This is a genomic window from Rhodopseudomonas sp. WA056 (genome assembly GCF_010906995.1).
Taxonomy (GTDB): Bacteria; Pseudomonadota; Alphaproteobacteria; order Rhizobiales; family Xanthobacteraceae; genus Rhodopseudomonas; species Rhodopseudomonas palustris_G.
Window position 1 is genome coordinate 57,500 of record NZ_QPFS01000003.1, and the last position, 52,445, is coordinate 109,944.

Sequence of the window (52,445 nt, forward strand, 5' to 3'; positions counted from 1 at the left end):
CCGACGCCGGTGATTTCGAGCTTCTTCTCGAAGCCCTTGGTGACGCCTTCCACCAGATTCGCGATCTGCGCGCGAGCCGTGCCGTAAAGCGCCCGCGCCCGATTGGTCTCGAACCGCGGCGAAACCGAGACCGAACCGTTCTCGAACTTCACGTCGACATCGTCGTGCACGACGAACTGAAGCTGGCCCTTCGGCCCCTTCATCTTGACGGTCTGTCCCTCGACGGTCGCCGTCACCCCCGACGGGACCGTGACGGGCTTCTTGCCAACGCGTGACATGGTCGATCCTTCTTAAACCCTGCATCCTCCGGCGAAATCCGCCCGGGACGATGCGCCAATTTCCGTTCTCCAGCGCGCCCCGGCCGCACCCTGCGGCCGAACGCGCCGGCGATTAGAACACCGTGAACAGAACCTCGCCGCCGACATTGGCGTCGCGGGCATCGTGATCGGCCATGATCCCCTTCGGGGTCGACAGCACCGAAATGCCCAGGCCGTTGTTGACGCGCGGCAGGTTCTTCACCGAAGCGTAGACCCGGCGGCCCGGGCGCGACACGCGCTCGATCTCGCGGATCACCGGCTCGCCGTCGAAATATTTCAGCTCGATCTCGAGCTCGCTGCGCCCCGACGGATGCTCGACCGAAGCGTAGCCGCGGATGTAGCCTTCCGCCTTCAGCACGTCGAGAACGTTGGCGCGCATCTTCGAGCCCGGGGTCGAAACCTTGGACTTGGAGCGCATCTGCGCGTTGCGGATACGGGTGATCAGGTCGCTGATCGGATCGTGCGTCGACATCTGCCGCCCTCCTTACCAGCTCGACTTGACCAGGCCCGGAACCAGGCCCTTCGAACCGAGATCGCGGATCGCGATACGGCTCAGCTTGTTGAGGCGATAGACCGAGCGCGGACGGCCGGTGAGGTCGCAGCGGTTGCGGATCCGGGTCGCCGACGAGTTGCGCGGCATCTCGGCGAGCTTCAGCGTCGCCGCGAAGCGCTCCTCCATCGGCTTCGACTTGTCGGCGATGAGGGCCTTCAGCCGCGCGCGCTTCGGCGCCGCGTTCTTTGCCATCTTCTTCCGACGGTTGTTCTTCTCGATCGCACTCTTCTTTGCCATGTGTGGCTCCTGGGTTTCCGCGTTTGAGAGGCTTTTCAGCGTCTCACTGCCGGAACGGGAAATTGAAAGCGGTAAGCAGCGCGCGCGCTTCGTCGTCGGTGGGCGCGGTGGTGCACACCGTGATGTCCATGCCCCACGACTCGCCGGTCTTGTCGAAGTCGATCTCGGGGAAAATGATGTGCTCCTTGATGCCGAGCGAATAGTTGCCGCGGCCGTCGAAGCTCTTCGGGTTCAGGCCGCGGAAGTCGCGGACGCGCGGCAGCGCGACCGTGATCAGGCGGTCGATGAACTCGTACATCTTGGCGCTGCGCAGCGTCACCTTGCAGCCGATCGGCTGGTTCTCGCGCAGCTTGAAGGTCGAAATCGCGACGCGCGAATAGGTGATGACCGCCTTCTGGCCGGCGATCAGCGACAGATCGGCCGCCGCCTGCTCGGCTTTCTTGCGATCGTTCACCGCCTCGCCGACGCCCATGTTCAGCACGACCTTGTCGAGCTTGGGAACCTGCATCGCGTTGGCGTAGCCGAACTTCTCGGTGAGCTGGCTGCGGATGCTGCGGTCGTATTCCGTGCGCAGCCGCGGAACGTAAGCGGTCTCAGCCATCGATCTCTGCTCCCGAACGCTTGGCGACGCGGACCTTCTTGCCGTCCGCGAGAATCTTGAATCCGACGCGGGTCGGCTTGCCGTCCTTGCCGACGATCGCGATGTTCGACAGGTCGATCGGCGCCTCTTTCGAGATGATGCCGCCTTCCTGGGTCTGGGTCTGCTTCTGGTGACGCTTGACCACGTTGATGCCGCGAACCAGCGCCTTGCCGGCGTCCGGACGGACCTCGAACACCTCGCCGGTGCGGCCCTTGTCGCGACCGCTCAGCACGATCACCTTGTCACCCTTACGGATCTTGGCGGCCATTACAGCACCTCCGGCGCCAGCGAAATGATCTTCATGTGGTTCTTCGCCCGCAGCTCGCGCGGCACCGGCCCGAAGATACGGGTACCGATAGGCTCCGACTGATTATTGATCAGCACGGCGGCGTTGCGGTCGAAACGGATGACGGAGCCGTCCGGGCGCCGGATGTCCTTGCGGACACGGACCACCACGGCCTTCATCACGTCGCCCTTCTTCACCTTGCCCCGCGGAATCGCTTCCTTGATCGAGACCACAATGACGTCACCCACGGTCGCATACCGGCGCTTGGATCCCCCAATCACCTTGATGCACATGACACGGCGTGCGCCTGAATTGTCGGCCACGTCGAGGTTGGTCTGCATCTGAATCATTGATGCACCTCGTCCTCTCTCTGCTGCGCTATTTGCGCGCTAAACTGATGCGCAAAAGCGCGCTTAGGCGGTCTTCTTCGGTTCGCCCCGGACGACGGTCCAGCGCTTCAACTTGGAGATCGGCTTGCTCTCTTCGATCCACACCATGTCGCCCGGCTTGAACTGGTTGTTCTCGTCGTGCGCGTGGTAGTTCTTCGAACGCCGGATGGTCTTCTTGTAGATCGGGTGAGTGAAGCGGCGGTCGACGCGCACCACGATCGTCTTCTCTTGCTTGTCGCTGACGACCACGCCCTGCAGGGTCCTCTTCGGCATGTCTAAAGGTCCTTACTTCGTCTTGCCGGCGCGCTTCTGCGCGGCGATGGTCTTGATGCGGGCGATGTCGCGGCGCGCCTCGCGCAGCCGGGAGGTGTTCTCGAGCTGGCCGGTGGCGCGCTGGAACCGCAGGTTGAAGCGCTCCTTCTTCAGCCCCAGGATCGCGTCGTCCATCTGGTCTTCGCTCATCGCGCGGATGTCGGCGGTCTTCATCTCAGCCATGACGATTACTCCGCGATGCGCGCGACGAAGCGCGTCTTGATCGGCAGCTTGGCGGCGGCCAGGGTGAGCGCCTCGCGGGCGATCTGCTGGTTGACGCCGTCGATCTCGAACATCACACGGCCCGGCTTGACGCGGGCGACCCACAATTCCGGCGAACCCTTACCGGAGCCCATGCGGACTTCGGCCGGTTTCTTGGACACCGGAAGATCCGGGAAGATCCGGATCCAGACGCGGCCCGCACGCTTCATGTGACGGGTCAGCGCACGACGGGCTGCTTCGATCTGGCGCGCAGTGATCCGCTCCGGCTCCATCGCCTTCAGGCCGAACTGGCCGAACGCCAGGGTCGCGCCCGAGGACGCCACGCCGTGGATGCGGCCCTTGTGCGCCTTACGGAACTTGGTTCTCTTTGGTTGCATCATGGCTTTACGCCCTCAATTCGAATTCTGCGCGATCAGGCGGCGTCGCGGCGCGGACGGGACGAACCGCCACCATCGCCTTCGGCCATGCGCTTGTCCTGGGCCATCGGATCGTGCTCGAGGATCTCGCCCTTGAAGATCCAGACCTTGACGCCGCAGGTGCCGAAGGTCGTGAACGCGGTCGCGACGCCGTAATCGATGTCGGCGCGCAGGGTGTGCAGCGGCACGCGACCTTCGCGGTACCACTCCATACGGGCGATTTCGGCACCGCCGAGACGGCCCGAGCAGTTGATCCGGATGCCCTCGGCGCCGAGACGCATCGCCGACTGCACCGCCCGCTTCATCGCGCGGCGGAACGCGACGCGGCGTTCGAGCTGCTGGGCGATCGACTCGGCGACCAGGGTCGCGTCGAGCTCGGGCTTACGGATCTCGACGATGTTGATCACCACGTCGGACGAGGTGATGTCGGCGACCTTCTTGCGCAGCTTGTCGATGTCGGCGCCCTTCTTGCCGATCACCACGCCGGGACGCGCCGAATGAATCGTCACGCGGCACTTCTTGTGCGGACGCTCGATCACGATGCGCGCAACCGCCGCCTGCTTCAGTTCCTTGTGCAGGATCTCGCGGATCTTGACGTCCTCGTGCAGCAGCTTGCCGTACTCGTTCTTGCCGGCGAACCAACGGGAATCCCACGTCCGGTTGATCCTCAGCCGCAGCCCGATCGGATTGATCTTTTGACCCATCGAAAGTCTCCCGCGCCTTCGCTTAAGCGCTTGCTTCTTCGACCTGACGAACGACGATCGTCAGCTGCGCGAAGGGTTTGAAAATACGGCCCGAGCGACCACGGCCGCGCGGGGTGAAACGCTTCATCACGATGCCCTTGCCGACATGCGCCTCGGAGACGACCAGCGCGTCGACGTCGAGATCGTGATTGTTCTCGGCGTTGGCGATAGCCGATTCCAGGCACTTCTTCACGTCGACCGCGATCCGCTTGCGCGAAAACGTCAGGTCGGCGAGCGCCGCGGACGCCTTGCGGCCGCGGATCAGTTGGGCAACCAGGTTCAGCTTCTGCGGAGAGACGCGAAGCATCCTGGCGACAGCCTTGGCCTCGTTGTCGGGCAGGCTGCGTTCGCGCTTGGGTTTGCTCATCGTCTCGTCCTCAACCCTTCTTCGACTTCTTGTCGCCGGCGTGGCCGTGGAAAGTGCGGGTCGGCGAGAACTCGCCGAACTTGTGACCCACCATCTCCTCGTTCACCGACACCGGGACGTGCTTCTGGCCGTTGTAGACGCCGAAGGTCAGGCCGACGAACTGCGGCAGGATGGTCGAGCGACGGCTCCAGATCTTGATCACGTCGTGACGGCCCGACGCGCGCGCGGCATCGGCCTTCTTCAGCAGCGAGGCCTCGACGAACGGGCCCTTCCAGACTGAGCGAACCATGTCCGGCTTCCTTACTTCTTCTTCCGCTTGTGGCGGCTGATGAGGATGAACTTGTCGGTCGACTTGTTCGAACGGGTCTTCTTACCCTTGGTCGGCTTGCCCCACGGGGTGACCGGGTGACGGCCGCCCGAGGTGCGGCCTTCGCCGCCGCCGTGCGGGTGGTCGATCGGGTTCATGACGACGCCGCGGTTGTGCGGGCGACGGCCGAGCCAGCGCTTGCGACCGGCCTTGCCGATCGAGATGTTCATGTGGTCCGGGTTCGAAACCGCACCGATCGCCGCGATGCAGCGACCGTGAACCAGGCGCTGCTCGCCCGAGTTCATGCGCAGGATCACGTAGTCGTGGTCGCGGCCGACGATCTGAGCGTAAGTGCCGGCCGAACGGGCGAGCTGGCCGCCCTTCCCGATCTTCAGCTCGACGTTGTGCACGATCGTGCCGATCGGCATGTTGCCGAGCGGCATCACGTTGCCCGGCTTCACGTCGACATAGGAGCCGGCGATCACGGTGTCGCCCACCGCCAGACGCTGCGGCGCCAGGATGTAGGCCTGCTCGCCGTCCTCGTACTTGATCAGTGCGATGAACGCGGTGCGGTTCGGATCGTATTCCAGGCGCTCGACCTTGGCCGGAACGTCGACCTTGGTGCGCTTGAAATCGACCAGACGATAGGTCTGCTTGTGACCGCCGCCGCGGAACCGAACGGTGATCCGGCCGGTGTTGTTGCGACCGCCGTTCGAGCTCTTGCCCTCGGTCAGCCGCTTGACCGGCTTGCCCTTGTAGAGGGCCGAACGATCGACCATCACCAGCTGGCGCTGGCCCGGCGTCGTGGGATTAAAGGTCTTCAATGCCATGGTCTGTCCCGCCTCACAGTCCGGTGGTGACGTCGATGCGGTGGCCCTCTTCCAAGGTCACGACCGCACGCTTGACGTCCGACTGCGTGCCGAAGGTGCCGCGGAAGGCCTTGGTCTTGCCCTTGCGCACCAGCGTGTTCACGCTCTTCACCTTGACGTCGAACAGCTTTTCGACGGCTTCCTTGATTTGCGGCTTGGTCGCGCCGCCTTGCACCTTGAACACGACCTTGTTGTGTTCGGACGCCATCGTCGACTTTTCAGTGACGACCGGCGCAACGATCACGTCGTAATGGCGCGGATCGATGGATTTCATTTGAAGCGCGCCTCCAACGCATCGACCGCCGCCTTGGTCAGCACCAGCTTCTTGCGGCGCAGAATGTCATAGACGTTGATGCCCTGAATCGGCAGCACGTCGATGTTCGGGATGTTGCGGGCCGCCGCGGCGAACCCGGTGTTCACCTCGGCGCCGTCGACGATCAACGCGCTCTCGAGCCCGAGGCCCGAGAAGTGACCGACCAGCGTCTTGGTCTTGGCGGCCTCAAGCTCGGCCTTGTCGATCACGATCAGACCGCCGCCCTTGGCCTTGGCCGACAGAGCATGACGCAGCGCCAGGACGCGCACCTTCTTCGGCAGGTCGATGGCGTGCGAACGCACCACCGGGCCGAAGGCGCGACCGCCGCCACGGAACTGCGGCACGCGCTGCGATCCGTGACGAGCACCGCCGGTGCCCTTCTGCTTGTACATCTTCTTGCCGGTGCGCCAGACTTCGGCGCGGCCCTTGGCCTTGTGAGTGCCGGCCTGCCGCTTGGCAAGCTGCCAGATCACGCAGCGCTGAATGATGTCGGTGCGCGGCTCCAGACCGAAGATCTCGTCGGAGAGCTGGACCGAACCGGCCTCGTTACCCTCGAGGGTGGTGACTTTCAGTTCCATCTCACGCACCTTCCTGCTCGGCGGCCGGCGCTTCCGCAGCCGCATCGCCATTGGCGAGCCGGAACTTGCCCGGCTTCGGCGCATCCGCCGGCAGCGCCTTCTTCACCGCGTCACGCACGCGGATCCAGCCACCCTTGGTGCCGGGCACAGCGCCCTCGACCAGGATCAGCCCGCGCTCGACGTCGGTCTGCACCACGCGCAGATTCAGCGTGGTGACGCGATCGACGCCCATGTGGCCCGGCATCTTCTTGTTCTTGAAGGTCTTGCCGGGATCCTGACGACCGCCGGTCGAACCGATCGAGCGGTGCGACACCGACACGCCGTGGGTGGCGCGCAGACCGCCGAAATTCCAGCGCTTCATACCGCCGGCGAAGCCCTTACCGGTCGAAGTGCCGGTGACGTCGACGAACTGTCCGACGACGAAGTGATCGGCCTGGATCTCGGCGCCGACCGGGAGCAGCGCATCCTCGGACACCCGGAACTCTTCGACCTTGCGCTTCGGCTCGACCTTGGCGGCGGCGAACTGGCCGCGCTCGGCCTTCGGCATGTACACGGTCTTGCGCGAGCCGGAACCGACCTGCAGCGCCACGTAGCCATTCTTCTCTTTGGTGCGGTGGCCCAACACCTGGCAATTGCCAAGCTTCAGCACGGTCACAGGGATATGCTCGCCGGCCTCTGTAAAGACCCGCGTCATCCCGACCTTCTGTGCGATCACTCCGGAGCGCATCGGCGTGCTTCCTGTTCTTTCTGTCCGTTCGATAACCGGACGTTACAATCTCAGAGCTTGATTTCGACGTCGACGCCGGCGGCCAGGTCGAGCTTCATCAGAGCATCGACGGTCTGCGGAGTCGGGTCGACGATGTCGAGCAGGCGCTTGTGGGTGCGCATCTCGAACTGCTCGCGGCTCTTCTTGTCGACGTGCGGCGAACGGTTGACGGTGAACTTCTCGATCCGGGTCGGCAGCGGGATCGGCCCGCGCACCTGCGCACCGGTTCGCTTCGCGGTGTTGACGATCTCGCGGGTCGACGTATCGAGAATCCGATGGTCGAACGCCTTGAGGCGAATGCGAATATTCTGGCCGTTCATTGCCGTATTCTTTCTTTAGAGAGCGAGTGGGGAGTGGCGAGCAGCGAATAGTCTCCTATCCGCCGCTCGCTATTCGCTATTCGCGTTCTTACTCGATGATCGCGGCGACGACGCCGGCGCCCACCGTGCGGCCGCCTTCGCGGATGGCGAAGCGCAGCTTTTCTTCCATCGCGATCGGCACGATCAGGTGCACTTCCATCGCGATGTTGTCGCCCGGCATCACCATCTCGGTGCCTTCCGGCAGGTGCACCACACCGGTCACGTCGGTGGTGCGGAAGTAGAACTGCGGACGGTAGTTGGTGAAGAACGGGGTGTGGCGGCCGCCCTCTTCCTTGGTGAGGATGTAGGCTTCGGCCTTGAACTTGGTGTGCGGCTTCACCGAGCCCGGCTTGCAGAGCACCTGGCCGCGCTCGACGTCCTCACGCTTGGTGCCGCGCAGCAGCGCGCCGATGTTGTCGCCGGCCTGGCCCTGATCGAGCAGCTTGCGGAACATTTCGACGCCGGTGCAGGTGGTCTTCTGCGTGTCGCGGATGCCGACGATCTCGATTTCCTCGCCGACCTTGATCACGCCGCGCTCGACACGACCGGTCACCACGGTGCCGCGGCCCGAGATCGAGAACACGTCTTCCACCGGCATCAGGAACGGCTGGTCGATCGGACGCTCCGGCTGCGGGATGTAGGCGTCGACCTGGCGCATCAGCTCCAGGATCGCGTCGTGCCCGAGCTTCTGGTCGGAGTTCTCCAGCGCCGCCAGCGCCGAGCCCTTGACGATCGGAATGTCGTCGCCCGGGAAGTCGTACTTCGACAGAAGCTCGCGCACTTCCATCTCGACCAGCTCGAGCAGTTCCGGATCGTCGACCATGTCGCACTTGTTCAGGAACACCACCAGCGCCGGAACGCCCACCTGACGCGCCAGCAGGATGTGCTCGCGGGTCTGCGGCATCGGGCCGTCGGCCGCCGACACCACCAGGATCGCGCCGTCCATCTGCGCCGCACCGGTGATCATGTTCTTGACGTAGTCGGCGTGGCCGGGGCAGTCGACGTGCGCGTAGTGACGGTTCTGCGTCTCGTACTCGACATGCGCGGTCGAAATCGTGATGCCGCGCGCCTTCTCTTCCGGCGCCTTGTCGATCTGGTCGTAGGCCGTGAACGTCGCACCGCCCGTCTCCGCCAGAACCTTGGTGATCGCCGCCGTCAGCGACGTCTTGCCATGGTCGACGTGACCGATCGTCCCGATGTTGCAATGCGGCTTCGTACGTTCAAACTTTGCTTTGGCCATTGCTCTCTCCGTTCAGTCGCGGCTCACACCTGCGACAATCAGGCAAACTTCTTCTGGACTTCAGCCGACACGTTGGCCGGCGCTTCAGCGTAGTGGTCGAACTGCATGGTGAAGTTCGCCCGGCCCTGGCTCATCGAGCGCAGGTTGTTGACGTAACCGAACATGTTCATCAGCGGCACCATCGCGTTGATCACGTTGGCATTGCCGCGCATGTCCTGACCCTGGATCTGGCCACGCCGCGAGTTGAGGTCGCCGATCACCGAGCCGGTGTAGTCTTCCGGCGTCACCACCTCGACCTTCATGATCGGCTCGAGGAGGACCGACTTGCCCTTCTGCAGCGCTTCGCGGAAAGCGGCCCGCGAGGCGATTTCGAACGCCAGAGCCGACGAGTCGACGTCGTGGTACTTACCGTCGACCAGCGTCACCTTGACGTCGACCACCGGGAAGCCGGCGACCACGCCCGAAGACAGCACGCTCTCGATGCCCTTTTCGACACCCGGGATGTACTCCTTCGGCACCGCACCGCCGACGATCTTCGACTCGAACACGTAGCCGGCGCCCGGCTCGTTCGGCTCGACGACGAAGCTCACCGCCGCGAACTGACCGGTACCGCCGGTCTGCTTCTTGTGGGTGTAGTCGACTTCGGCCTTCTTGGTGATGCGCTCACGGAACGCCACCTGCGGCGCGCCGATGTTGGCATCGACCTTGTAGGTGCGCTTCAGGATGTCGACCTTGATGTCGAGATGAAGCTCGCCCATGCCCTTCAGGATGGTCTGACCGGACTCGAGGTCGGTCGACACCCGGAACGACGGATCCTCGGCGGCCAGCTTCGCCAGCGCGACGCCGAGCTTCTCCTGGTCGGCCTTCGACTTCGGCTCGATCGCGATTTCGATCACCGGCTCCGGGAATTCCATCTTTTCGAGGATCACCGGGTTGGCGGGATCGCACAGCGTGTCGCCGGTGCGGGCTTCCTTCAGGCCGGCCAGCGCGACGATGTCGCCCGCATAGGCTTCCTTGATGTCTTCGCGGTTGTTGGCGTGCATCAGCAGCATGCGGCCGATGCGCTCCTTCTTCTCGCGGGTCGAGTTCACCACGCCGGTACCGCTCTGCAGGACGCCAGAGTAGATGCGGCAGAACGTGATGGTGCCGACGAACGGGTCGTCCATGATCTTGAACGCGAGCAGCGACAGCGGCTCCTTGTCGTCCGCCTTGCGCACGACTTCGTTGCCCTGATCGTCGGTACCCTTGATCGCCGGCACGTCGAGCGGCGACGGCAGGTAGTCGACCACGGCGTCGAGCAGCGGCTGCACGCCCTTGTTCTTGAACGCCGAGCCGCACAGCACCGGATAGAACGCACCGGTCAGCACAGCCTTGCGGATCAGACGCTTCAGGGTCGCCTCGTCCGGCATGGTCCCTTCGAGATAGGCGCCCATCGCGTCGTCGTCGAGCTCGACGGCGGCTTCGATCATCTTCTCGCGATATTCCTTGGCCTGATCGAGCAGATCCTCGGGAATATCGACGTCCTCGAACTTGGCGCCGAGCGATTCATCGTTCCACACCACGGCCTTCATGCGGACCAGATCGATCACGCCCTTGAAGTTGTTCTCCGAGCCGATCGGGAGCTGGATCGCCACCGGCTTGGCGCCGAGGCGGTCGACAATGTCCTGCAGGCACTTGAAGAAGTCGGCGCCGGTCTTGTCCATCTTGTTGGCGAAGACGATGCGCGGAACCTTGTACTTGTCGCCCTGGCGCCACACGGTCTCGGTCTGCGGCTCGACGCCCTGGTTGGAGTCGAGAACGCACACCGCACCGTCGAGCACACGCAGCGAACGCTCGACTTCGATGGTGAAGTCGACGTGGCCGGGGGTGTCGATGATGTTCAGACGCTTGCCGTTCCAGAACGCGGTGGTGGCGGCGGACGTGATGGTGATGCCCCGCTCCTGCTCCTGCGTCATCCAGTCCATCGTCGCGGCACCTTCGTGCACTTCGCCGATCTTGTGGCTCTTGCCGGTGTAGAACAGGATGCGCTCGGTCGTCGTGGTCTTGCCGGCATCGATGTGGGCCATGATGCCGAAGTTGCGGTAGTCCTCGATGGCGTGAACGCGGGGCATGACGTCTTCCTTGATTCCGTTGCTTCGCCGTTACCAGCGATAGTGCGAGAACGCGCGGTTGGCTTCCGCCATCTTGTGCACGTCTTCACGCTTCTTCACGGCGTTGCCGCGATTGTTCGAGGCGTCGAGCAGCTCGGCGGAGAGACGCTCGGTCATGGTCTTTTCGTTGCGGCCGCGGGCGGCCGAGATCAGCCAGCGAATGCCCAGCGCCTGACGGCGGGTGGAGCGAACCTCGACCGGCACCTGGTAGGTGGCGCCGCCGACGCGGCGGGAGCGCACTTCGATCGCCGGCATGACGTTCTCGAGCGCCTGCTCGAACACGCCGAGCGGCGGCTGCTTGGTCTTGGCTTCGATGATGTCGAAGGCACCGTAGACGATGCTTTCGGCGACCGACTTCTTGCCGGCATACATCACCGAGTTCATGAACTTGGTGACGATGATGTTCCCGAACTTCGGATCCGGAAGAACTTCGCGCTTTTCGGCGGCGTGACGACGGGACATGGATGCTCTCCCCGCTTACTTCGGACGCTTCGCGCCGTACTTCGAACGGCGCTGCTTACGGTTCTTGACGCCCTGGGTATCGAGGACGCCGCGGAGGATGTGGTAGCGCACGCCCGGCAAGTCCTTGACGCGGCCGCCCCGGATCATCACCACCGAGTGCTCCTGCAGGTTGTGCCCCTCACCCGGGATGTAACCGATGACCTCGAAGCCATTGGTCAGGCGCACCTTGGCAACCTTACGCAGCGCCGAGTTCGGCTTCTTCGGCGTCGTGGTGTAGACGCGGGTGCACACGCCGCGCTTCTGCGGCGACTGCTGCAGCGCGGGAACCTTCTTGCGCGACTTCTGCACCACGCGCGGATTTGCGATCAGCTGGTTGATCGTCGGCATCTTCGCCTTCACCCTCAAGCTTCGCGCGAAACCGATCAGTCGGCTTCGCAAATTCATTCGGGGCTACCCGCCCCAGCGGCCGCCCTGCTCGACCGGACCCACGCCCGATCACGCAAAGCGAAATCGCGCCAGCCACCCATCGCTGAGCGGAAAGCGCTTCCACGCAACAGAGGACCGCAGCAAAGACCGGACAGCTTCCACTGACCGGCTTCGACCGAGGTCATGCTTCCAAAACCGTCCCGACGAGAAAGAGCCCCGTAAGAACGCTCAATGTCCTGGCATTGCCTGGCTTATGTCGACAGCGTTTGAGCGACTTGGGTCGAGGGTGGTGCCCGTAAGTCCTTGAAAGGACGGCCCGGGTTGTCCGTTCCGACGTTGGCGAAGCTCACCGCCTGTCTTGAAGTGGGCGGGTTGTATCGGCGGCCCACCCCCAAGTCAAGGCAAAACCGCTCCCAGATGACGGTTCGGCGACGACTTTCGACGACCCACCCGACCGCCGTGTAATGCCGATGAAATGGGGCGTTGTTGTGCCCCTTCCGGACCGCGCCGGCGCGCCGATTTCGGACTCTGATACGAGCTGAAGGCGGCCGGATCACCCCCGCTCGGACCGAGATTCATGGAATCGAGAGCTGTTGTCCAGGCGATTCCGTCGGCGACTCGGCGCGGGATTCGGCAGCTTTGGCCGTTCCGATTCGACACAGGCAGCGGCCGCAGACGCGCGGCTACGTTTTACCGGTATTTAAATACAGATCGTCACCGCCACCCGCCGGCTGCCCACCGCGCTCCACGGCCGGACGATCCACAGACCGGCCGACGCTCCCGATTGCCGGCGGCAGCGGCGCTATGGCTAAGTGCACGGGGGCGCCGCGATCGGCCGGCCGCAGCATGGCGTGGGAACGAGATGGCGGATTCGGGGCGAGTTCGGTTGATCCCGCGGCCGCGGCACCTCGCGGCGGTCGCGGCGGCCGCCGTGTCGCTGCAGCTCGCCGTCGCTCCTGCCCTGGCCGCCGACGACGATGACGACGACGCGGCCGCGGCGCAGACCTACCCCAATATCTACCTCGACCTCCGCACCAGCTACGGCCGCACCCCGGCCGGGGTGCTGTCGATCGGCTTTGCGAGCCCGACCATCGCGGTGCTGTCCCGACTGCGCGAACTGGCAGCGCTGCCGCCGCTGCAGGCGCCGACGCTGCCGGCGAGCCAGAGCGTGGAACTCGATGTCCCGCTGACCATCGACGTCAACGACCGGGTGTCGCTGTATGGCGGCTTCAGCGCCACCACCAGCAACGGCGGATCGGGCTGGAGCGCGGTCGACGTCACCAGTTGGAACGTCGGGGTCCAGGCCGACATCTATCGCCAGGACGGCGGATCGCTGCCGACCCTGACGCTGCAAACCACCCTCACCCGCTCTGTGCCGAGCGGGCCGCTCGCCACCACCTCGGTCAACACCGTGCTGGAGGCGTCCTACGCGTTCGACGCCGACGAGACCCGCGGCATCCTCGCCGGCGTGCAGTTCACCACCACGGCGATCGACGCCGACCGCGCCGCGATCCATCCGAACACGGTCGGCTGGCTCGGCGGCTATTACCAGTGGGACAGCAACTGGAAGCTCACGGGGCGCGCCGGAATGCAGTCGTTCGGTGGCGCCGAGCTGCTGCGCTTCACCCCGATCGACGCCTTCACCCAGCCGATCCTGCGGATCGACCTCGACAAGATGGACGACAACGACAACCGGCTGTTCGGCATCACCGCGCAGGTGGCGTGGACACCGAAACCGGCCTATCAGCTCACGGTGCGGACGCCGCTGTATCTGACGAAGAACTGAGGTCGGCGGACGCCGCATCCGACCGGGTTCTTGCTTGGCGTATCCAGTCGCGGCGGACAGTGGACGTTGGATGCTCCTGTCCAAAACACCGCCGACTAAGTCCCCGCGGCTCGGCCGGCATAACGCTCCGCCATGTAGCGGCCCGGCGACGTGCCGAGTGTCTTGCGGAACATGGTGACGAAGCTCGGCACGCTTTCGTAACCCAGATCGGCGGCGACCTGCTGGATCGAGGCGCCACCGGCCAACCACTGCACCGCGAGCATGACGCCGAGCTGCTGGCGCCAGCGCCCGAAACTCATCCCGGTCTCGCGGCTGATCAGCCGCCCCAGCGTCCGCTCGCTGAGGCCGGCGCGCTCGGCCCAGCCCTGCAGCGAACCACGATCGGCGGGCGCCGCCATCATCAGGTCGGCCAACGCGCGCAGCCGCGGATCGGACGGCATCGGCAGATGCAGATCCTCGATCCTGGCGGCCGCGATCTCGTCGAGCAGCACCGCGATCAGACGCGAAGCCGCCCCGCCCTCGTCGTACAGCAGCGGCAGCCAGGCGGCACGGAACAGCAGTTCGCGCAGCAGCGGCGTCACCGAGACGGTGCAGCAGCGCTGCGGCAGTCCCACATCGATGCCGGCGGCGACGAACGCGGCATAACCTTCGAGCCTGCCGGTCGCGGTGATCGCATGCAGCGTGCCGCCTGGTATCCAGACCGCGCTGCGCGGCGGCACGATCCACAATCCGCCGTCCACCCGGCAACTGAGTGCACCGCGCTGCACCAGCAGGATCTGCGCCTTGGCATGGCAGTGCAGATCGATCTCGAACGAGCCGATCATCTCCGATGCCATGCCGTAGGCCACGACCGGCCGCGCGACCTCGTCGGGTTCGGTCCAGTCGGCCGCAGTGGAGCTGTCGGTGAGAATGGGCATGGGCCAGCCTACCGCGCCGCTTGGCGTGAACGGATAACAATCTGTCTAAGCTGCGTAATGACGCCAATGCCGCCTCCCTTTACTCACCCGGACAGCCGAGGCCGAGCCGGTCTCGGCATGACCGAAAGGGACTTGCATGACATCGCAGAGCAGCAAGCGCATCGCAGAGACGCTCGACAAACTGCACGCCGAGGCCGAGGCCGCGGATCGCGCCCTGATGGCCGAGATGATGGCGCAGGCCGAAAGGTCCGGTGAAACGCTGAAGGACTTGGCCGCCAGATTTGTCGATGAGGAACGTCTCAACTATCGAACGACGTATCGAGAGCACGCCGATCATTTTCTGGCGATTTCTCCAGCCTATGGCCGCTTCCTTTACGCGATCGTGCGCGCCCGCAGGGCGACCCGGATCGTCGAGTTCGGCACGTCGATGGGGATCTCGACGATCTACCTCGCGGCTGCGCTACGCGACAATGGCGGCGGCCGGCTGATCGGCTCCGAGCTCGAACCCACCAAAGTCACGCGGGCGCGGGCTCACCTCGACGCGGCGGGGCTGGCCGATCTGGTGGAGATCCGCGAGGGCGATGCGCTCGACACGCTGAAGGACGTCGGCGGCGACGTCGATATTCTATCGATCGACGGCGCGTTCTCGCTGTACCTGCCGGTGCTCAAACTGGTCGAGCCGCGACTGGCACCCGGAGCCGTCATCCTCGGCGAGAACGCCTTTGCGCAGGACTATCTCGACTACGTCCGCGCTCCCGCCAACGGCTATTTCTCCCGGCCGCTCGACATCGACGAAGGCCGCGGCAACGAGTTCACCGTGCGGGTCGGGTGACGCCGGCCGGCCGAGCGACAGAACCTGACGCCGCGCGGCTCGGCCTCGCGGCGTTGGGCCGTGGCGAGGGGAGCGAGCGACATCGGCGCGGAACTGCCGGCGCGATCGCTAACCGCCTCGCCACCCATCGGGCCGTTCGGCGAGCGTGAAGACGAATGGAACGTCCTCCTGCTATCCAACGGCACGCCGCCTCGCACCCGCATTCGGGAGCAGATTCATCAAGGCTTGCAGCGGCGAGCCGGGGTCGCCGGACCACACCAGATGCGTCCGGTTGTTTCGTAGCTTGGCAGGCAGCGGATGGCGATCCACCGCCGAGCCCAAAGCGGCGTGATCGAGCACGGCCGCCGGCACGATGGCGATGCCGGAGCCGGCCGCGACGCAGGCGACGATGGCGTGATACGAGCCGAGGTCGAGAATACGGTCGGGTGATACGCCTTCCGATGCCAGCCATTCCATCAGGCGCCGGCGGTAGGAACAGCCGTGCGGAAACGCCACCACGGCCTTGCCGCCGAGGTCGGCGGAGCGGCGCAGCGGGCGGTCGCCCTTGGCGGTGATCAGCACCAGTTCTTCATTGAACGCAGCAACTGAGGCGAAGCTACCCGGCTCGAACGGTTCGGAGACGAAGGCGGCGTCGATCTCGAACCGCTCCAACTGCCGGAGCAGCGCGGCGGTGGTGTCGGTCGTCATCTGGATCGCGATGTCGGGGTAGCGTGCATGAAAGCGCGATAGCAGCGGCGGCAGCCGCACCCCGGCCGCGCTTTCCAAAGACCCCAGCCGCAGCACGCCCTTGGCCTTCCCGCTCCGCAACTCCTGCTCGGCGGCATCGGCCAACTGCAGCAACCGGTCGGCGTGGCTCAGCAGGGTGCGGCCGACATCGGTGAGGATCAGACCGCGCCCCTGCCGGCGAAACAGGCTGTGCCCGATCCGCTCCTCGAATTGCTTGATGCGGGTGGTGACGTTGGACGGCACCCGGTGCAGCCGGTCGGCTGCGCGAGTGACACCGCCCTCCCTGACGACGGCGCGGAAAATCTCGAGGTCGTCGAGGTCCATCATTCTCATATCGAGAACGGTAGTTCAGAATAATTCATTTTTCAACGCCGTCCGGATTTGCTGTTGTCGACGCCTCGCTTGTTCCCATCGGACGACTTGATGCACCGCACTTCCGTCAAAGCCGCCGACCTTCATCCGCCGATCTGGCTGATCGTCACGAGTGGCGTCGTGGCGCTCGCCGCCGCGATGGGGATCGGCCGGTTCGCGTTCACGCCGCTGTTGCCGCTGATGATGCGCGACGGCACCTTGAATGCCGCCGCCGGCGCCGAATGGGCGGCAGCGAACTACGCCGGCTACCTGGCGGGCGCGCTGACCGCCTCGATCTTTGCCGGCCATCCGCAGCGCGGCCTGCGCTTGTCCCTGATCGGCATCTTGCTGTCGACGATGGCGCCGGCGTGGATCGATCGCGGCTCGATGGAGCTTGTCGGCGCTGTGCTCCGCGCGGTGTCCGGGGTGTGCAGCGCATGGGCGCTGGTCTGCGCCAGCAGTTGGTGTCTCACCGAACTGGCGCGGCGCCACAGGCCGCAGCTCGGCGCCTGGATCTATTGCGGCGTCGGTCTCGGCATCGCGCTCGCAGGGACGATCGCCTGGCTCGGCGGGCAGCAGAAGGCTTCCGCGCTGTGGCTCGAACTCGGAACGATCACGGCCGCCGGCACGATCATCGTCGCCGCCGGCGTCGGACGCCGCACCAGCGCGCCGCCATCGGCGGTCACGCCTCCGCACGCACGCACCGCGACAAACAGCGCGGACCGTCAGTGGGGCATCGTGGTGTGTTACGGCGCGTTCGGCTTTGGCTACATCATTCCGGCCACCTTCCTTCCGGCCATGGCGCGGGAATTGACCGCAGACCCGTTGGTGTTCGGCATCACCTGGCCGCTGTTCGGGCTGGCGGCCGCGGTGTCGGTGGCGCTGGCGGCGCATCGCCTCCACGGCTGGCCGCGGCGGCGGGTGTGGGCGCTGGCGCAAGGGACGATGGCGGTCGGCACGGCGCTGCCGCTGATCAGCCACGCGCTGTGGTCCCTCGCCGCCTCCGCCGTACTGCTCGGCGGCACCTTCATGGTCGCCACGATGGCCGGACTTCAGCTTGCCCGCGAGCTGCGTCCCGCCAATCCGACGCCGCTGCTGGCGCGGATGACGGTGGCGTTCGCGGTCGGGCAGATCATCGGGCCGGTCGTCATTCGCCTTCTCGGCACCGGCAACTGGGCCGGCTGGGACAGCATGGCCTGGGCCAGCGCCGCCTCCACCCTGCTGCTGGCGATCAGCACAGCCTGGCTCTGCCGCAACGCCGAGCCTGCGGTCTGAGCGAGCCGCAGCTATCCGTTCAGCCGTCGGGCCGGCACCGCGACTGCTACGCCACCGCCAGTTCCTCTCGCCGCTGCGGGAACGGCCGGAACGTCGCGAGGATCAGCATCGCGGCGAGGCCCATGGCGCAGGAGGCGACATACATCGGCGCGTAGCTGCCGTAGGCATCGTAGATCAGCCCGCCGAGCACCGGGCCGGTGGACATGCCGAGGCTGCCAGCCATCGCGGTGCCGCCGACGATCGTGCCCATCATCCGCAGCGGAAAGTTCTCGCGGATGATCACCGCATAGAGCGGCATGGTTCCGGCGTAGATGAAGCCGACCGCGACCGCGACCGCATAGAAGCCGCCGAGCCCGCCGACGAAGGCGTAGGCCAGCACGCCGAACGCCTGCGCGAGCAGGCCGATGACCAGCACGCGCTGCGCGCCGAAGCGGTCGCCGGCAAGGCCGAAGCCGATCCGGCCGAACATCCCGGCCAGTCCCTCGACGCTGTAGATCGTGGTCGCCGCAATCATCGTGATGCCGCAGGTCACCGCGTAGCTGACGGTGTGGAAGATCGGGCCGGAATGGGTCGCGCAGCAAAAGAAGTTGGCGAGCATCAGCGTGACGAATTGCGGCGAGCGCACCGCCTGCCCCACCGTCATCTCGCCTTGCGCATCGGCCGACGCCGCCTCGGCGCCGCCAGCTTCGAGCGCCGGCGGCCGCCGCACCAGCAGCGCCGCCGGGATCATCCGCGCGGCGACGACCGCTGCGATGATCAGCATCGCGCCGCGCCAGTCGTGGATCGTCACCAGCCACGCCGCCAGCGGCGCCATCGTCAGCGGCGCCATTCCCATGCCGGCAGACACCAGCGAAACCGCAAGGCCCCGCCCGGTATCGAACCAACCAGTGACGCAGGCCATCATCGGCGCGAAAACCGCGGCCGTGGCGGCGCCGACCAGCGCACCGAACAGCAACTGGAACTCGATCAGCGAACCAGCGCGGCTGGCGAGCGCAAGGCTGGCCGCGAGCATCACCGATCCGGTCAGCACCACGGGGCGCGGACCGAACCTGTCGGCCAGATTGCCCCACAGCATGCTGGCCGCGGCCATCGCCAGGAAGCCGATCGTCATCGCGGTGGATATCCCGGTGACCGACCAGTCGGTGTCCTGCGACATCGGCCTGATCAGCACCGGCAGTGAGAACATCGCACCGGCCGCGACGCAGCCAAGCACACCGCCGGCCGCAACGATCACCCAACGATAGGACTGGTTCATGGTCGTTTCCGTGTTGCGCGAGCGTTTGCCGCGTCATTGCGAGGAGCACCCGGATCGGCGCGATGCGCCGTCCGGGCACAGGCTCCGCGACGAAACAATCCAGCTCAGCGCGCGAAGCTGGATCGCTTCGCTCGCAATGACGCTGAAAGACTTGCGCGAAAGAACTGGGTCTCCCGTGCTCCGAGGACGAAGCGACCCCGCCGCGGCCGACATTGGGCCGGCGACTTTTTTGCCGGCCCCGCGCCGCCGTCAGGCCGACGCCGGCAGCGTGTTGATCATCCACGGGATGCCGAAGCGGTCGATCAGCGAACCGAACCCAGGCGACCAGAACGTTTCGCCGAACGGCATCATCGGCTTGCCGCCCTCGGACAATTGCTCGTACCAGCGCTGCGCCTCGGCCTTGTCCTCCGTGTGCAGGGTGACGTCGAAACCGTTCTTCGGCTTGTCGATGTTCGGAGCCCAGCCGGTGTCCATGTCGGCGCCCATCAGCGCCTGATCGCCGACCTCGAGCCAGCAGTGCATCAGCCAAGTCTTGTACTTCGGATCGGTGACCGGCATCTCCGGCGGCGCGTCACTATAGGGGAACGCGGCCGTGATCTTGCCGCCCAGCACCTTTGCGTAGAACTCGAACGCCTCGCGGCACTGCCCCTGGAAGCTCAGGCTGGTCACGATCTTCATACGATGCTCCTCCCGTTCGACATGGCGCGGTCGATGCCGCGCGGGCTGCGCCCACCGGGACCCGCCCCTGACGGCGCTTGATCCCGCCGAATTAGGTTGATATCAACGTATATTGCTCCCCGCTTGTCAAGAGCCGTTCTCAGATGCGCGCATCGGCCGAACCCAGTTTCGAAACCACGCTGCTGGTGCGTGATAGCTGCCTGTGCCTGCACGCCCAGCGCGCAGCGCGGGCGCTGGCACGGCGGTTCGACCTCGCGCTGAAACCGGCCGGGCTCACCAGCGGTCAGTTCTCGCTGCTGATGTCCCTGAACCGGCCGCAGCCAGCCCCGCTCGGCAGCGTCGCCGCATTGCTGGCGATGGACCGCACCACGCTGACGGCGAACCTGAAGCCGCTGGAGCGGCGCAATCTGCTCGAAGTGCTGATCGATCCGGCCGACCGGCGCGCCAGGCTGCTACGGCTGACGCCTACGGGGCGCAAGACGCTGGCCGCGGCGGTGCCGATCTGGCGCAAGCTCCATGCGGAAATCGAAGCCGACCTCACCGATGCCGACGGCCTTCGTACCCAACTGAATGTCCTCGGCCGCCTCGACGGGACCGTCACCTGAGGGGCCGATAGCCTTGTTCTACTACGACAGCCTCAAACGCAGTCGCTGACGCGCAGCGACCGCGCGCACGCGACGCTCACTCGTCGTCATCATCATCGTCGTCATCGTCATCGGCGCCGTGGCGCTTCTGGTCGTCCCACAGCTTGCGATAGACGCCGTTCTTGGCCAGCAGCTCCTGGTGCGTGCCGCGCTCGATCGCCTGGCCGTTCGAAACGACGACGATCTCGTCCATCTCGACCACGCTGGTCAGGCGGTGGGTCGAGAAGATCATGGTGCGGCCGCGCGCCAGCTTCATCAACGTCTTGTTGATCGCCGCCTCGGTGGTCTGGTCCAGCGCCGAGGTCGCCTCGTCGAGCAGCAGCACCGAGGGATTCCGCACGATCGCGCGGGCGATCGCAATGCGCTGACGCTGGCCGCCGGACAGCGTGTCACCACGCTCGCCGACGACGGTGTCGTATTTCTCCGGCAGACTCATGATGAAGCGGTGAATCTCGGCCTTCTTGGCCGCCTGCTCGACCTCGGCGTCGGTCGCCCCCTCCTTGCCGAGCCGGATGTTGTCGCGGATCGACATGTTGAACAGCATGTTCTCCTGGAACACCACCGCCATGCTCCGGCGCAGCGATTCCAGCGTCACGTTGCGGATGTCGACGCCGTCGACCGCGACCCGCCCCTCGGTCGGATCGTACAGCCGCAGCACCATATTGAGCAGCGTGCTCTTGCCCGACCCGCTGGGGCCGACGATGGCGATGGTCTTGCCGGCCGTCAGCTTCAGGCTGAAATTGTCGATCACCGGCCGCTCGGCGCCCTCATAGGCGAACGACACCCGCTCGAAAGCGATGTTGTCGGTGATCCGCGGCAGCTCGGCCGCGCCCGGACGATCGGCGATCGGGGTCTTCTCGTCGAGCAGCTCCTCCATGTGACGCACCGCGGCGGCGGCCTGGATCGACACCGGGATGAACTGCATCAAGTGAGCGATGTTGTAGGAGACTTCCCAGAATGCGCTCTCGAAAGTGACGAAGGTGCCGACGGTGATCTGGCCGGTGGTCGCCAGATAGGCGCCGATCGCCAGCACCACCAGATGCAGCATCAGCACCGACACGGTCACCGAACGCTCGACCATCGAGGTCAGGAAGGTGGCCTGCGCCATCTTCTGCCGGGTCGCCTGATTGCGCAGCGTGAAGAAGCCGAACATCTTGCGCTGCAGGCTGAACGCCTTGACCACGGCCTGGGCGCCGATGTTCTCCTGCACCACGCCGAGCATCCCGGCCTCCTGGACCTTCTGCTCGTAGTTCGCCTGCACCGCCTTCGGCGTGAGGATGCGCGGACCGATCAGCGTGATCGGGAAGATCAGCAGCGCCACCACCGCGAGCTGCCAGTTCAGAAACAGCATCAGGATGACGCCGGCGATCAATTCGAGGAACGGCAGCAGCGCGGTGTTGGCGAGGATCTCGACCACCCGCGAGAACGCCGCCATATCGATCGAAAATCGCGACAGGATTTCGCCCCGCTTGGTGCGGGCAAAATAGCCGGCAGGCAGGCGCTGGGCGTGGTCGAACAGCCGGGTGCGGACATCGGCGATCACCGCCGCCGAGAGCCGGGCGTCCCAGCGCTCGTACCACACCGCCACGATCGAGGTGATGACCCCAGCGACGCCAAGGATCGACAGGATCTTATACAGCTCGTGGAAGTCCTCCTCACCGAGCGCGTCGTCGATCAGGAACTTGAGGCTGAGCGGCATGATGACGTTGAACAGGGTTTCGACGACCACGCCGAACACCACGAAGGCCAACATCTTCTTGTAGTTGGTGACCACCGGCCGGATGAACCGGATGATTGTCGCGAACGCTCCCGCGGCCTGGCGGGCGGTGAAGACGACGAGTTCCTCCTCGTCGTCGTCGTCATCTTCCTCGTCGTCCTCGTCGTCGTCGTCGTCGCTGTCGCTGGGCGGAGCGGCGGCCGCGACCTTGTCGGCGATCAATTGCTTCACCGGCGGCTTGGTGGTCGGCACCACAGGCGCCGCCGAGCCGACCGGCATCGCGAATTTTTCGTCGAGCGGCGAGATCGGTGCAGCGCCTTCGCCGCTCGCGGCGCCGGTCGCCGGCGGCGTCGCTGCGGGAATGTCGTCCGGCCGCGAGTCCGGATTGGCAGGAGGCTCAGGCTTGCGCGCCATGAATCGAGACCGTCGGGTGGCAGGACCGCACAACTACAATGAGCGGCGCCGTGACTCGTTCGAGCCACGGCGCCGGATTTTCCAACGCGGACAGGGGCCGCGCGCAAGCCGGACGGTCAGTCGCCGTCGTCCTCGTCGTGGACCTTGTCGAAGAACGAGTAGCGCAGGCTGTCGGCGTCGCTGTACCAATGGCCGGGGCCCCGGCCCGCCTTCATCGCCAACTCCCACAGCGCGTCACCGCAATCGTTGCGGTGCATCGACAGATCGAAGCCGTTGGCGAAGAACAGTTCCGACCATTCCCACCAGGTGCCGAGCTTCTTCACCCCGCGCAACAGGTCGTAACGGTCGATCACGCGCGGATCCATATCGCTGGTCACCGAGCCGAACACCAGACCGGTGCGCGCGACGCGGCGCAGCTCGCGGATCGCCTTGACGGCGCGGCTGTCGGCGACATGGCACAGGCTGGTCTCGAACACGAAGTCGAACGCCTCGTCCTCGAACGGCAGGTCGAGGATCGATCCGAGCTTGTTGTACGGCTTCACCGCCTCGGGAGTCTTGCCGTGGATGTAACGGTTGTTTTCGACCCCGTAAGCATCGATGCCCCGTTCGCGCAGCGCGCCGACCAGCTCGCCGCTGGCGGCGCCGGCGACCAGCAGCTTGATGCCGCGCGGCCGGTTCCACACGGTGTCGATGGTCTGCATCAGATAATCCGGGTCGGTGAACCGGCTCCAGACCTCGCGATACGGCCCCTGGCCGCGATAGTTCTCGAAATAGTCGCGGTCGATTTTGTCGGACACCGGCTTGCCGTCCTGGGCGCGGGCCCGACGCAGCTTCATCGTCTCGGTGACGATGATGTCGGTGGCGGCGTCCGAGGAGTCGAGCAGACCGTTCAGCGTCGAATCGAACAGATAGTCGCCGACGATCACGAAGCCCGGATGGTTCTTCGGCTCGGGGCGATGGTTGGTCATCACATCGCGCACCGGCAGGCCGCCGGGAATGCAGTTCACCGACGACAGCCAGCGATGGGTCTTGCCTTCGAGGAAATGCCCGCGGACGTCGCCGAGCTCGGCCGGCAGCGACTTCAGCGCCAGCTCGATCAGCTCCTTGTCGGTCAGGTTGGAGAACGCAAGCGCATCCGAGCCGGCGATCAGGAAGTTCAGCACGCCGTATTTGCCGACGTCGTGGCGCGAGCCTTCGTTGTAGACGCAGCAGCCGCCGAACGCTTCCGACATGAACCAGGAGCCCGGGATCTTGTCGCCCCAGAACGGCGAGTCGAACAGCAGCGAGATCCGCAGGTAATGCGCCGGGCGGTCGAAATAAGCGACGTGCTTGACCATCGCCTTGCGGAGCTGTTCGTTGCCCCAGCTCAACGTGGCGAGCCAATTGTGCGGCAGGCACATCAGCACCAGATCGAAGTCGCGCGTCTCCGGCCCCTTGCCGTTCATCATGTTCAATTCGTAGCGCCCGGTCTCGGTCTTGCCGACCTTGAGGACGCGGTGGTTGAACTGGATGTCGGCGTCGATCTCCGAGCGCAGGCACTCGATCAGTTGTTCGTTGCCGTTCTGGATCGAATACAGGCCGATATAGCCGTCGATATCCATCACGAAGTTCTTGAGCGCGTTGAGGCCGTTGGTGTTGTGGCTCTCGGTCGCGATATCGGACTTCGCCATCACCTTGAAGAACCGCTTGGCGGTCGGGTCCTCGATCTCCTGGTCGAGCAACTGCTCGCAATTGGTCCAGGCCCAGGGATGGTCGTTGTCGTGGGCGCCGACGCCTTCGTAATACTGGGTCGGCGTCATCTGCCGGCTGCACTTGTTGCGGAACGCGACGATCGCCTCGGCGGTCTTGTCGCCGTACTTCTTGCGCATTCCGGGCACGTCGTTGAGAAGCTCGCCGTCGAGCTGCACCTGCTCGGCGTCCATCGGAATGGTCTGCAGCCCGAAATGCTGCACCAGTTCCCGCAGCGGATCCGGCCCGGTCATCGAGTAGTCGTACAATTCGGCGACGCCGGCCTCGTACATCGCAGGCGCTGTGTCGAATTTCTGGGTGACGATTTTGCCGCCGAGCCGGTCGGAGGCTTCGAAGATGGTGACCTTGCAAAGGCCGCCGAGCTTCCGTTTCAGATACCAGGCGCTCATCAGACCGCCCGGGCCGCCACCTACGATTGCAAGATCAAACATGGTGCTCTTTCAACATCCCCGCGGCTTCCGATCGCCGCGCAGCGTGTTTTGCTCCGCGCCTTCGGTCAAGGCGTGATTCTCCGAGAAAATCCGCGTGACGTCAGCGAGTTGGGGCTGATTTGGCGTGGAATCGGCGCCCCTGTGCCGGATTCGACGTTCGCAGGACAGGAAGACGCTTTTCACCTGAAGGGAAGATGAACAACCGGTAAGGTAGCCAGCAAAACCCAGCGGGACCGGGCAGATATGAGAAGGGCCGGCGCGAGGCCGGCCCTTCTTGTCGAGATTGACTAGCAGAAGCGAGCGTCACTCTACCGGCGGCAGCGACAGCGGTTCGGCTTCCGGCGCGGCGGCCGGAACGATCGCCGCCTGCTTCTCGCGTTCGTCGAGGATCAGCCGGTCGCGCTTCATCGCCACTTCGCGGATCTTGGCCATCGAGGCGCCAGTACCCGCCGGGATCAGCCGGCCGACGATGACGTTTTCCTTGAGACCTTCCAGCGGATCCACCTTGCCGTTGACCGCGGCTTCGGTGAGCACCCGGGTGGTCTCCTGGAACGAAGCCGCCGAGAAGAACGAGCGGGTCTGCAACGACGCCTTGGTGATGCCGAGCAGCACCGGGTTGCCGGTGGCGGGCTTCTTGCCCTCCTCGACCGCCTTGGCGTTGACCGCGTTGAACTCGATCTTGTCGACCTGCTCGCCCGAGATCATGTCGGTGTCGCCCTGGTCGGTGATCTCGATCTTCTGCAGCATCTGGCGAACGATCACCTCGATGTGCTTGTCGTTGATCAACACGCCCTGGAGTCGATAGACCTCCTGGATTTCGTTGACCAGATAGGCCGCGAGTTCCTCGATGCCCTTGATCGCCAGGATGTCGTGCGGCGCCGGATTGCCCTCGACGATGAAGTCGCCCTTTTCGACGACGTCGCCGTCCTGCAAGTGGATGTGCTTGCCCTTCGGGATCAGGTACTCGCGCGCTTCCTCGTTCTTGTCGAGCGGCTCGATCGAGAGCCGGCGCTTGTTCTTGTAGTCGCGACCGAACCGGATGGTGCCGGCGATCTCGGCGATGATCGCCGCATCCTTCGGCCGCCGCGCTTCGAACAGCTCCGCCACCCGCGGCAGACCGCCGGTGATGTCGCGGGTCTTGGCGCTCTCGGTCGAGATACGCGCCAGGATGTCGCCGGGCTTGACCTGGGCGCCGACGTCGACCGACAGAATGGCGTCGACCGACAGCATGTAACGGGCGTCGCCGCCGCGCGCCAGCTTCAGCACCTTGCCGTCCTTGCCCTTGATCACGATCGCCGGACGCAGGTCCGCGCCGCCGCGGCTCGAACGCCAGTCGATGACGATACGCTTGGCGATACCGGTCGACTCGTCGAGCGTTTCGGAGATCGACTGATCCTCGATCAGATCCTCGAAGTCGATGGTACCCTCGACCTCGGTCAGGATCGGCCGGGTGTACGGATCCCACTCGGCGATGCGCTGGCCGCGCTTGACCATGTCGCCCTCGTCGACGTGCACGCGCGCGCCGTACTGGATGCGATGGGTCGCACGCTCGGTGCCGTCCGGATCGACGATCGCGATCACCATGTTGCGGACCATCGCGACATTGTGGCCTTCGCCGTTGCGGGCGATGGCGCGGTTCTTGATCACGATCTTGCCGTCGAAGTTCGACTCGATCACCGACTGCTCGTTGATCTGCGCCGCGCCGCCGATGTGGAAGGTACGCATCGTGAGCTGGGTGCCCGGCTCGCCGATCGACTGCGCTGCGATCACGCCGACCGCCTCGCCGTGGTTGACCGGGGTGCCGCGGGCGAGATCGCGCCCGTAGCACTTGCCGCAGATGCCGTTGACCAGCTCGCAGGTCAGCGCCGAGCGGATCTTCACTTCCTGCACGCCGGCCTGGTGGATCGCCTCGACGTCCCGCTCCTCCATCAGATCGCCGCGCTTGACGATGATCTCGTTGGTGGCCGGGTCGCGCACGTCCTCGCCCGCGGTGCGGCCGAGGATACGGCTGCCCAGCGAAGCGACCACGGTGCCGGCGTCGACGATCGCCCGCATCTTGATGCCGAGCGAGGTGCCGCAGTCGGCCTGCGTGATGATGCAGTCCTGCGCCACGTCGACCAGACGCCGGGTCAGGTAACCCGAGTTCGCGGTCTTCAGCGCGGTGTCGGCCAGACCCTTACGGGCGCCGTGGGTCGAGTTGAAGTACTCGAGAACCGACAGACCTTCCTTGAAGTTGGAGATGATCGGCGTCTCGATGATCTCACCCGACGGCTTGGCCATCAGGCCGCGCATACCGGCGAGCTGACGCATCTGCGCGGGCGAACCACGCGCACCGGAGTGGGCCATCATGTAGATCGAGTTGACCTGCTGTTCGGAGCCGTCCGGCGCCTTCCGAACCGCGGAGATCTCCTTCATCATCTCCTTGGCGATTTCTTCGGTGGCCTTCGACCAGGCGTCGACCACCTTGTTGTACTTCTCGCCGTGGGTGATCAGACCGTCATTGTACTGCTGCTCGAAATCCTTCGCCAGGGTGCGGGTCGAGTCGACGATCTTCCACTTCGAGCCCGGCACGACCATGTCGTCCTTGCCGAACGAGATGCCGGCCTTGAACGCGTTGAAGAAGCCGAGCGCCATGATCCGGTCGCAGAAGATCACCGTCTCCTTCTGACCGCAGTGGCGATAGACCTGATCGATGACGCCGGAGATCTCGCGCTTGGTCATCAGCTTGTTGATGACGTCGAACGGCAGCTTCGGCGACTTCGGCAGCACCTGGCCGAGCAGGATGCGGCCGGCGGTGGTCTCCAGCAGACGGACCGTCTCCTGGCCCTCCTCGTTGGTCCAGTGCCAGCGATACCTGATCTTGGTGTGGAGGTGGATGACCTTCGAGTACAGCGCGTGCTCGAGCTCGGCGAGATCGCCGAACACCTTGCCCTCGCCCGGCAGCCCTTCCCGCATGATCGACAGGTAGTACAGGCCGAGCACGATGTCCTGCGACGGCACGATGATCGGCTGGCCGTTCGCCGGATGCAGGATGTTGTTGGTCGACATCATCAGCACGCGCGCTTCGAGCTGCGCTTCGAGCGACAGCGGAACGTGCACGGCCATCTGGTCGCCGTCGAAGTCGGCGTTGAACGCCGAGCAAACCAGCGGATGGAGCTGGATCGCCTTGCCCTCGATCAGCACCGGCTCGAACGCCTGAATGCCGAGGCGATGCAGGGTCGGCGCGCGGTTCAGCAGCACCGGATGTTCGCGGATCACCTCGTCGAGGATGTCCCAAACCTCCGGCCGCTCCTTTTCGACCAGCTTCTTGGCCTGCTTGACGGTGGTCGACAGGCCCTTGGCATCGAGCCGCGAATAGATGAACGGCTTGAACAGTTCGAGCGCCATCTTCTTCGGCAGGCCGCACTGGTGCAGCTTGAGTTCCGGACCGACCACGATCACCGAACGGCCCGAATAGTCGACGCGCTTGCCGAGCAGGTTCTGACGGAACCGGCCCTGCTTGCCCTTCAGCATGTCGGCGAGCGACTTCAGCGGGCGCTTGTTGGCGCCGGTGATGACGCGGCCGCGGCGGCCGTTGTCGAACAGCGCGTCCACGGCCTCCTGCAGCATGCGCTTTTCGTTGCGGATGATGATGTCCGGCGCGCGCAGCTCCATCAGCCGCTTCAGGCGGTTGTTACGGTTGATGACGCGGCGATACAGGTCGTTGAGGTCCGAGGTCGCGAACCGGCCGCCGTCGAGCGGCACCAGCGGACGCAGGTCCGGCGGGATCACCGGCACGACCGTGAGGATCATCCACTCCGGCTTGTTGCCGGAATAGCGGAACGCTTCGACGATCTTCAGGCGCTTGGCGAGCTTCTTGTGCTTGATGTCCGAATCCGTCTCGGCCATCTCGGCGCGGAGCTGCGCGTCGATCTTTTCGAGCTCGAGACCCTTCAGCAGTTCGCGGATCGCCTCGGCGCCGATCATGGCGGTGAACGAATCCTGGCCGTACTGATCCTGGGCGCGCAGGTATTCCTCCTCCGACAGGAGCTGACGCTCCTTGAGGTCGGTGAGGCCCGGCTCCAGCACGACGTAGTATTCGAAGTACAGAATCCGCTCGAGGTCCTTCAGCGTCATGTCGAGCAGTTGCCCGATCCGCGACGGCAGGGACTTCAGGAACCAGATGTGGGCGACCGGCGCGGCCAGCTCGATGTGGCCCATGCGCTCGCGACGGACGCGCGACAGCGTCACTTCGACCGAGCACTTCTCGCAGATGATGCCCTTGTACTTCATCCGCTTGTACTTGCCGCACAAGCACTCGTAATCCTTGATCGGCCCGAAGATGCGGGCGCAGAACAGGCCGTCGCGCTCGGGCTTGAAGGTGCGGTAGTTGATGGTTTCCGGCTTCTTGATCTCGCCGTAAGACCACGACAGAATCTTCTCCGGCGACGCGATCGAAATCCGGATCTGGTCGAAGACCTGAGCCGGCGTCGTCGGATTGAACAGATTCATAATCTCTTGGTTCATCCCGTTCTCCTTCGGAGAAAGCGAGTAGCGAATGGCGAGTAGCGAATAGTCCGCTCGTCTCGCCGTCCCTGCACACCCGCCTCTATGCTATTCGCCATTCGCTAATCGCAACTCGTTGGCGCGACCGAAGCCGCGCCAACCGCACATCATTCGGCCGCCTCGGCCGGGGGCGCGTTGCCCAGCTTGGAATTGTGCAGGTCGACGTTGAGGCCGAGCGAGCGCATTTCCTTGACGAGCACGTTGAACGATTCCGGGATACCGGCCTCGAACGTGTCGTCGCCGCGCACGATCGCCTCGTACACCTTGGTGCGGCCGGCGACGTCGTCCGACTTCACCGTCAGCATTTCCTGCAGCGTATAGGCCGCGCCGTAAGCCTCGAGCGCCCACACCTCCATTTCGCCGAAGCGCTGGCCGCCGAACTGCGCCTTGCCGCCCAGCGGCTGCTGGGTGACGAGCGAGTACGGACCGATCGACCGGGCGTGGATCTTGTCGTCCACGAGGTGATGCAGCTTCAGCATGTAGATGTAGCCGACGGTGACGCGGCGATCGAACTGATCGCCGGTGCGGCCGTCGTAGACGGTCGACTGCCCCGAGGCGTCGAAGCCCGCGAGCTTCAGCATCTCCTCGATGTCGGCTTCCTTGGCGCCGTCGAACACCGGGGTCGCGATCGGCACGCCATGGCGCAGATTGCGGCCGAGCTCGAGCAGCTCGCCATCGTCGAGCGACTTGATGGTCTCGTCCTCGCCGTAGATCTTTCGCAGGGTCTCGCGCAGCGGCTTGAGATCCTGGCTCTGGTAGTAGGTGTCGATGGTCTGGCCGATGCGCTTGCCGAGGCCCGCGCACGCCCAGCCGAGATGCGTCTCGAGGATCTGACCGACGTTCATGCGGCTCGGCACGCCGAGCGGGTTGAGCACGATGTCGGCGTGGGTACCGTCCTCCAGGAACGGCATGTCCTCGATCGGCACGATCTTCGACACCACGCCCTTGTTGCCGTGGCGGCCGGCCATCTTGTCGCCCGGCTGGATCTTGCGCTTCACCGCGACGAAGACCTTGACCATCTTCATCACGCCGGGCGGCAGTTCGTCGCCGCGCTGAAGCTTCTCGACCTTGTCGAGGAAGCGCTGTTCGAGGCCCTTCTTCGACTCGTCGTACTGCTTCCGCATGGCCTCGATTTCGGCCATCAGCTTGTCGTTCGGCGCCGCGAACAGCCACCACTGCGACTTCGGATATTCCTCGAGCACCGCGCGGGTGATCTTGGTGTCCTTCTTGAAGCCCTTCGGTCCGGCGATGCCCTGGCGGCCGTCGAGCAGGTCGGCGAGACGGCCGTAGACGTTACGGTCGAGAATCGCCTGCTCGTCGTCGCGGTCCTTGGCGAGCCGTTCGATCTCTTCCCGCTCGATCGCCAGCGCACGTTCGTCCTTGTCGACGCCGTGGCGGTTGAACACGCGGACTTCGACGATGGTGCCCTGCACGCCCGGCGGCACCCGCAAGCTGGTGTCGCGAACGTCCGAGGCCTTTTCGCCGAAGATGGCGCGCAGCAGCTTTTCTTCCGGCGTCATCGGGCTTTCGCCCTTCGGCGTGATCTTGCCGACCAGGATGTCGCCGGCGCGAACTTCGGCGCCGATGTAGACGATACCGGCTTCGTCGAGGTTCTTCAGCGCTTCTTCCGAGACGTTCGGAATGTCGCGGGTGATTTCCTCGGGACCGAGCTTGGTGTCGCGCGCCATCACCTCGAATTCCTCGATGTGAATCGAGGTGAAGACGTCTTCCTTCACGATCCGCTCGGAGAGCAGGATCGAGTCTTCGAAGTTGTAGCCGTTCCACGGCATGAACGCGACCAGCACGTTGCGGCCCAGCGCCAGCTCGCCGAGATCGGTCGACGGACCGTCGGCGATGATGTCGCCCTTCTTGACGTGGTCGCCGACCTTCACCAGCGGACGCTGGTTGATGCAGGTCGACTGGTTGGAGCGCTGGTACTTCATCAGCCGGTAGATATCGACGCCCGACTTGGTCGGATCGAGATCCTCGGTGGCGCGGATCACGACGCGGGTGGCGTCGATCTGGTCGATGATGCCGGTGCGGCGCGCGGCGATCGCCGCGCCCGAGTCACGGGCGACCACGCCTTCCATGCCGGTGCCGACGAACGGCGCCTCGGCGCGAACCAGCGGCACCGCCTGGCGCTGCATGTTCGAGCCCATCAGCGCGCGGTTGGCGTCGTCGTTCTCGAGGAACGGGATCAGCGCCGCGGCGACCGAAACGAGCTGCTTCGGCGACACGTCCATGTAGTCGACCTGGTCGGCCGGGATCAGCACGACGTCGCGGGTGCCGCCGGCGCGGCAGACGATCAGGTCGTCGGTGAAGCGGCCCTTGGCGTCGAGCGGCACGTTGGCCTGCGCGACCGCGTAACGCCCCTCCTCCATCGCCGAGAGGTAGACCACCTCGTCGGTGACATGGCCATCCTTGACCCTGCGATACGGGGTCTCGACGAAGCCGTACTTGTTCACACGGGCGAAGGTCGCCAGCGAGTTGATCAGACCGATGTTCGGACCTTCCGGCGTCTCGATCGGGCAGATCCGGCCGTAATGGGTCGGATGCACGTCGCGGACTTCGAAGCCGGCGCGCTCGCGGGTCAGACCGCCCGGGCCGAGCGCCGACAGGCGCCGCTTGTGGGTGATCTCCGACAGCGGATTGGTCTGGTCCATGAACTGCGAGAGCTGCGACGAGCCGAAGAACTCGCGCACCGCCGCCGCCGCCGGCTTGGCGTTGATCAGGTCCTGCGGCATCACGGTGTCGATGTCGACCGAGCTCATCCGCTCCTTGATGGCGCGCTCCATGCGGAGCAGACCGATGCGGTACTGGTTCTCCATCAGTTCGCCGACCGAGCGCACCCGGCGGTTGCCGAGGTGGTCGATGTCGTCGATCTCGCCCTTGCCGTCCCGCAGGCCGACCAGGGTCTTGATCACCGCCAGGATGTCCTCCTTGCGCAGCGTGCGATGGGTGTCGGGCGCATCGAGGTCGAGGCGCATGTTCATCTTGACGCGGCCGACCGCCGACAGGTCGTAGCGCTCGGCGTCGAAGAACAGCGACTGGAACATGTTCTGCGCGGATTCCAGCGTCGGCGGCTCGCCCGGACGCATCACCCGGTAGATGTCGAACAGCGCGTCCTCGCGCGTCATGTTCTTGTCGACGTTGAGGGTGTTGCGGATGTAGGGGCCGACATTGACGTGGTCGATGTCGAGCAGCGGCAGCTCCTTGTAGCCCTGCTCGTTGAGCATCTTCAGGGCCTTGTCGGTGATCTCCTCACCGGCTTCCGCGTAGATTTCGCCGGTCTTCGGGTTGACCAGATCCTCGGCGAGGTAGTTGCCGACGAGCTCCTCGTCGGACATCCGCAGCGCCTTGAGCCCCTTCTCCTGGAGCTGGCGGGCGGCGCGCACGGTCAGCTTCTTGCCGGCCTCGAGCACGACCTTGCCGGTGTCGGCATCGATCAGGTCGTTGACGGTCGAATAGCCACGGAAGCGGTTGACGTCGAACGGCACGCGCCAGCCGTCCTTGGTGCGCTTGTAGAGGATCTTGTTGTAGAAGGTCGACAGGATCTCTTCGCCGTCGAGGCCGAGGGCGAACATCAGCGACGTCACCGGCAGCTTGCGGCGACGGTCGATACGCGCATAGACGATGTCCTTGGCGTCGAACTCGATGTCGAGCCAGGAACCGCGATACGGGATGATGCGGGCGGCGAACAGCAGCTTGCCCGACGAGTGGGTCTTGCCCTTGTCGTGGTCGAAGAACACGCCCGGCGACCGGTGCATCTGCGAGACGATCACGCGCTCGGTGCCGTTGACGATGAAGGTACCGTTCATCGTCATCAGCGGGATGTCGCCCATGTAGACATCCTGCTCCTTGATGTCCTTGACGGAGCGGGCGCCGGTTTCCTCGTCGATATCGAACACGATGAGGCGCAGCGTCACCTTCAGCGGCGCGGCGTAGGTCATGCCGCGCTGGCGGCACTCGTCGACGTCGTACTTCGGCGGCTCGAATTCGTAGCGCACGAATTCGAGCATTGAGGCGTTGGAGAAGTCCGAGATCGGGAACACCGACCGGAACACCGCCTGCAGACCCTCGTCAGGCCGCCCGCCGGGCGGCTCGGCGACCATCAGGAACTGGTCGTAGGACGCCTTCTGAACCTCGATGAGGTTCGGCATCTCCGCGACTTCCCGGATGTGACCGAAAAACTTGCGAACGCGTTTGCGACCGGTGAACGTCTGCTGCGCCATCGTGGCCTCTCGTTTCGTCGCCCGGCGGGGCGAACCGTCCGGAGCGCGAGCCGCCTCGCCCCCGGGTTGAATACCGAACATCCGAAATTCAGGAGCCCGATTTCAGGAACAAAGTCCTAAGTCGGCTCAACACTAATTCCGAACGCAAAATGACGCGCGGGGCGCTGCCGCACCCGCCCGTCGAAATCTCGTCGTTACAGACCGAAAAAGCCCGAAATTGCCGATTCTCCTAAAGGCTGCGCGGACACGTTACCACGCCCATCGCGCCCGCGCTTTCGTGCTGCCGCACCAATATGGGACGGCAATGTGGAGATTCGAGGGGTTGTCCCCGCGCCTTTCCACACATTCCTGTGACGGCTCGTCCGGGCACACCGCAGCCCGCCCTGCCGTTGCCGCCCGGACCCAGAGGGCCCGAACCGCGATCGTGCCGGACCCGGGGAGACCCGGGCCCGGCCAAACCGATCGGCTTACTTGAGCTCGACCTTGGCGCCAGCCTTCTCGAGCTGGGCCTTGATCTTCTCGGCTTCTTCCTTGTTGACGCCTTCCTTGAGCGGCTTCGGAGCGCCTTCGACCAGATCCTTGGCTTCCTTGAGGCCCAGGCCGGTGATGGCGCGGACTTCCTTGATCACCTCGATCTTCTTGTCGCCGGCCGAGGCCAGCACAACGGTGAAGTCGGTCTTCTCTTCCGCCGGAGCGGCAGCGCCACCGGCCGGAGCAGCGGCAACCGCGACGGCCGCAGCGGCCGAGACGCCCCACTTCTCTTCGAGCATCTTGGCGAGCTCAGCGGCTTCGAGCACGGTGAGGCTCGACAGGTCGTCAACAATCTTCTGCAGATCAGCCATTGAATCAGTTCCTTACGGGTATCAGTTCGAACCAGGGTTGATTGGGAGTGAAGCGTCAGGCCGCTTCGCTTTTGGAGGCATAGGCCTGAACCACGCGAGCCAGCTTGGCAGCCGGAGCAGTGGTGACCTGCGCGATCTTGGTCGCCGGGGCCTGGACGAGGCCGACCAGCTTGGCACGCAGTTCATCGAGCGACGGCAGCGAGGCGAGCGCCTTCACACCATCGACGTTCAGGACGGTTTTGCCCATCGAACCGCCGAGAATGACGAACTTTTCGTTCGCCTTGGCGAATTCGACGGCCACCTTCGGCGCCGCGACCGGATCGCTGGAAGTTGCGATCACCGTCGGCCCCTTCAACAGGGAGCCGATGGCTGCGACGTCGGTGCCTTCAAGAGCAATTTTGGCGAGACGGTTCTTCGAGACCTTCACCGAGGCGCCCGCCTGCTTCATCTGCTGGCGCAGCTTCTGCATCTGGGCAACGGTGAGGCCGGAATAGTGAGCGACGATCGCGACGCTGGTGGTCTGGAACAGACCGTTCAGCGATTCGACCGCCTCCTTTTTTGCCGCTCTTTCCACAGCAAGCTCTCTCCGGTTGGCGGTCTCTGCGAACAGGACCACCGGGTTACACCCACCGTCCCGCTCCAACCCGACCCCGAGGCAAAAGCCTCCAAGGACACGCGGGGCGAGACGATCGTGAATTGCCTGCCCTCCCGTACCGGCTTCGGCTGATCGCCATCGCCCGCGCGGGGTGTCGAGGTTCGAACCCACTCCGCATCCCGCCGCGCAGAGCGTCGGGACACAAAATCCGGTTTTCACCCATCTATGCAGGCCATACGATTAAGCCTCTGAGGAAACGATCGCTTCCACTTCGGCGCCTGCAGTCTTGGACAGGACCGAGATCGTCTGGCAAACAGTCCGGCGAGCCGGCCTGTCGACCTTTCCGATCCCTGCCCGCATTCCGATCCAGTGACAGTATTCCGCATCCTTCAGCGATCCGGGTGGATGAGTTGAAGGAAGGGACTCCTATCGATCAGGTCATTGGAATGCGCGCATAGACGCGCCAGCCACAGCCGGCACGTCCGGAGCGGGGTGTTTAGCGAGTCTTAATGCGCTTGCCAAGAGCAAACTTGGCCAGTCGGCACGATTTTGGCATAGCGGGTCCGCACAACCTTGGACCGCCCTGGCAACAATTGAGTGAATCCTGCCGGATCGGGCCGCGCGACGCAAGCGGCCCGCGCACGCCGGACCGGCGCCAAGGCGCGCTCGCCAGCAGAAAGACCGGCCTCAGCTCACCTTCCACCAGACGATGCAGCATTGCGGTTATGTCGATGTCGGCGCTACGGTTTCGGTCAGCCCTGTGGGGCCTCGACCGGATATGGCAGCGGCCTCCCCTCGAAATACGCGGCCAGATTGGCGATCACGCAATCCTGCATGGCGACGTGCGCCTCCTGGGTATGCCCGCCGATATGCGGCGTCAGCACCACGTTGGGAAACTCGGCCAGCGCATCCGGCGCGTAAGGCTCCTGCGCGTAGACGTCGAGGCCGGCGCCCGCGATGGTGCCGTCGGCAAGCGCGGCGATCAGCGCCGGCTGATCGATCACCGAGCCGCGTGAGATGTTGACCAGCACCCCATTCGACCCGAGTCGCCGCAGCATCCCGGCATCGATGATGTTCTCGGTATCGGGACCGGCGCGGACGGCGACCAGCAGCACGTCGCACCACGCCACCAGTTCGGCGAGGCTACCGATGTAGGCATAGGGCACGTCGTGGCGGCTGCGACTGTGATAGGCGACCTCGGTCTCGAAACCGGCGACCCGCGCGGCGATCTTGCGGCCGATTTCGCCGATGCCATAGACCCCGACCTTGGCGCCGGTCAGTCCACGCGGCGGCTTCAGCATCGGCGACGGCCTGGCGCCGTACCAGCCCCCGGCCCGCACGTAAGCGTCGGCCGGCAGCACCCGCCGCATCAAGGCGAGCAACAGCGCCAACGCCAGATCCGCGACCGCCGAGGCGTTCGCGGCCGGGCTGTTGCCGACCACGATACCGCGCTCAGCCGCGGCTTTCAGATCGACCCCGTCATAGCCGGTGCCGTAGCAGACCACCGCGCCGAGCGCCGGGAGGATGTCGAAGGTTTCACGGCCGAGCGGCTGGCCGCCCATCGTCAGCAGCGCGCGGACATCTGCAAGCTCGGCGGCGCCGAACACCTGATCGGCCGGCTTGCCCGCGGTCTCCAGCAGCTCGAAGCGCTCGGCGAACCGTCCCAGCATCGACCTGCCGAACCGTGACGTCACCAGAACCTTGTCGGCCATTGCAGCCCCTCCCGATTGCTTGTTGTTCTTGCGAGCAAACAAAAAGGGCGAACGGGTTGCCCCGTCCGCCCTCTTTCAAATCGCGATTCGTCCGGGCAACGGACTTAGTGGACGGTGCCCGGCTCGACCTTCACGCCCGGGCCCATCGTCGAGGACACCGCAACGCGCTGAATGTAGGTGCCCTTGGCGCCGCTCGGCTTGGCCTTGTTGACCGCGTCCGCGAGCGCCTTGATGTTCTCCACCAGCTTGTCGGCGTCGAACGAGGCCTTGCCGACGCCGGCCTGGATGATGCCGGCCTTCTCGACGCGGAACTCGACCGAACCGCCCTTGGCGCCCTTGACCGCGCCGGCGACGTCCATGGTCACCGTGCCGATCTTCGGGTTCGGCATCATGCCGCGCGGGCCGAGCACCTTACCGAGGCGGCCGACCAGCGGCATCATGTCGGGGGTGGCGATGCAGCGGTCGAAATTGATGTTGCCGGCCTGCACCTGCTCCACCAGATCCTCCGCGCCGACCACGTCGGCACCCGCGGCCTTGGCCTCGTCCGCCTTGGCGCCACGCGCGAACACGCCGACGCGCACGGTGCGGCCGGTTCCGTTCGGCAGCATGACCACGCCGCGGACCATCTGGTCGGCGTGGCGGGGATCGACGCCGAGGTTGATCGCGACCTCGATGGTCTCGTCGAACTTCGAGATCGCGCGCTCCTTGATCAGCTTCACCGCCTCGTCGAGCGGATACAGCTTGGTGCGGTCGATGCCTTCGCGGATCTTCTTCAGACGCTTACCGATTGCCATGATCCGTTACCCCTCGACCTGCAGGCCCATCGAGCGGGCGGAGCCCTCGACCATGCGCATGGCCGACTCGACGGTGTCGCAATTGAGATCCTTCATCTTCTTCTCGGCGATCTCACGCACCTGGGCGGAGGTCACCTTGCCGGCGACATCGCGGCCCGGCGCCTTGGAGCCGGACTGGATCTTGGCCGCCTGCTTGAGGAAGTAGGACATCGGCGGGGTCTTCATCTCGAAGGTGAACGACCGATCGGCGTAGATCGTGATCACCACCGGAATCGGCGTGTTCTTTTCTTCCTTCTGGGTCTGCGCGTTGAACGCCTTGCAGAACTCCATGATGTTGAGGCCGCGCTGACCAAGCGCGGGACCGATCGGAGGCGACGGGTTCGCCGCTCCGGCCGGCACCTGCAACTTCAGGTATCCGGTCACTTTCTTTGCCATACCAACTCTCCTGTTGCCGGCGAACCGGCGGTTTCAGGTTTCGTGGTGGGGCTCTAGCGGACGACTGGCGATCGTCCGAAGCCTCCCACGCTTCGCGGAAATTACTTTCCGCACGTCATGGCCGGGCTCGTCCCGGCCATGACGGGGTGTTGCGGTCAAACCTTCTCGACCTGACCGAATTCCAGCTCGACCGGCGTCGCGCGGCCGAAGATCGACACCGCGACCTTGACGCGCGAACGCGCCTCGTCGATTTCCTCGACCACGCCGGAGAACGAGGCGAACGGGCCGTCGGCGACGCGGACGTTCTCGCCGATCTCGAACGACACCGACGCCTTCGGGCGCTCCACGCCTTCCTGCACTTGGTGCAGAATGCGCATCGCCTCGGACTCCGAGATCGGCATCGGCTTGTTCTCGGCGCCGAGGAAGCCGGTGACCTTCGGGGTGTTCTTGATCAGGTGGAAGGCTTCGTCGGTCAGATTCATCTTCACCAGCACGTAGCCCGGGAAGAACTTGCGCTCGGCGTCGACCTTGCGGCCGCGGCGCACCTCTGTGACCTTCTCGGTCGGCACCAGCACCTGCTCGAACAGATCTTCCAGGCCACGCTGCTTGGCCTGCTCGCGAATCGATTCCGCGACCTTCTTCTCGAAGTTCGAATAGGCGTGGACGATGTACCAGCGCATGCTCATAAGATTCGGGCCTGCCGTTAGACGCCGAGCACCAGGCGGATCAGCAAGCTGATCACCTGGTCGGCGGCGAAGAAGAAGATCGAGGCCAGCGCCACCATCACGAACACCATGATCGTGGTGATCGAGGTCTCGCGGCGGGTCGGCCACGTCACCTTGGCGGTCTCGCTCCGCACTTCCTGCAGGAATTTGAACGGGCTGAAGGCCATGGCGTGATCCGGGTCAGTGTCGATGTCGGTTTCAGAAACTCAGACAGCCCTGTTGCGCCCAACCTCCGCCAAGGAACCCCTCAGCTTCAGGATGAGCCGCCAACCGGGCCCTGTTTTTCGGGAAAATCAAGCCGCGCCGGAAATCCGTCAAAGCGGGCCGGCAGCGAGTGGGGCCTTGTACGGCCAGATCGCCGAAACGTCAAGCTACGAACGGCCATCCCGCCGCCCCGCCGGCCGGCGCGCGTCTTCGGCTCGACGGCTAAAAGTCCCGCTATTACAATCTCCTACGCGGGCCGGGACGCCGCCCTCGGCGGCGCGCGGCGAGAGCCTAGTCGGAAGCGAACCCGACCGGCACCGTCAGGCTGGGGCTCACGCCGGCCGGCGGCGGCGGCACCGGCGACGCACGACGCACCAGCGCTACCGCCTCGCGGTCGATCTCGGCGAGTCCCGAGGACCGCACCAGACTGACCGATCCGACATTGCCGGCCTGATCAATCGCAAAGCGTACATAGGCGATCCGGCGCGCCCGCTGGTCCATCGCCGCCGACACCGAACGCTTGTTGCGCTGCAGGTGGGCCATCAGCCGCGACCGCCATTCGGCAGGCGACTGCGACATCCCGCCGAACGCCGTCTGCGCAGCCGCCAGCCGCTCCGATTGCCGCGCCTCGAGCTGCGCCTGCCGCATCGCCTGGGAATTGGCGGCGGCGCGCTGCGGGCGCGGACGCTGCTTCTTGTTCGGCGTCGGCTTATGCTGCGGCGGCGCGACCGTCGGCGGCGGCTCGGGACGGGGAAGCGGCACCTCCGCGGTCTCGACGACCGGAGTCTCGTGCTCGGTCTTGGGCTGTTCGACCGGTTCGTGCTCATTCGGCTCGACCAGTTCAGCGTGCTGCGGCTGCGGCTCGTGCTGCTGCTCCGACTGCGGCCGGCTGTCATCGGCCGATTTCAGGTCCGGCGAGATCTCGGTCGTCGCCGTCGCCATCGCTTCGGGGACTGCCGCCATGTCCAGCATGATAGCGGCCGGCGCCGAATCGTCCGCGGGGACCACCGGATCGACCCGCAGCATCCACACCACGGCGCCGGCATGGGCTCCCATCATCAGCAGCGCCGAGACCGACCAGCCCAGCATTTCCAGAGCTTTGGTCCGGCGACCGATCGAGCCGTCGAAGTCGGTCACGGCAACGCCGCGGACGGAGGCAGCACCGTCACCATCTCGAGACCGACCAGCGCGACCTTCGGATACCCGGCGCCGCGCAACAGATCCATCACCTCCATCAGGCTTCCGTAGTCGACGTTCTTGTCGGCGCGAACGAAAATGCGGGTCTCCTTGTCGCCGTCGACCGAGCGATCGATGACCGCCCGCAGGTCTTCCCGAGCGACCGGATTGTCGCCGATGCGCAGCGTGTGGTTGCTGTTCAGAGTGAGATAGAGCGGCCTGTCGGCTCGCGGCACCGATTTCGCCGTGGACGCCGGACGGTCGACATTGATATCGGCCGCCGCGATCGGCGCGGCGACCATGACGATCAGGAGCAGCACCAGCATCACGTCGATCAACGGAGGGACGTTGAGTCTGTGCTTGTCGTCGAGCCGATCGCCGCCACTCTCGCAAACCTCGCCTGCCATTGCTTCTCCACTCCTACTCTGCAGCCAAAATCGAGGTCGACCTCCGGCGCTCGTCCGGGACTTTGCGGAAATCCAGATCGAGGCTGACCAAGCGCTCGACCCCGGCCGCAGCGTCCGCCATGACCTGGCGATAACCGCTGATGGCACGCGCGAAGACGTTGTAGATGACGACCGCTGGAATCGCGGCGACCAGGCCGAACGCCGTTGCCAGCAAAGCTTCAGCGATGCCCGGCGCTACCACCGCGAGGTTGGTGGTGTGACTCTGCGAGATTCCGATGAATGCATTCATGATGCCCCACACCGTGCCGAACAGGCCGACGAAGGGCGACACCGCGCCGACGGTGGCGAGCAATCCGGTTCCGCGCATCAGCCTGCGGCCCGCCTGCGCATCGATGCGCGCCAGGCGAGATACCACCCGCTCCTTCAGACCAGCCTCGCCGGCATAGGCCATCGCCGGCAACGAACGGTGCAATTCGTCGTTCGCCGACCGCACCATGAACACGGCGGGGCCGCCCCGCTTGCTGAGACGTTGGACGGCTTCGTCGAGGCTTCGCGACTGATCCACCACCTTGAACGCGCGCTTCGCTCTGGCGCGGGCGCAGGCGACCTCGACGGCTTTGGCCACGCACACCGTCCAGCTCAGAAACGAAGCGAGCACAAGCGCGATCATCACGGCCTTCACCACCCAGTCGGCCGCCATGAACATGCCGACCGGCGACAGATCGTGCGGCAGATCGGAGTGGCGATCCGGCTTCGGCGGGACCTGCGCGACCAGTCCGCCGCCCTCACCGGCCGGACCTGCAGCGGGCGGTGCATCTGGAGCGGTGGGCGCTTCCGGGGAGGTCAGGCTCGTCGGCGCCGGCGATGCGGGCGCCGATCCGGGCTGCTGTGCCGCAGCTTGCGGCGCGTAGGCAAACAGTGCCCCGATCAGCGCCAGCGACGCCCATCTCGATATTCGGGGGACTATCTTCATCCCTCACCTTCCTTCCATTCAGAACGAGACGGCGCTCCGTTCCGTCGCGGCGCCAGCTTGACGCGGGACGCTGGTCGGGGCGCACCAGCGGCTCGTTACCGATCGGCGTCGACCACGGCTGCGACGTCTCCCGGAGCTTCGGCAGCCGTGACCAGCAACTCGCTCACCAGCTCCTGTACGCGCAGATAAGCGGCACGCGCGCCGGCGATCGCGCGGTCTTCCTCCGCGGCCGACAACGGCGCTGCGTCGAGCGCGGCAGTGAAGGTTCTCCAATGGAGGCCACGTCCCTCCGGAGCCGCCGCGAGATGCCTGGCACCGAACGTCTCCGACAAACCGAGACTGGCCGCCTGCTTGAGCAGAAACGCAGCGCCGAGGTTGGAGCCTTCGGCGACATAGAGCCAACCCAGCGCCGTCGGGATGTCGATCGGCTCGTCGATTGCAGCCGGCGTCGCACGCGAACTTTCCGGCGCGACGCCGAGATCACGAAGGTCCAGTTCGATGAGTTCGAGCCGCCGCCGCTCCGCCAGAGCCGGCAGCAATGCGCTCAGCGCCGCGCTGCGATAGAACGCATCGACGTCCTGGTGAAAGCGATGCTGGACACGGAGAAACAGCGCGTATCGCTCGCGGTTCGCGAACGGCCTCCGCGCCATGATGCCGGTGTCGAGCCGCTCGTGCGTCGCCTGCGTCGCGGACTTCAGCCGTTTCGACCGGCCGAGTGCCAGCTCGGCTTCGCTTTCGATTGCCGTCATTCAGAATGCTCCAACCTGCAGGACGCGGTCATCCCGACTTGTCCTCGTTTGCTGCCGGCTTCACCGGCAGGCCACCTCGCTGAGACCAGCGGCGCCGTACGCCACCTCCGACCACCAGCCGCGCGCCTCAGCGCGGCCGCGTCGTCCTTTGCGCGCATCGCTTCTGTCCTCGACGTCAGAACCTGTAGTTGACCCCGACCCGGACCATCGGAATGTCGACGTTGCTGCTGAGCTTGCGGCCGTTGCTCCTCGCGTAGGTCGCCGGCGTCACGAAATTGCCCGGCAGCACGCCGGCCCTTGCGTCGGCGAAGGAGAAATCCTCACCGGAAAAACGGGCGAGCAGATACTCCGCCTTGATCGACCAGGCACCGCCCACGGCGTATTCGCCGCCGCCGCCGATCACATATCCCACTCGGGTACGCGAGCCATCTTCCGTGAAAGTCGCCACGGTCGTCGTCGGCCACGAGAAGTTTCCGGAATTGACGGCACGGTACTGTGTCCGGGATTCGCCCTGCTGCATGAAGGCGACGCCGCCGCTGGCGTACAGCATCAGCCGGTCGTTGACGGCGTAGCCGAGCCGTCCGCGCACCGTGGAGAGCCACTTGATCTCGCTCTGCTGCACCGCTTCGAACTGCCGCGTCCTCGACAGATTGTTCGCGCAATTGCAGACGGCACCTTCGGTGGCGAAGGTCACCTGGGACGCGCCGATCTCGGTCTTGGCGATGTCGGCCTCGATGCCGGCGACGATGCGGCTCGCGAACTGATAGTCGTAACCGGCATGCAAGCCGAAGGAGAGCGCGCCGACCTGCTGATTGGGCGATTCGTTCGCCGCGTGACTGTCGGCCGATCCGTTCAACGCGGTCATGGCCCCGCCGAACTTCGCGGAATTGTAGGCCGTATTGACGCCGGCATGGAATCCGCTCCAGTTCGCAACCGTTGCGCTCGGCGCGAACAGGCGCGTCAGCGACCCCGGCGACACCGTTTCGTTTCCTCCGAACTTTCCGGTCATCCCAAGACGGATCGTGCGTCCGGGACCCGGCTGCTGAACCAGACTGAGCGGATCGACGTAATACTGATCCGTCAGGTTCTCGACGGTCGCGCGCAGGCTGATGTCCTTGGTGAGCTTGTATTCGGCGAACACATCGACCAGCCAATACGGCTGCCAGATGATCGGCGCGATGATGGCGGACGCGCCATATTGCACCGCACCGTATCCGATCGAGCGCGGCCCGATATAGCTCGCACGACCGCCGACAGTTAGGTCGTCATCGAGCAGCTTCTGCGACACCATGATGTTCGCCGAGTATTTCGGCGGCACCTGGTTGGCCGAATAGTCGCCCGACAGCGTCGAGTTGGCGCAAGTGGTCGAGGTCGGGCAATATTCGACGTTGAGATAGTAGTTTGCAGCCACCTCAACCGTAAAGCCGCCGTTCTGATAGCGGCCCGACCATTCGAGTCCTTCGAAGCGTGCGCGATCGATATTGACCACCTGAAGGGCGGAATAGGTGTAGCCATAGGTCGGATCCACGAACGATTTGCTCATCCGGGCGACGTAGTTCGACACGTTCCAATTGAAATAGCCGAGCTTCATCATCGCCTTATCGGCCGCCCCGAATACCCCCTCTCGGAACAGATTCACGCCGGCCTCCCAGTTGTTGGAGCGTTCGGGAAGCAGACCAGCATTCGGAACCAGACTGTAACCGGCGACCGATTCGAACAGCGTCGGCATGCGCAACGCGCTGGAGTAGTTGGTGTAGAACTGCACGTCCTTGATCGGCTCGACCACAACACCGGCGGATGGACTATATCCGCCGCTGTCCCGCGACGGCGCCGGATTCATCTGCGTTGCGTTGGTGATCGTGCTCCGATCCTGAGACCAATAATGCGAATATCGGAGACCGCCGTTCAGCGTGAGCCATTCGACCGGCTTGTAAGCGACTTTGCCGAAGCCGGCGACCTCCTGCCTGGCGCCTTCACGGGACGGGATGCCGCCGTTGAGCTCGTTCGTAAACGGCATCGGCCTGGTCGCCTCCTGAAGGTATGACGCACCGTACTCGACATCGAGCGAACCGAAGCGCTCCAATGAGAGGTGAGACTTGTTGCTGAGGTCGCCGCCGCCCATCGTGCTTTGATTGCCAGGCAGGTAGTTGTATGGGAGGCCGAAATCTTCGGGCTTGACGCTGGTCGCGAAGCTGGTGCGAGGCGGCGTCAGCAACGTCAGGCTGGTCATCCACATGTTGGCTTTGAAGTCGACGAGACCGTTGTCTTCCGGCTTCCAACGATAGCGGACGGTGCCGGTATCGACCTTGGTCACGTCCTCCTGGGCCTGCTGCACCGCCTGATTTTGCGCGCTGGAGAACAACGACGCGATGACGTCACCGGCCTTGCTGCGATAGCCGTTGTAGCCGACCTGCAGACTCTGGCCGTCGTCGGACCTGACGGTACCCTTGGCGAGATAGGACTCGGTCTCGAGCTGCGTGTTCAGAACCTGCTCGCCGGCGCGATAGCTGGTCAGACCCGTGTTCTGGTACACATGCGCATAGGAGATCGGGCTCGGCGGGTAATAGCAGAATCCGCTCGAATAACAGAGCGGCTGCGGTCCGGTGTCGAGCACACCCGCGCCCGGCCCGTTCTTGCCGGCGAAGTAATTGCCCTGCTTCCGATACGCATAGCCCCACAGCAGGTCGTAGTTCGCCTCCTTGATCGCCGCGACGGTGCTGAACGAACCGCTGGTCGGATCGAGCAGTCCGGGCCGGTCGAGACCGGACGCCTGCGCCGTCGGCACCGGATAGGGCTGCGGATCGCTGACATAGGGCCGCGGCCAGGTATAGCCGCCGAGATCGCCCGGCCGCGGGTTGGCGGTGTTGGTACCGAAGCTGCTCCTGACCAGTACGCCCCATTTTTCGCCGGCCTTCACGACATCGTCGGCGCCGAGCGTGCGCATCGCCACCGTGCCGGCGATGCCGCGGGACGATGCGTCCGATCCCTTGGTGATGTCGACGCCCGCCAGAAGGTCCGGATCGACGTAGGTCCGGTTGGAGATACCCTGATAGCCCTGATAGACGGTCAGCCCGTTCTCAGCGCCGTCCACCGTCACGGCAACCCGGCCCATGCCCTGCATGCCTCGGATATTGACATCGATCGAGCCGCCGCCGTTCCTGGCCTCCCCCGACATCACGCCGGGCGTTCCGCGGAAGATGTCGGCCGGACTGCTGCCGCGGAAGCGCTCGATACTTTCCTGAGAAATCTGGTTCACCGGCGCAGGCGTACGGTACGGCACCTCGGCCGGACTGCCGCGGCCGCCCGAGATGTCGATCGTATCCAGCATCAGCGATCCATCGGGCGCCGGCATCTGATTCATACTGGCGCTCAATGGCCCGACGATCGTCACCGTGCCGCCGGGCTTGAACCGATAAGAGAGCCCGGACCCCGCCAGAAGTCGGTCGAGCGCCGCCGAGGGCGTCAGCGCACCGCGGACGGCGGGCGCGGACTTGCCTGCGACCAGCGCTTGATCGACGAAGATCTGCAGTCGTGCTTGTCGAGAAAATGCGATCAACGCGCCGGCGAGCGGCTGAGCCTGGATGTCGAGCTCGCGGGCGCCGGCGCCGGTGCGCGTTGGTTGAGGAGCTTGTGCGTAAGATTGTTCGATCGTCGCGGCCGTCGACAGAAACGTCGCCGCCATCAACAACACGGCCATTCTGCCGTTAGAGCATACGCACCTTGTATCCAAACCCATCCCGGAGGCCCCCATCGTCGTTCAGCCGCGTTTAGCGACCTGCTGCGATGAAGACGGCGGAGTTGGACAGAGTAGTTACTCGACTACCGGGTCTTTTTGTGAATCGGCGCTTGGAATCATTACAGTCAGAAGGCCGGCCGCACGATAGATACGCAGCGACAGCGATTGAGCGACGGTGTCGAGCGCCGCGTCGACGTCGTCGGTGTCGAATACCGCGGTGACGTGCCGCTTACCGAGATCACCGCCGAACAGCATGATCGGGCCGCGCCGATAGCGGCCGAGTTCGGCAACCACATCATCCAAGGGCACGTCGCGGAAGATCAGTTGGTTGCGCCGCCATGCCTGCACGGCGTCGAGATCGGCCGCAGTGACGCCGGATATGCCGCCGGCCCCGTACCGCACCTCCTGCCCGGCCGCGACTTTCACCGACGCGGCAGCCGGTGCGCCGACCTGAACCGTGCTCTCGGCCACGGCGACCATGACGTCGCGCGCGATCTTGACGTCGAACGCGGTTCCCAACACCTTCACCTCGCCGCCGCCGGCCGCGACGATGAACGGTCGTTCGCGGTCTTTCGCCACCGTGAAGAACGCCTCCCCGGTCAGCAGCTTGATGCGCCGTTCGGTGTCGCCGAACGAGACATCGATCGCCGTCGATGTCGAAAGCTCGATCTGCGAGCCGTCCTGCAGCGTCACCGTCTTGCGCTCACCCACGCCGGTTCGATGGTCCGCGAACAGGCCGACCGGCAGCAACTGCCAGCCGAAACCGGCCATCACCAGCAACAGCACGGCAGTCGCCGCGATGCGCTTCGGCAGGCTCGATCGCTGCCGCCGCGGGCTGCGCGGCGCCGGACGTCGTCCGACGGCATCGAGGCCGCTCCACATCCGCTCGACCGAGCGCCAGGCGGCCTCGTGGGCCGGATCAGCCGCCAGCCACGCTGCAAAGGCGGCGCGGTTCGCTTCGGTGGCCTCGTCGTCGCGAAGGATGACGAACCATTGAACCGCCTGCTCGTCTACGGACGATGGTGCGTCCAATCTGTCCATGCGGCCTCGGGTGACACGGTCGTGCATTGCGGAATTGCACCGGCAGGCGGTGGGAGACGTCGCCAATGCAGGGCGTAGATATGCACGGAAAACGTTCAGGTGAAGAAAAACAGCGAAACCACTTCCATCAGGGGGGTGGCATCACCGGCTCGACGAGCCGCTCGCACCGCCGCCGCCCTCTGCCGAGAAACTGGCTTTGAGGCAAAGCATCGCCCTGAGCATGTGCGCCATCACGGTATTCTTGGAGATCCCGAGTCGGGCGGCGATGTCGGCATAGCTCAGGCCTTCGAATTTGTGGAGAATGAGCACTTCGCGGGGCCGCGGCGGCAACGCCGCGAGCGCCGCGTGCAGCGCCTGGAATTCCTGGTGGGAGATCAGCACCGCATCGGGCAGCGGCGCCGGGTCGGCGATCGCTTCGTCGAGTTCGACCGCGGTCGCCAGAATATTGCGGCGATGCCGGCGGGCATCGTCGATCGCCAGATTGTTGGTGGTGCGAAACAGATAGCTGCGGAGGTCGCGCACCTCCTCGCGCGGTGCGCGCAACAGCCGCAGGAATGCCTCCTGCACGATGTCGGCCGCCGTGCTCGCGGACAGGCCGCGAGCGATCAGAAACCGCTGCAGCCGCCTGTGTTCGTCGGCATAGAGGTGCGCCAGGCTCTCGGTCAAATCGGTCATCGAACGAACGCCACCCAACCTGTCGCCCCCACCGAGCCAACGCCAGCCGCGACAATCCGGTTAGCAGCCGGCCGATTTCGTCGCAAACCCAGCGAATTAGATTGGCTCTAGCCGATCGTGCGAAAATTCCACCACATGACAATTGCAGCGGCGAGCCGAGCCCCTCTCTCGCGCTGTATCAGCGCGCTTGTTCGGCGCATCCGCGCCGGCGTTCGACCGAAGCATTGCATCAATGCACGACGGATGGTCGCTGCAATCCGACGACTCAGCGCTGATCGCGCGAACTGCAGAGCAGTCCTGATCAGAATGACTCCAGCGACACCATCGTTTTCGCGAGCGTGGCGTCGTGTTCGCGGCCCGACTTGTTTCATCAAAGTCACATCGCCGAACGTAATCGCGAATTTGAACCGTTCTAGTCGCAACTATCTTGTGATCGCGATCGTTTTCGTAGACCGCACTTGTCGGAAACAAGCTCGTTGATGGTTTTCTGGGAGGGGCGAAGGAAGTGATAATCGATAATGTTGCTCGCGTGGCGTGCCTTGGTGCTGTGAGCCATCTTACTTTGTGTCTGGCGATCGATTTCGTCACACCGGCGCATGCGCAGTCGACGCTACCCGCGATCAGCGTCGAAGCGCCGACCCGTCAAAGCAAGCCCAGCGTTTCCCCGCCCCGCCGAGCATCGGCCACGCGCGCCGCGCCCCGCCGTGCGGCCGCGCCGTTGCAGCCGGTTGCTCCCGTCCCCTATGTCGTGCCCGGCCGCGGCACCGTCGGTGCGCTGACGCCGTCTTATGCCGGCGGTCAGGTCGCGAATGGCGGTCAGGTCGGTCTGCTCGGCAATCGCGGCGTGCTCGATACGCCGTTCAACCAGACCACCTACACGCGCGAGCTCATCGAGAACACGCAGGCACGTACGCTGGCGGACGTCCTGGTCAACGATCCCGCCGTCGCCTCGGCGCTGCCGCGCAGTATCGGCCGCGAGCAGCCGGTGATCCGTGGCTTCCTGCTCGGCAACACGGCGGTCGGCATCAACGGCTATTTCGGCCTGATGGGTAACAACAACTTCAACCTGATCGATGCGGTCGAACGCGTCGAAGTGATCAAAGGCCTCAGCGGCCTGCTCAACGGTCAGTCGCCGGACGATTCGATCGGCGGCGCGATCAATTACGTGATGAAGCGCGCCCGCAACGAGCCGATCGCCGAGGTGACGACGTCGTTCGCCTCGCGCGGACAAGGCGGCGTGCATCTCGACGTCGGCCAGCGCTACGGCGAACACAAGGAATTCGGCATCCGCTACAACGGCAGCTATCGCGACGGCAACACCGAGGTGGACAATCAGAGCCTGCGCGATCAGAGCCACGCGCTGGCGCTGGATTATCGCGGCGAGCGCGTTCGGGTCTCCGCCGACGTGCTCTACAACGATTTCCGCGGCAACGGCCTCGGCGGTCGCAACACCTTGAACCCGAGCCTGACCGCCATCCCGACGCCGCCCTCGCCGACCAATTTCTGGATTCCGGCCTGGACCGGCATCAAGGGCACCAACACCGCGGCGCTGTTTCAGGCCGAAGTCGATGTCACCGACTGGCTGACCATCTACGGCGGCGGCGGCTTCTTCGAAAATTCCATCACCTCGACGATCTCCAACCCGACCATCGTCAATGCCCTCGGCGACACCACGTCGACGCCGTTCGTCAATCGGCAGAACCGCCACAACCACACCGAACAGGCAGGCTTCCGGGCCACGGTCGAGACTGGTCCGGTGCTGCATGAAGTCAACTTCAACACCACGCTGTGGAGTGGCCAGCTCGACGCCTCGCAGAGCGTCGGCATGCGGGTGACCTCCAATATCTACAATCCGGCTCCCATCCCCTTCCAGACGATTCCCCAAGTCGACGTCGTCAAGGCCAATGTGAGTTCACTCAACAGCTACGGCATCGCCGACACGATGTCGGTGCTGAACAAGCGCATCCAGTTCACGATGGGCATCCGCCGGCAGGAAGCCGCGTCGGACGCGTTCAATACGATCACGGGGGCTCCGACCTCGAGCTACAGCGCCGGCACATGGTCGCCGGCCTATATGCTGGTGATCAAGCCGCTGGAGAACGTCTCGGTCTACGCCAACTACATCGAAGGCCTGATGATGGGCACGATCGTGGACGCCGGCTTCCAGAACCAGGGTCAGGTGTTCCCGCCGTACAAATCGGTCCAGCACGAGATGGGCGTGAAGGTCGATTGGGGCCGCTTCACCACCACCGTCGCCGCTTACGACATCTCGCAGCCGGCACAGATCAGCATTCCGAACTCGCCACTGCCGATCTTCTCGATCGACGGCGAGAACCGCAATCGCGGCGTCGAGATCAACACTTTCGGCGAGCTCACGCCCGGCTGGCGCTTGCTTGGCGGCGCGTCGTTCATGGATGCCCGTCAGGCCAAAACCCAGAACGGCATCAACGACGGCAAGCGCTCGCTCGGCATTCCGCAGGTGCAGGTCAGCCTCGGCACCGAGTGGGACACGCCGTTCGCCGATGGCCTGACGCTGACCGGCCGCGCGATCCACTTTGGTGAAGCCTATGCCGACGCCGCCAACCGCTTCCTGGTGCCGTCCTGGACGCGGTTCGATCTCGGTGCGCGTTACACCTTCGCCTCACCCTGGAACGGCAAGCCGATCACGCTGCGCTTCGCCGTCGAGAACGTCGGCAACAGCAGTTACTGGGCGACCAGTCTTTCGGACCGCCAGATCTATCTCGGCGCGCCACGCACCTATCTGGCTTCGACCACCTTCCGGTTCTAAGCCAGAAAGCCGACGACGATGGGCAATAGTACGCAGAGCCGGACGGAGCCCACGCCCGGCCTGCGCGCAGGCCGCGGCATGGTCCGCATGATTTCATTCTCCGTCTTCATCCACAAATGGACCGGCCTGTTCGCTGCGGCGTTTCTGATCATCGCCGGCGTGACCGGGAGCCTTCTGGCGTTCGAGAAGGAACTCGAGGCGCTCGTCAATCCCGGGCAATATGTCGTGCAGCCGCGGCTGGACGAACGGGGACGGCCCGCCGCGATGCTCGATCCGTTCGAGCTGCATGCACGGGCCGTCGCAGCGCTGCCGGGTTATCAGGTCACCGGATTCCCGTTTCTGCGGACGCCGGATCGTTCGGTCCCGTTCAATCTGACGCGCGGCGATCCGAAGCAGCCCGATGCGGATCAGGCCTTCCTCGATCCGTATGACGGGCGTCTGCTCGGCGTGCGCAAGTACGGCGCCACGCCGTTCGATCGCACCACGCTGATCGGCTTCATTTACAAGCTGCACTATGCGCTGGCGCTGCCGGCACCCTACGGCCAATGGTTGTTCGGCCTCGTCGCCCTGGTCTGGACGGTGAATTGTCTGGTCGGCATCGTCTCGACCTTCCCGCGGATCCCACCGTTCTGGAAGCGCTGGTTGCCGGCCTGGCTGATCAAGCACACGGGCAGCACCTATCGGCTGCATTACGACGTCCACCGCGCTTCCGGCCTGTGGCTGTGGGCGGTGCTGTTCCTGTTCGCGTGGTCGAGCGTGATGCTCAATCTACGGCAGGAGATCTATACGCCGGTGATGTCGACCTTCCTCGAGTTCAGCGCGACGCCGGAGCCGCGCAAGGCGGACACCAGCAAGCCGCTGCTCGGCTGGCCGCAGGCCTACGACATCGCCTCCCGCGCGATGGACGAGCTGGCGGCGCAGCACGGCTTTACCGTCAATTTCCGCAGCCATCTGTTCTACAATCGCCGCTTCGACGCTTTCATCTACTATGCCAATACGTCGCGGGACGTGCAGAGCGACCGCGGTCAGACCGGCGTGTTCATCGACGCCCGCAGTGGCGCCCTGCTCGGCTCGCGGATGCCGACCGGCGCCTATTCCGGCGACACCGTCAGCCGCTGGCTGCAATCGCTGCATATGGCCAAAGTGTTCGGCCTGCCCTATCGCGTCTTCGTCGCGGTTGTCGGGCTGGCGCTGGCGATCAGCGCCTATACCGGTCTCTATGTCTGGTGGAAGAAGCGCAAGGCGCGGCTGGCGCGCGACGAAAAGCCCCGCGCCAAGGCAAAGACGTTGGCTGCTTAGCCCGGCCCCGGCAAAGGGATCAGGCACACCCGGCTCGCGCGACGGCCAGGCTATCGCTTCCGCCACCGCATCGCCCGCAATCGGCCGCCGCCAGCGCGACCAAAATCGATGCCGCAAGCCCCGGCGTTGACCGACTATTTTAGAAAATTCAGATGCTTAGCGGATCGCTGGCAGGAGTGGCAGGGCTCGAACCTGCGACCCCCGGTTTTGGAGACCGGTGCTCTACCAATTGAGCTACACTCCTACGTCGGCGTCGCCGCCGAACGGGCCGTTTGAAGCACAGGCGGTGCCCTGCTGGCAAGTGGGATACGCGCTTAGGCTTTGGTCTATTCGACAGGTTCCACAGGCACGGCATCCGGACCGGTTCCGGACTTGCGATGTGATCGGGGCGCCAGCGCGCAATCCCGGTTGGCGCCCGTCCCCGGCGCATTCTCGAACACGCAGCGGGTCGGCGGCGCTCCGCAGACCCGGTCGAGCTCGCGGAAGCCTACGCAATGGCCGTCCGGCGCGCGATAGCCGGTGCCGCCTTTGCAGCCGCAGCCCTTGCATGGCGGCCGGTCCGGGCAGGCCGCCTCACCTGCCGCCGGCGCGAGCAGAGCAAGAAGAAAGGCCGAGAGCACGATCAAACGTGCTCGCGGCTGTCGTTCGGCGTGAGCGATGATGCTTACTCGATGATCGCGGCGACGACGCCGGCGCCCACCGTGCGGCCGCCTTCGCGGATGGCGAAGCGCAGCTTTTCTTCCATCGCGATCGGCACGATCAGGTGCACTTCCATCGCGATGTTGTCGCC

At 65.0% G+C, this 52,445-nt stretch carries 51 protein-coding genes, 1 tRNA gene and 1 pseudogene (1 of these 53 cut by a window edge); 6 read left to right on the forward strand and 47 right to left on the reverse strand.

Annotated features, from left to right (window positions below; all coding sequences use genetic code 11):
• The 21 genes from rplF to rpsL form a co-directional block, all read right to left on the reverse strand.
• Window positions 1-278, reverse strand: the 5' portion of a protein-coding gene (gene rplF, locus DU475_RS01425) for a 50S ribosomal protein L6 (RefSeq protein WP_013501928.1). Its footprint begins 256 nt before the window's first position; 278 of the gene's 534 nt are visible here — the first part of the coding sequence; the start codon lies at window positions 276-278; its stop codon lies beyond the left edge, outside the window.
• Window positions 279-390: 112 nt separating this feature from the next.
• Window positions 391-789 (reverse strand): 30S ribosomal protein S8, encoded by a 399-nt coding sequence (rpsH, locus tag DU475_RS01430; protein ID WP_013501927.1) that lies wholly within the window; start codon window positions 787-789, stop codon window positions 391-393.
• 12 nt (window positions 790-801) lie between these two features.
• The gene (rpsN, locus tag DU475_RS01435; RefSeq protein WP_013501926.1) at window positions 802-1,107 is read right to left on the reverse strand and encodes a 30S ribosomal protein S14; all 306 of its coding nucleotides are present in this window, start codon (window positions 1,105-1,107) and stop codon (window positions 802-804) included.
• Between the two features lie 43 nt (window positions 1,108-1,150).
• Window positions 1,151-1,708 (reverse strand): 50S ribosomal protein L5, encoded by a 558-nt coding sequence (gene rplE / locus DU475_RS01440; RefSeq protein ID WP_013501925.1) that lies wholly within the window; start codon window positions 1,706-1,708, stop codon window positions 1,151-1,153.
• A complete protein-coding gene (gene rplX / locus DU475_RS01445; protein WP_011158784.1) occupies window positions 1,701-2,015 on the reverse strand; it encodes a 50S ribosomal protein L24 in 315 nt (104 codons plus the stop codon). Before rplX ends, rplE begins: the two co-directional genes overlap by 8 nt.
• Window positions 2,015-2,383 (reverse strand): 50S ribosomal protein L14, encoded by a 369-nt coding sequence (gene rplN, locus DU475_RS01450; RefSeq protein WP_013501924.1) that lies wholly within the window; start codon window positions 2,381-2,383, stop codon window positions 2,015-2,017. The genes rplX and rplN overlap by 1 nt, the downstream gene beginning before the upstream one ends.
• A gap of 63 nt (window positions 2,384-2,446) precedes the next feature.
• Window positions 2,447-2,695, reverse strand: a complete 249-nt coding sequence (gene rpsQ / locus DU475_RS01455; protein ID WP_013501923.1) for a 30S ribosomal protein S17 — start codon at window positions 2,693-2,695, stop codon at window positions 2,447-2,449.
• A gap of 12 nt (window positions 2,696-2,707) precedes the next feature.
• Entirely contained in the window at window positions 2,708-2,917 is a 210-nt protein-coding gene (gene rpmC / locus DU475_RS01460) for a 50S ribosomal protein L29 (RefSeq protein WP_013501922.1), read from the reverse strand.
• Window positions 2,918-2,922: 5 nt separating this feature from the next.
• On the reverse strand, window positions 2,923-3,336 hold the full coding sequence (gene rplP / locus DU475_RS01465) for a 50S ribosomal protein L16 (protein ID WP_013501921.1): 414 nt from the start codon (window positions 3,334-3,336) through the stop codon (window positions 2,923-2,925).
• Between the two features lie 32 nt (window positions 3,337-3,368).
• The gene (gene rpsC, locus DU475_RS01470) at window positions 3,369-4,076 is read right to left on the reverse strand and encodes a 30S ribosomal protein S3 (RefSeq protein WP_164630273.1); all 708 of its coding nucleotides are present in this window, start codon (window positions 4,074-4,076) and stop codon (window positions 3,369-3,371) included.
• A gap of 22 nt (window positions 4,077-4,098) precedes the next feature.
• Complete coding sequence (rplV, locus tag DU475_RS01475; RefSeq protein WP_013501920.1) at window positions 4,099-4,482, reverse strand: 50S ribosomal protein L22; 384 nt, start codon at window positions 4,480-4,482, stop codon at window positions 4,099-4,101.
• A 10-nt stretch (window positions 4,483-4,492) separates the two neighbouring features.
• Entirely contained in the window at window positions 4,493-4,771 is a 279-nt protein-coding gene (rpsS, locus tag DU475_RS01480) for a 30S ribosomal protein S19 (protein ID WP_011158791.1), read from the reverse strand.
• Between the two features lie 11 nt (window positions 4,772-4,782).
• Window positions 4,783-5,619, reverse strand: a complete 837-nt coding sequence (gene rplB / locus DU475_RS01485; protein WP_013501919.1) for a 50S ribosomal protein L2 — start codon at window positions 5,617-5,619, stop codon at window positions 4,783-4,785.
• Between the two features lie 13 nt (window positions 5,620-5,632).
• On the reverse strand, window positions 5,633-5,932 hold the full coding sequence (locus tag DU475_RS01490; protein WP_011158793.1) for a 50S ribosomal protein L23: 300 nt from the start codon (window positions 5,930-5,932) through the stop codon (window positions 5,633-5,635).
• Window positions 5,929-6,549 (reverse strand): 50S ribosomal protein L4, encoded by a 621-nt coding sequence (gene rplD, locus DU475_RS01495; protein ID WP_164630275.1) that lies wholly within the window; start codon window positions 6,547-6,549, stop codon window positions 5,929-5,931. The genes DU475_RS01490 and rplD overlap by 4 nt, the downstream gene beginning before the upstream one ends.
• A gap of 1 nt (window position 6,550) precedes the next feature.
• Window positions 6,551-7,276 (reverse strand): 50S ribosomal protein L3, encoded by a 726-nt coding sequence (rplC, locus tag DU475_RS01500; RefSeq protein WP_011158795.1) that lies wholly within the window; start codon window positions 7,274-7,276, stop codon window positions 6,551-6,553.
• Between the two features lie 50 nt (window positions 7,277-7,326).
• On the reverse strand, window positions 7,327-7,635 hold the full coding sequence (gene rpsJ, locus DU475_RS01505; RefSeq protein ID WP_002712302.1) for a 30S ribosomal protein S10: 309 nt from the start codon (window positions 7,633-7,635) through the stop codon (window positions 7,327-7,329).
• 88 nt (window positions 7,636-7,723) lie between these two features.
• Window positions 7,724-8,914, reverse strand: a complete 1,191-nt coding sequence (tuf, locus tag DU475_RS01510) for an elongation factor Tu (protein ID WP_013501895.1) — start codon at window positions 8,912-8,914, stop codon at window positions 7,724-7,726.
• A gap of 38 nt (window positions 8,915-8,952) precedes the next feature.
• Window positions 8,953-11,025, reverse strand: a complete 2,073-nt coding sequence (fusA, locus tag DU475_RS01515) for an elongation factor G (RefSeq protein ID WP_013501917.1) — start codon at window positions 11,023-11,025, stop codon at window positions 8,953-8,955.
• 30 nt (window positions 11,026-11,055) lie between these two features.
• Window positions 11,056-11,526 carry a 30S ribosomal protein S7 gene (rpsG, locus tag DU475_RS01520; protein WP_013501916.1) on the reverse strand — a complete coding sequence of 157 codons (471 nt, stop codon included), beginning with the start codon at window positions 11,524-11,526 and terminating at the stop codon, window positions 11,056-11,058.
• A 15-nt stretch (window positions 11,527-11,541) separates the two neighbouring features.
• Window positions 11,542-11,913, reverse strand: a complete 372-nt coding sequence (gene rpsL / locus DU475_RS01525) for a 30S ribosomal protein S12 (protein ID WP_008969396.1) — start codon at window positions 11,911-11,913, stop codon at window positions 11,542-11,544.
• A 901-nt stretch (window positions 11,914-12,814) separates the two neighbouring features.
• Between rpsL and DU475_RS01530 the strand changes: the two genes are divergently transcribed.
• Window positions 12,815-13,738 carry a hypothetical protein gene (locus DU475_RS01530; RefSeq protein WP_164630277.1) on the forward strand — a complete coding sequence of 308 codons (924 nt, stop codon included), beginning with the start codon at window positions 12,815-12,817 and terminating at the stop codon, window positions 13,736-13,738.
• 95 nt (window positions 13,739-13,833) lie between these two features.
• Here DU475_RS01530 and DU475_RS01535 read toward each other — a convergent pair whose 3' ends face one another.
• The gene (locus DU475_RS01535) at window positions 13,834-14,655 is read right to left on the reverse strand and encodes an AraC family transcriptional regulator (RefSeq protein WP_164630279.1); all 822 of its coding nucleotides are present in this window, start codon (window positions 14,653-14,655) and stop codon (window positions 13,834-13,836) included.
• 136 nt (window positions 14,656-14,791) lie between these two features.
• On the opposite strand from DU475_RS01535, the gene DU475_RS01540 reads away from it, so the two are divergent.
• Window positions 14,792-15,487 (forward strand): O-methyltransferase, encoded by a 696-nt coding sequence (locus DU475_RS01540; RefSeq protein WP_164630281.1) that lies wholly within the window; start codon window positions 14,792-14,794, stop codon window positions 15,485-15,487.
• A gap of 171 nt (window positions 15,488-15,658) precedes the next feature.
• On the opposite strand, the gene DU475_RS01545 is transcribed toward DU475_RS01540, so the two are convergent.
• Complete coding sequence (locus DU475_RS01545) at window positions 15,659-16,537, reverse strand: LysR family transcriptional regulator (RefSeq protein ID WP_205524166.1); 879 nt, start codon at window positions 16,535-16,537, stop codon at window positions 15,659-15,661.
• 99 nt (window positions 16,538-16,636) lie between these two features.
• On the opposite strand from DU475_RS01545, the gene DU475_RS01550 reads away from it, so the two are divergent.
• Complete coding sequence (locus DU475_RS01550) at window positions 16,637-17,839, forward strand: YbfB/YjiJ family MFS transporter (protein ID WP_205524167.1); 1,203 nt, start codon at window positions 16,637-16,639, stop codon at window positions 17,837-17,839.
• A gap of 46 nt (window positions 17,840-17,885) precedes the next feature.
• On the opposite strand, the gene DU475_RS01555 is transcribed toward DU475_RS01550, so the two are convergent.
• The gene (locus DU475_RS01555) at window positions 17,886-19,094 is read right to left on the reverse strand and encodes an MFS transporter (RefSeq protein ID WP_164630284.1); all 1,209 of its coding nucleotides are present in this window, start codon (window positions 19,092-19,094) and stop codon (window positions 17,886-17,888) included.
• Between the two features lie 249 nt (window positions 19,095-19,343).
• Window positions 19,344-19,772 carry a VOC family protein gene (locus DU475_RS01560; RefSeq protein ID WP_013501911.1) on the reverse strand — a complete coding sequence of 143 codons (429 nt, stop codon included), beginning with the start codon at window positions 19,770-19,772 and terminating at the stop codon, window positions 19,344-19,346.
• Window positions 19,773-19,915: 143 nt separating this feature from the next.
• On the opposite strand from DU475_RS01560, the gene DU475_RS01565 reads away from it, so the two are divergent.
• A complete protein-coding gene (locus DU475_RS01565; RefSeq protein ID WP_164630286.1) occupies window positions 19,916-20,377 on the forward strand; it encodes a MarR family winged helix-turn-helix transcriptional regulator in 462 nt (153 codons plus the stop codon).
• A gap of 76 nt (window positions 20,378-20,453) precedes the next feature.
• On the opposite strand, the gene DU475_RS01570 is transcribed toward DU475_RS01565, so the two are convergent.
• The 19 genes and pseudogenes from DU475_RS01570 to DU475_RS01655 form a co-directional block, all read right to left on the reverse strand.
• On the reverse strand, window positions 20,454-22,547 hold the full coding sequence (locus tag DU475_RS01570; RefSeq protein ID WP_164630288.1) for an ABC transporter ATP-binding protein: 2,094 nt from the start codon (window positions 22,545-22,547) through the stop codon (window positions 20,454-20,456).
• Window positions 22,548-22,663: 116 nt separating this feature from the next.
• Window positions 22,664-24,727 (reverse strand): FAD-dependent oxidoreductase, encoded by a 2,064-nt coding sequence (locus tag DU475_RS01575; protein WP_164630290.1) that lies wholly within the window; start codon window positions 24,725-24,727, stop codon window positions 22,664-22,666.
• A 303-nt stretch (window positions 24,728-25,030) separates the two neighbouring features.
• Window positions 25,031-29,233: a DNA-directed RNA polymerase subunit beta' gene (gene rpoC, locus DU475_RS01580; RefSeq protein WP_013501907.1), complete on the reverse strand. Its 4,203-nt coding sequence runs from the start codon at window positions 29,231-29,233 to the stop codon at window positions 25,031-25,033.
• Window positions 29,234-29,379: 146 nt separating this feature from the next.
• Window positions 29,380-33,504, reverse strand: a complete 4,125-nt coding sequence (gene rpoB / locus DU475_RS01585; RefSeq protein ID WP_164630292.1) for a DNA-directed RNA polymerase subunit beta — start codon at window positions 33,502-33,504, stop codon at window positions 29,380-29,382.
• Between the two features lie 467 nt (window positions 33,505-33,971).
• On the reverse strand, window positions 33,972-34,346 hold the full coding sequence (gene rplL / locus DU475_RS01590; protein WP_013501905.1) for a 50S ribosomal protein L7/L12: 375 nt from the start codon (window positions 34,344-34,346) through the stop codon (window positions 33,972-33,974).
• 55 nt (window positions 34,347-34,401) lie between these two features.
• Window positions 34,402-34,920 (reverse strand): 50S ribosomal protein L10, encoded by a 519-nt coding sequence (rplJ, locus tag DU475_RS01595; protein WP_013501904.1) that lies wholly within the window; start codon window positions 34,918-34,920, stop codon window positions 34,402-34,404.
• 773 nt (window positions 34,921-35,693) lie between these two features.
• Complete coding sequence (locus DU475_RS01600) at window positions 35,694-36,653, reverse strand: NAD(P)-dependent oxidoreductase (protein WP_164630294.1); 960 nt, start codon at window positions 36,651-36,653, stop codon at window positions 35,694-35,696.
• 104 nt (window positions 36,654-36,757) lie between these two features.
• On the reverse strand, window positions 36,758-37,447 hold the full coding sequence (gene rplA / locus DU475_RS01605) for a 50S ribosomal protein L1 (RefSeq protein WP_047309350.1): 690 nt from the start codon (window positions 37,445-37,447) through the stop codon (window positions 36,758-36,760).
• Window positions 37,448-37,453: 6 nt separating this feature from the next.
• Complete coding sequence (gene rplK, locus DU475_RS01610) at window positions 37,454-37,882, reverse strand: 50S ribosomal protein L11 (protein ID WP_013501901.1); 429 nt, start codon at window positions 37,880-37,882, stop codon at window positions 37,454-37,456.
• 155 nt (window positions 37,883-38,037) lie between these two features.
• A complete protein-coding gene (nusG, locus tag DU475_RS01615) occupies window positions 38,038-38,568 on the reverse strand; it encodes a transcription termination/antitermination protein NusG (RefSeq protein ID WP_013501900.1) in 531 nt (176 codons plus the stop codon).
• A 17-nt stretch (window positions 38,569-38,585) separates the two neighbouring features.
• The gene (secE, locus tag DU475_RS01620; protein ID WP_013501899.1) at window positions 38,586-38,774 is read right to left on the reverse strand and encodes a preprotein translocase subunit SecE; all 189 of its coding nucleotides are present in this window, start codon (window positions 38,772-38,774) and stop codon (window positions 38,586-38,588) included.
• 328 nt (window positions 38,775-39,102) lie between these two features.
• Entirely contained in the window at window positions 39,103-39,948 is an 846-nt protein-coding gene (locus tag DU475_RS01625) for an energy transducer TonB family protein (protein WP_164630296.1), read from the reverse strand.
• Complete coding sequence (gene exbD, locus DU475_RS01630) at window positions 39,945-40,394, reverse strand: TonB system transport protein ExbD (protein WP_164630298.1); 450 nt, start codon at window positions 40,392-40,394, stop codon at window positions 39,945-39,947. The genes DU475_RS01625 and exbD overlap by 4 nt, the downstream gene beginning before the upstream one ends.
• A 13-nt stretch (window positions 40,395-40,407) precedes the next feature.
• Window positions 40,408-41,367, reverse strand: coding sequence for a tonB-system energizer ExbB (exbB, locus tag DU475_RS01635; RefSeq protein WP_164630300.1), 960 nt, complete (start codon window positions 41,365-41,367; stop codon window positions 40,408-40,410).
• Between the two features lie 95 nt (window positions 41,368-41,462).
• Window positions 41,463-42,116, reverse strand: coding sequence for a biliverdin-producing heme oxygenase (locus DU475_RS01640; protein WP_164630302.1), 654 nt, complete (start codon window positions 42,114-42,116; stop codon window positions 41,463-41,465).
• 175 nt (window positions 42,117-42,291) lie between these two features.
• Complete coding sequence (locus tag DU475_RS01645; protein WP_246700207.1) at window positions 42,292-45,813, reverse strand: TonB-dependent receptor domain-containing protein; 3,522 nt, start codon at window positions 45,811-45,813, stop codon at window positions 42,292-42,294.
• Window positions 45,814-45,927: 114 nt separating this feature from the next.
• Window positions 45,928-46,638: a FecR family protein gene (locus DU475_RS01650; RefSeq protein WP_349644146.1), complete on the reverse strand. Its 711-nt coding sequence runs from the start codon at window positions 46,636-46,638 to the stop codon at window positions 45,928-45,930.
• Between the two features lie 105 nt (window positions 46,639-46,743).
• Window positions 46,744-46,920: pseudogene (locus DU475_RS24170) on the reverse strand (FecR/PupR family sigma factor regulator); the annotation flags it as partial.
• Between the two features lie 114 nt (window positions 46,921-47,034).
• On the reverse strand, window positions 47,035-47,568 hold the full coding sequence (locus tag DU475_RS01655) for an RNA polymerase sigma factor (protein WP_164630308.1): 534 nt from the start codon (window positions 47,566-47,568) through the stop codon (window positions 47,035-47,037).
• A gap of 718 nt (window positions 47,569-48,286) precedes the next feature.
• Between DU475_RS01655 and DU475_RS01660 the strand changes: the two genes are divergently transcribed.
• Entirely contained in the window at window positions 48,287-50,356 is a 2,070-nt protein-coding gene (locus tag DU475_RS01660; RefSeq protein ID WP_205524168.1) for a TonB-dependent receptor, read from the forward strand.
• 87 nt (window positions 50,357-50,443) lie between these two features.
• Window positions 50,444-51,655, forward strand: a complete 1,212-nt coding sequence (locus DU475_RS01665; RefSeq protein ID WP_164630310.1) for a PepSY-associated TM helix domain-containing protein — start codon at window positions 50,444-50,446, stop codon at window positions 51,653-51,655.
• Between the two features lie 168 nt (window positions 51,656-51,823).
• Here the strand turns inward: DU475_RS01665 and DU475_RS01670 are convergent.
• The 3 genes from DU475_RS01670 to DU475_RS01680 all read right to left on the reverse strand — a co-directional run.
• Window positions 51,824-51,899 (reverse strand) — tRNA-Trp (locus tag DU475_RS01670).
• An 82-nt stretch (window positions 51,900-51,981) separates the two neighbouring features.
• Complete coding sequence (locus DU475_RS01675; RefSeq protein ID WP_349644147.1) at window positions 51,982-52,275, reverse strand: hypothetical protein; 294 nt, start codon at window positions 52,273-52,275, stop codon at window positions 51,982-51,984.
• Window positions 52,276-52,319: 44 nt separating this feature from the next.
• Window positions 52,320-52,445 (reverse strand): EF-Tu C-terminal domain-related protein (locus tag DU475_RS01680; protein ID WP_502586253.1); only part of this gene is annotated, 126 nt, incomplete at its 5' end.

What these genes read in the sequence shown, in the direction of transcription:
- rpsH (WP_013501927.1), bottom strand. Translation starts at nt 789, where the DNA reads ATGTCGACGCACGATCCGATCAGCGACCTGATCACCCGTATCCGCAAC.
- rpsN (WP_013501926.1), bottom strand. Translation starts at nt 1,107, where the DNA reads ATGGCAAAGAAGAGTGCGATCGAGAAGAACAACCGTCGGAAGAAGATG.
- rplE (WP_013501925.1), bottom strand. Translation starts at nt 1,708, where the DNA reads ATGGCTGAGACCGCTTACGTTCCGCGGCTGCGCACGGAATACGACCGC.
- rplX (WP_011158784.1), bottom strand. Translation starts at nt 2,015, where the DNA reads ATGGCCGCCAAGATCCGTAAGGGTGACAAGGTGATCGTGCTGAGCGGT.
- rplN (WP_013501924.1), bottom strand. Translation starts at nt 2,383, where the DNA reads ATGATTCAGATGCAGACCAACCTCGACGTGGCCGACAATTCAGGCGCA.
- rpsQ (WP_013501923.1), bottom strand. Translation starts at nt 2,695, where the DNA reads ATGCCGAAGAGGACCCTGCAGGGCGTGGTCGTCAGCGACAAGCAAGAG.
- rpmC (WP_013501922.1), bottom strand. Translation starts at nt 2,917, where the DNA reads ATGGCTGAGATGAAGACCGCCGACATCCGCGCGATGAGCGAAGACCAG.
- rplP (WP_013501921.1), bottom strand. Translation starts at nt 3,336, where the DNA reads ATGATGCAACCAAAGAGAACCAAGTTCCGTAAGGCGCACAAGGGCCGC.
- rpsC (WP_164630273.1), bottom strand. Translation starts at nt 4,076, where the DNA reads ATGGGTCAAAAGATCAATCCGATCGGGCTGCGGCTGAGGATCAACCGG.
- rplV (WP_013501920.1), bottom strand. Translation starts at nt 4,482, where the DNA reads ATGAGCAAACCCAAGCGCGAACGCAGCCTGCCCGACAACGAGGCCAAG.
- rpsS (WP_011158791.1), bottom strand. Translation starts at nt 4,771, where the DNA reads ATGGTTCGCTCAGTCTGGAAGGGCCCGTTCGTCGAGGCCTCGCTGCTG.
- rplB (WP_013501919.1), bottom strand. Translation starts at nt 5,619, where the DNA reads ATGGCATTGAAGACCTTTAATCCCACGACGCCGGGCCAGCGCCAGCTG.
- DU475_RS01490 (WP_011158793.1), bottom strand. Translation starts at nt 5,932, where the DNA reads ATGAAATCCATCGATCCGCGCCATTACGACGTGATCGTTGCGCCGGTC.
- rplD (WP_164630275.1), bottom strand. Translation starts at nt 6,549, where the DNA reads ATGGAACTGAAAGTCACCACCCTCGAGGGTAACGAGGCCGGTTCGGTC.
- rplC (WP_011158795.1), bottom strand. Translation starts at nt 7,276, where the DNA reads ATGCGCTCCGGAGTGATCGCACAGAAGGTCGGGATGACGCGGGTCTTT.
- rpsJ (WP_002712302.1), bottom strand. Translation starts at nt 7,635, where the DNA reads ATGAACGGCCAGAATATTCGCATTCGCCTCAAGGCGTTCGACCATCGG.
- tuf (WP_013501895.1), bottom strand. Translation starts at nt 8,914, where the DNA reads ATGGCCAAAGCAAAGTTTGAACGTACGAAGCCGCATTGCAACATCGGG.
- fusA (WP_013501917.1), bottom strand. Translation starts at nt 11,025, where the DNA reads ATGCCCCGCGTTCACGCCATCGAGGACTACCGCAACTTCGGCATCATG.
- rpsG (WP_013501916.1), bottom strand. Translation starts at nt 11,526, where the DNA reads ATGTCCCGTCGTCACGCCGCCGAAAAGCGCGAAGTTCTTCCGGATCCG.
- rpsL (WP_008969396.1), bottom strand. Translation starts at nt 11,913, where the DNA reads ATGCCGACGATCAACCAGCTGATCGCAAATCCGCGCGTGGTGCAGAAG.
- DU475_RS01530 (WP_164630277.1), top strand. Translation starts at nt 12,815, where the DNA reads ATGGCGGATTCGGGGCGAGTTCGGTTGATCCCGCGGCCGCGGCACCTC.
- DU475_RS01535 (WP_164630279.1), bottom strand. Translation starts at nt 14,655, where the DNA reads ATGCCCATTCTCACCGACAGCTCCACTGCGGCCGACTGGACCGAACCC.
- DU475_RS01540 (WP_164630281.1), top strand. Translation starts at nt 14,792, where the DNA reads ATGACATCGCAGAGCAGCAAGCGCATCGCAGAGACGCTCGACAAACTG.
- DU475_RS01545 (WP_205524166.1), bottom strand. Translation starts at nt 16,537, where the DNA reads ATGGACCTCGACGACCTCGAGATTTTCCGCGCCGTCGTCAGGGAGGGC.
- DU475_RS01550 (WP_205524167.1), top strand. Translation starts at nt 16,637, where the DNA reads ATGCACCGCACTTCCGTCAAAGCCGCCGACCTTCATCCGCCGATCTGG.
- DU475_RS01555 (WP_164630284.1), bottom strand. Translation starts at nt 19,094, where the DNA reads ATGAACCAGTCCTATCGTTGGGTGATCGTTGCGGCCGGCGGTGTGCTT.
- DU475_RS01560 (WP_013501911.1), bottom strand. Translation starts at nt 19,772, where the DNA reads ATGAAGATCGTGACCAGCCTGAGCTTCCAGGGGCAGTGCCGCGAGGCG.
- DU475_RS01565 (WP_164630286.1), top strand. Translation starts at nt 19,916, where the DNA reads ATGCGCGCATCGGCCGAACCCAGTTTCGAAACCACGCTGCTGGTGCGT.
- DU475_RS01570 (WP_164630288.1), bottom strand. Translation starts at nt 22,547, where the DNA reads ATGGCGCGCAAGCCTGAGCCTCCTGCCAATCCGGACTCGCGGCCGGAC.
- DU475_RS01575 (WP_164630290.1), bottom strand. Translation starts at nt 24,727, where the DNA reads ATGTTTGATCTTGCAATCGTAGGTGGCGGCCCGGGCGGTCTGATGAGC.
- rpoC (WP_013501907.1), bottom strand. Translation starts at nt 29,233, where the DNA reads ATGAACCAAGAGATTATGAATCTGTTCAATCCGACGACGCCGGCTCAG.
- rpoB (WP_164630292.1), bottom strand. Translation starts at nt 33,504, where the DNA reads ATGGCGCAGCAGACGTTCACCGGTCGCAAACGCGTTCGCAAGTTTTTC.
- rplL (WP_013501905.1), bottom strand. Translation starts at nt 34,346, where the DNA reads ATGGCTGATCTGCAGAAGATTGTTGACGACCTGTCGAGCCTCACCGTG.
- DU475_RS01600 (WP_164630294.1), bottom strand. Translation starts at nt 36,653, where the DNA reads ATGGCCGACAAGGTTCTGGTGACGTCACGGTTCGGCAGGTCGATGCTG.
- rplA (WP_047309350.1), bottom strand. Translation starts at nt 37,447, where the DNA reads ATGGCAATCGGTAAGCGTCTGAAGAAGATCCGCGAAGGCATCGACCGC.
- rplK (WP_013501901.1), bottom strand. Translation starts at nt 37,882, where the DNA reads ATGGCAAAGAAAGTGACCGGATACCTGAAGTTGCAGGTGCCGGCCGGA.
- nusG (WP_013501900.1), bottom strand. Translation starts at nt 38,568, where the DNA reads ATGAGCATGCGCTGGTACATCGTCCACGCCTATTCGAACTTCGAGAAG.
- secE (WP_013501899.1), bottom strand. Translation starts at nt 38,774, where the DNA reads ATGGCCTTCAGCCCGTTCAAATTCCTGCAGGAAGTGCGGAGCGAGACC.
- exbD (WP_164630298.1), bottom strand. Translation starts at nt 40,394, where the DNA reads ATGGCAGGCGAGGTTTGCGAGAGTGGCGGCGATCGGCTCGACGACAAG.
- exbB (WP_164630300.1), bottom strand. Translation starts at nt 41,367, where the DNA reads ATGAAGATAGTCCCCCGAATATCGAGATGGGCGTCGCTGGCGCTGATC.
- DU475_RS01640 (WP_164630302.1), bottom strand. Translation starts at nt 42,116, where the DNA reads ATGACGGCAATCGAAAGCGAAGCCGAGCTGGCACTCGGCCGGTCGAAA.
- DU475_RS01645 (WP_246700207.1), bottom strand. Translation starts at nt 45,813, where the DNA reads ATGGCCGTGTTGTTGATGGCGGCGACGTTTCTGTCGACGGCCGCGACG.
- DU475_RS01655 (WP_164630308.1), bottom strand. Translation starts at nt 47,568, where the DNA reads ATGACCGATTTGACCGAGAGCCTGGCGCACCTCTATGCCGACGAACAC.
- DU475_RS01665 (WP_164630310.1), top strand. Translation starts at nt 50,444, where the DNA reads ATGATTTCATTCTCCGTCTTCATCCACAAATGGACCGGCCTGTTCGCT.